The following is a 55,169-nucleotide window of genomic DNA, read 5'->3' on the forward strand; positions in this document are numbered from 1 at the left end:
TCTCGACATTCATCTCAACGAAAATGCCGTAGCTAGTGGCATTCGCCATGATTTTGAGAGCGTGCTGCCGGATGCCGAGCATCGCTCTTTCATCGGGCTTGGCTTGTTCAAGCTTCGCCTTTGTATCCTGTCTAAGCTCAATCAGGCGTTTGTAGAAATCGTCTCGCTTGGGGTGGATCGAGTAAGCCGCATTGCCACCGACGTCGAAGCCACTGAGCTTTGCTTGCGTGCCGGATTGCCTGAATTCGATTGCCTCAATGACGTTGGGAGGTTTGCCAGAAAGCAAGGTGGAGGCAAGACAGTCGGCAAGCGTGAACCACTGACCGCGCTCATTGGTTAAATAGTTTAGGCCGATGGTGGCCTGCTGCGCATCGGCATACTTCGCTCTGACAGGGAAGATATCGCCTACCGGAATGACCCGGACGAGGATCGTAAGTCCTCTCCAAAACTGCGTGCACCGAAGCTCGCTGAGAATGTCCCCCAACAAGATCGCTTTAGCTTTCTCTGTCGCGTCATGAACTTCGACTCCCTCCGAAGTTACGAACGACCAAAGACCCATGAGGGTGCAAACAGTCGGATACATCGATAGGAAATCGCAGAGCATCACTTGGCGCTCTTCGCGTCTAATGTGCACTTCCGAGCGTCCGCCATAATAGGCTGACATGACTTTGCCGATGATCGCCGGATCAAAATCAGGCTGGCATTCGCGCCAAGGTTTCACGCCCATCGCTTTCAAGCAAGCCTTTCCCAGACTCGCTTCGCTGTAGATTTTCTCTGGCGATGTGCCCGCTAATGCAAGCTGATCGAAACGCTCAATCAGCTCGCAATAGCACTCCCAAGTCGCTTGAACGTCGCGCAAAGCGTAGCCGATAAAATCATCCGATATCGGCGCTTCGAAATCGGAATATTCGATTTTGCTGTTCTCGACGCCCAACGCCTCACAAAGCGAGGCGAGCGAAAATGATCTAGCGAGCAAGGCATTCGCCAGTGTTTTGCAATCGATGAAATGACCTCGCTGGATTGGCTCCCTCTTACCAAGCTTGACCCTGCTCCGATTGGTTCGGCTCTTCATTGGGGCCGCAAACTGGATGAAGGCAGCCTTGGCGGAAATGTGTTTGACCTGAAGATTGGGGCGGCGCTTATCCTCGCTTAGCGTGAAAGAGAATCCGCCCTTCATCTTGCCGCGAGCTGAGCTGGATTTGATCGCTATTCGCGAGATATCGAAAGGCAAATTGAAGCCGACAATCGTACCGCGATAATCGTATCCAATCGTAAAAAGGATGGCTTCGACAAATTCGGTCTGCGTTAGGCATTCGAGATGATTCTCGTCGGCGTAACTTCTGATTTGCGCAAGCTCGGCTCGTGTCACATTCTCCGGCGCATAAAACAGCCCTTGTTCCATCAGCGCACCCGATTGTCTGATCTGGTATGCGCCAAAGCGAAGAGATTGCGCCGGATCGACCCGCGTTTCGCAATCGAAGATCAGATGCCATTCCGAGGCCTCGATTTCTGATCTCTTGTGGCTTCGCGATGGCCCGCTCCGATTGTCGGCTCGCACGGCATAAGCGCGGAGAGAGATAGGCAGCTCATCGGTGACTGGGATCGTCATTTCCCGCGCCTCCGACCGGCATCCTGTTCGGCGAGGCCGATAAGGACGTGCGCAAACTCCTTGAGTTTCTCGACAATGATTTCGAGCAAGTCAGCAAGACCGAGGAGGAAGTGCCCGATACGGTCTAGATCGGGATCGGAACTCGCATCGTAACTGGGATGGTCCTTTTGCGCATCGCTCAGCTTCCTGTGGCAATTGGCGCAAACGATAACCGTGGCTTCATCGCGCCCAAAATCCGCGACGTGATGGGCCTCCAAACATTGCCAAGCGTTTTCGCCGCAAGCGCCGCAAATCGGGTTATTGCTTCCAAGCTTTTTCAGCCGCTGTTGCTTGCGCCGCTCTCGATCATGTCGCGTCATATTCGGACCTCGCTTCAATCGGTGACAAGACGATAGATGTCTTCGAAGATCTCGCTGCCCGAAGCAGCAAGGTGATAAAGGGTGTTTGGGTCGGTCTCTAAGGGGTGCTCATGGCCCGCCGTGTCGCGCACTGATTTGCCGACGAATCCGGATAAAAGATCGGCATCATTGGAATTGATGAAGGCTTTGACGGCAGCGAGATACCTGCCGTTGAGAGAGGCTTGCTCCAATCCCGCAAGCTTTCTGGTTCGTGCCTCGCCGCTCGATATCACAAGCATCTGGCGTGTGGCTGGGTCAGAGATGATCCAAGTCTTACCCTTTCGGGTCGCGAGCTTATTTTCTCGAAGGAAGCGCCTGAAGCGCTCGACCGAAACCCCAGCCTCTTTTGCGGCGGCAACCTGTGTCCCGGTTCGTCTCAGAGCTTTGAGCGCGGCTTCGAGGGAGGCTTCACCTCGCTCTAACTTCGATCCTCGGATCGGGCGCTCGCCAGCACGGGCATGACCTCGCGCCTGAGCGCGGCTCAGGCCTCGCTTCTTCGCGTTCGCTATGCGTCGTGCGTATTCCGCCTTGTAATCGCGTTTGCGTACCAATTGAGTGTTCCCGGATTAGTGCCGGGAACTCTATTGGAATCAGTTTCCGAGTCCGTTCTCGCAAAAAGAGACGCATCTGTGCGAGAGGAGCAGGTGATGCAGATCACGAACACAGAGCTGGCCGACCTACTCAACAGTGAATTCGGGTTCGTTGGTCGAAATGCCATTACTGCGAATGTGGTGCGGCAGTGGGTAGATTGGGACGTTCTACCGCGTGCTCAGGCCCAAGGACAGAGAGTTGGTAACGCACCGAGTTGGGCACGATCAGACTCTGACGTGCGGAAGGCGAGGCGTTTGGCAGAGCTGAGGCGAATGGGCCTCAAGCGAGAAAATGCATTGGTAGTTCAGACCTATATCGAATGGGGTCATCAAGACTTTGATCGAGTGCGCGTCGCTTTTGCGGCAGAGTGGAGAAAAGCTAGTTCTCAACTGGCCCGCCGTCAGTCCACGTTCCTGAATGACAGGACATTCACGGAAGTGAGTGCAGCAAGCAAGAAGGCAATCGCAAATCAGCTTGGCCCGCTAGATCATCGCCTACAGGGAACGCGGTTCGAGCAGTCTCAAGAATTCTATGCGGTTATGGCAGAGATTGGGCGAAGCGGCGCTAACTCAAAGCTACCCTCGGATGAGCTGATCGCCAAAGCGCTCGATCATATGGCCCCAAGGGTGTCGCCATTATTGAACCCACTTTGGATCGAGGCGATTGGCAAGGTGCTGAGTGGTATAGCTGGATTGCCCGATGAGATCGAAAATTCGGGCATTGAGGCAATCCAAAATGCGAATAAGCGAGATTTCAGAGTTGCCCGATATCATGTGAGGCTATTTCGAAAAGCGGTCAAAGGGCAACTGCCAAATCGAGATATTCAAAGCGCGCTTGAAAGCGAGCCTACGTTTCAAAAGCTCCGTGAGCTTGGCCCTCAGATATTGAACGTTCCGTGGGTCATTTTGCCATTCATTCAGGCATTAAAATACGAAATCCCAAACTAGGTCAGTAGGCTGAAAAATAGCGCATAATTCGGGAATTTTGCTATATCGAATTTATCGATTTAGAGCCTGAAATTTATCTCGATGCGAACACCGAAAATTGGGCAAATCGCTCGGAATTCTGGTTTTCCGAGGCGGCCAAATCCGCGCCAAACCGAAAATTACGAGAGCGAAATCCCGCACCGCTAGTTTTAAATGGACATGGCGTCTCATTGCGAATTGCGCATGGGGCACTGGTCATCCGCGATGGCTTTACCCATTATCCGCAAAAGCGAGCCGAGTATCGCTTTTTCCCTCGCGACCTCGATTTGCCATCACGCATCTTATTGCTTGATGGCAGCGGAACTCTCTCGTTCCAGGTTCTGACTTGGCTAGCGGAGCAAAGCGTTGCGCTTGCTCGCGTCAATGCGAGTGGAGAGATTGCGACGTTGCTAGCGGAAGAGGATATGCCGCTGATCGGGAAAAGGTCGATTGGCAATTGGCCATGCGCGCTGACTTATCGAAGCGATCGGCATTCGCGGCTGATCTCATTCGCCGGAAAATCATTTCGAGCATCCCTACGCTTGAGGTTCACATCCCGCCTTCAAAATCGCGCGATATGGCGTTGGCAAAAGCAAATGCTGCTATTGATCGGTTGGAAAGCGAGAGCTTCGAAGATTTGAACGCCATATTCGCTATCGAGGGCGAATGCGCGTCAGCCTATTTTCGGGCTTGGCAGGGTTTGCCTGTGAATTGGAGAGGGATCGTGCGTCGTCCTGTTCCCCAAGAATGGCACGCTTACAATTGGCGAAGTTCTCGTGCCACTGGCAAGAAGGCCGAAAACCGAAACGCCTCACATCCTGTCAATGCCATGTTGAATTATGCCTATGCGGTGAAGCTAGCAAAGCTACAGCTTGAAGCCATCGCAGATGGGTATGATCCGACCATTGGCATTATGCACAATAGTAAGCGCGGAAGCCCTGCTTGGGCGCTCGATATGATTGAGCTTGAACGCGCCTCTGTCGATGCACGGATTTTGGAGTTTGTGGCGGATCAGAGGTTCGCGGCGGCAGACTTCATTCTGAAGAAGAATGGCGGTTGCAGGCTATCGCCTCAACTTGCGCGGATGGTTGCCTCGCTTGCTTAGAGCCTGTCTTCAAAAGTAGTTGGGAGATATCAGCTGGTTGCGCTTGACGCGCTGGTGCATCGCTGATTCCGGGGTTTCGCCAGAAACGACCGAGGAATAAGCGATGTGGACCGATACCTCCCGGCAGCAGCATAGCCGCCCGGGTCTACGTTATCCAAGCGATTTGCGCGATGCCGAGTGGGCCTTGATCGAGCCTCTGTTGCCGCCCGCGAAACCTGGCGGCAGGCCGCGCTGCGCCGACCTGCGCGAGGTGATGAACGCGATCCTCTATCTGGCAACAAGCGGTTGCCAATGGCGGATGCTGCCCAAGGATTTCCCTCCGCTCTCGACGGTTCAACGCTATTTCTATGCCTGGCGCGACAGCGGCCTATGGCAGACGATCAATCACCTGCTGGTGATGGCTGCGCGCCAGATCGAAGGGCGCGAGGCCAGCCCCAGCGCCGGGGTGATCGATAGCCAGAGCGTCAAGACCACCGAGAGTGGCGGCCCACGGGGCTACGATGCGGGCAAGAAGATCATGGGACGCAAGCGTCACATCATCACCGATACGCTCGGACTGATGTTGTTCGTCACCATCCACGCTGCCAGCATTCAGGATCGCGACGGGGCGGTCGATCTCATCAAGGCAATCCGCTACCGCTTCCCGTGGCTGCGCCACCTCTTCGCCGATGGGGGCTACGCAGGCGACAAGCTCATCGGCGCGCTTCAAGGGCATGGGCAATGGACGCTCGAGATCGTGCGCCGCTGCGACACCGCCAGGGGCTTTGTTCTGCTCCCGCGCCGCTGGGTGGTCGAGCGCACCTTCGCCTGGCTCGGCAGATGTCGACGGCTCGCAAAGGACTGGGAAAGAACTATCGAAAGTTCCACCGCATGGACTACCATCGCCCACATCCGCCGCCTCACCCGCCTCATCGCAAGCCACTGCCAGATCGCATAAACTTCTGAGTCAGGCTCTAAGAGTGGCAGTCCATCGGAACACCGTATCGTTCGAGTTCCAATTTTTAAGATTTCATACCGATCCATGAGGTCCGGCAATCCGAATTCAATTTCCCAATCGAAGCGTCCGGGACGGGTCAAAGCCGGGTCCAGCGCGTCCGCTCGGTTTGTCGCGGCGATTACCACCGTTGCATTCTTACTCGTATCGAAGCCATCCATAAGCGTCAGGAATTGGGCTACCAGACGACGAGAAGATTCCTGCGAATCTCCGCTTCGATTTTCTGCGATGCTATCAATCTCATCGAAGAAGATTATGGCTTTCCCACTATCGGCGCTCTTGGCATGCTCAAAGATTTTGCGGAGTAATTCCTCGGTATCACCGAGCCATTTGCTCACGATGGCGGGGCCACTAATGTCGTAGAAGCTTGCGCCAGCTTGATTGGCGATAATGCGAGCGAGGTGTGTCTTACCTGTGCCGGGCGGACCGGTGAATAGGATTCCCTTCACTGGTCGCGCGCCGATTTTTTCGAGTTCATCACGCCGTTCGAGCTGTGTTTCAATTAGTTCCTTTGCCCGCGCGACTACGCCTTTGTAACCTCCGAAATCGTCAAACGTTAGGCCGCCCTCTCTTGGCTCTACCATGAACGAGGAAGGCGAAAGAACGTCGTCCGCGGGGTGCAGACGAGCCCTTATCGGCTCTTTCGCGATCACCCGGACAATCGCTGAAGTTGTGTTGTCTACCTCGACGGTGAAATCGGCTTCCAAATCCAGTTCGCCCGGATTACGCAAGACGACCAGTGCGCCACCAGACTCACCAAGAATTGTGCCATCATCGAGAATCGATCTTATGATGCAAGTTGCAAATGTGTCGGGCCAAACTTCGTGCGGGACTTTCGTCCACTTGCCATCATAGGACAAGATGACATCATTCTTTTTGAAGGTGTGCAGCTCATCTACCCGGACACGACCTGTCTTCCCGTTCGGATATCTGAAGAAGATGAAATCTGTTTCAGAGCCTGACTCAGAAGTTTATGCGATCTGGCAGTGGCTTGCGATGAGGCGGGTGAGGCGGCGGATGTGGGCGATGGTAGTCCATGCGGTGGAACTTTCGATAGTTCTTTCCCAGTCCTTTGCGAGCCGTCGACATCTGCCGAGCCAGGCGAAGGTGCGCTCGACCACCCAGCGGCGCGGGAGCAGAACAAAGCCCCTGGCGGTGTCGCAGCGGCGCACGATCTCGAGCGTCCATTGCCCATGCCCTTGAAGCGCGCCGATGAGCTTGTCGCCTGCGTAGCCCCCATCGGCGAAGAGGTGGCGCAGCCACGGGAAGCGGTAGCGGATTGCCTTGATGAGATCGACCGCCCCGTCGCGATCCTGAATGCTGGCAGCGTGGATGGTGACGAACAACATCAGTCCGAGCGTATCGGTGATGATGTGACGCTTGCGTCCCATGATCTTCTTGCCCGCATCGTAGCCCCGTGGGCCGCCACTCTCGGTGGTCTTGACGCTCTGGCTATCGATCACCCCGGCGCTGGGGCTGGCCTCGCGCCCTTCGATCTGGCGCGCAGCCATCACCAGCAGGTGATTGATCGTCTGCCATAGGCCGCTGTCGCGCCAGGCATAGAAATAGCGTTGAACCGTCGAGAGCGGAGGGAAATCCTTGGGCAGCATCCGCCATTGGCAACCGCTTGTTGCCAGATAGAGGATCGCGTTCATCACCTCGCGCAGGTCGGCGCAGCGCGGCCTGCCGCCAGGTTTCGCGGGCGGCAACAGAGGCTCGATCAAGGCCCACTCGGCATCGCGCAAATCGCTTGGATAACGTAGACCCGGGCGGCTATGCTGCTGCCGGGAGGTATCGGTCCACATCGCTTATTCCTCGGTCGTTTCTGGCGAAACCCCGGAATCAGCGATGCACCAGCGCGTCAAGCGCAACCAGCTGATATCTCCCAACTACTTTTGAAGACAGGCTCTCAGGCTCAATATGAACGATCTTTAGAAGATCACCGAGTGTTTCGTCGTCGGCATACTGGCTCATTCGGGAAGGTTACAGGCAACTCAGCAGAGGCAGAAGGCCTTGCGGCAGAATAAGAGTGGAGAATGGGTATCGAGTTTGCCGACCAAGGAGAACCTGACCAGAGCGTAAGACCTGCGTACAAGTGCGTCTAGCGACGGACCTATGACTGGCAATCTCGAAAGGCTATGATTCGCGCATGACCTCTGACGCGAAATCTATTGGAAAGGCAGCGATTGGCCGGATGCGGAATGCCGCAGGCAGTGCGACCATACCCCCAGAATGCGGAAGCATCGTCGCGATAAAGATCATCGACGACCGCATGTTTATGCTTTCGCAGCGGTGTCTAACCTCCGGTGTATTCGCCGACCACATTGATCCAGATCGGACAAATCCAAATCTACCACAGATTATTCAACAGAAAGAATTAGAGTTCGGGGCCGACCATCATTTTGTTCGCAAGACTGCGGGCGCGGCATTCGAACTTGCTGATGCCACGTATCTACCTGAGACTGTGCCTCCCGACGCATTGCTCCGTATGTCGCTAGAGGTATCGAGTTCAATGGCGTCAGTCGTTGAGGTGGCAAACGACCTGAGCAGTCATCAGGATCAGATGAGAGAGGCCAGCAAAGCTCAAAAGCTCTCGGCTGCATACGTACCTCGCACACCGAACCTCAAGGGCAAGGTACGCCAGAGCCTCGCGGCGCTGCGTGATGTTGAGATCGCAATTAAAGGATTGACCACGCTATTTTTCCCCAAGGGCTCGAACAATGAACCTTGGGATGCGAAATTCTTGCAAGCAATGACGGAAAAGCACGGCGAGAATGCGGAACTTGATGCTTGGAAAAATGCAGCTTGGGAGGTCTTGGCGGGCGTCGCAAATCATCGACACGCGATGATCCATCCAAACGAAAATAAGTGTGTGATAATACGCGATTATGAGCTTCAGGCTGACGGTTCACTCCTAGCTCCCACTATCGAAATCACTCATGAGGCAAGCGCGGTGACAAGGCGTGATGTGGTTCAGTTCCTCGAGACCCAAGTCGGGGACCTCGCAGAGGTGTTTGAAGCCATACTCGGCTATGTATGCGATCTAAAAGTGCGCACCGTTATTCCGCAATTCGAATCCCATGTCGTAGCGCTTCCGAACGGCGAAACGCAGCGCGGCTCTCACATGGTCTGGAGGACAATCGCGAAGGAAGGGGCGCCTTTCGGAGGTCCGAAGGCGAACGCCGATTGAGTCTCTGAGATTGTCAGAACTGGATGTTAGGACGATTGGGAAGCTTCTGTGGATTGCGAACTTCACTTCATTCTGTGGTCAAAACTTCCCTGTTTCAACACTATCACTATACCCCCCGGACTTGATCCGGGGTGGTGCTGCTTTTAGCGCGGCACCGAAGAAGCCCGATCCCGGATCAAAGCCCGGGATGACGTGGGCGTTTGAGTGGGGAGGTTGTATGCGGGCATTGGCGATGAGTATCCTGACCGGGCTGCTTGCTGTGGGCCTCGTGGCAGCACCTGCGATCGCGCAGACTGCGACGGCAGAGGAAGGCCCCGGCCCGCTCGCGCCGCGTGACGAATGCACCGGACTGCCGGGGTATGCCGAGTTCCACCAGCGGCTGGAGCGCGCGATCACCTTGCGCGATGCCGATGCGCTGATCGCTCTGACCGATCCGGACGTGACGCTCGATTTCGGGGGCGGCTCGGGCGTGGATGAGCTGCGCAAGCGGCTCGATGCCGGGGCCTATAACAGCTGGCGCGACCTTGCCGATGCGGTGCAGCTGGGCTGCGGTATCGGCGAGGATGCCGCGCAGGACACGGATTACATCGCCTTCCCATGGTATTTCACCAAGACCTTCGGTGGGGAGGTGTTCGAAACCGTGATCGTCACCGGGGTCGACGTGCCGCTGCGCTTCGCCCCTGCCGACGACGCGCGCGTGATCGAGCGGATCAGCTGGGACTGGGCGCTGGTTCGGTATGACGACCAGTATGTCGACGGGCCCGAGGAGACAGACCAGCAGACCGGCTATCAGGCCGTGATCACGCAGGATGGTGCCGCGGGCTATATTGCCGACCATGCGCTGCGCAGCATCGTCGACTACCGGATCGCGGTGAACCGGATCGACGGGAAGTGGACGATCACCGCCTTCGTTGCGGGCGACTGATCGGGCGCGGATCAGCCTCCAGCGTCGCCCCGGGCTCCGACCCGGGTTGGTGCTTCTCCAAACGCTGCCGGGGTAGAAGCGGGATCCCGGGTCGAGCCCGGGATGACGAGGGTGGCGGGGGGCTGCGCGGATTTCCTACATCTCACGCATCGGCTACACCGCAATCGCTCTTTGCAATCATTGGCTTCCCCGGCGTGCCTAAGAGCCTGACTCAGAAGTTTATGCGATCTGGCAGTGGCTTGCGATGAGGCGGGTGAGGCGGCGGATGTGGGCGATGGTAGTCCATGCGGTGGAACTTTCGATAGTTCTTTCCCAGTCCTTTGCGAGCCGTCGACATCTGCCGAGCCAGGCGAAGGTGCGCTCGACCACCCAGCGGCGCGGGAGCAGAACAAAGCCCCTGGCGGTGTCGCAGCGGCGCACGATCTCGAGCGTCCATTGCCCATGCCCTTGAAGCGCGCCGATGAGCTTGTCGCCTGCGTAGCCCCCATCGGCGAAGAGGTGGCGCAGCCACGGGAAGCGGTAGCGGATTGCCTTGATGAGATCGACCGCCCCGTCGCGATCCTGAATGCTGGCAGCGTGGATGGTGACGAACAACATCAGTCCGAGCGTATCGGTGATGATGTGACGCTTGCGTCCCATGATCTTCTTGCCCGCATCGTAGCCCCGTGGGCCGCCACTCTCGGTGGTCTTGACGCTCTGGCTATCGATCACCCCGGCGCTGGGGCTGGCCTCGCGCCCTTCGATCTGGCGCGCAGCCATCACCAGCAGGTGATTGATCGTCTGCCATAGGCCGCTGTCGCGCCAGGCATAGAAATAGCGTTGAACCGTCGAGAGCGGAGGGAAATCCTTGGGCAGCATCCGCCATTGGCAACCGCTTGTTGCCAGATAGAGGATCGCGTTCATCACCTCGCGCAGGTCGGCGCAGCGCGGCCTGCCGCCAGGTTTCGCGGGCGGCAACAGAGGCTCGATCAAGGCCCACTCGGCATCGCGCAAATCGCTTGGATAACGTAGACCCGGGCGGCTATGCTGCTGCCGGGAGGTATCGGTCCACATCGCTTATTCCTCGGTCGTTTCTGGCGAAACCCCGGAATCAGCGATGCACCAGCGCGTCAAGCGCAACCAGCTGATATCTCCCAACTACTTTTGAAGACAGGCTCTAAGACGCGCATCTGTCACCCTGTCGCAATTCGCGCGCCGCAGGGCATTGTTTCTCTTGGAGAACGTCGCCGCCCCTGCCGGGTGACACCCGGGTGACACCCGGGTGACACGTGTCACCCTGTCATCCTTCGAGGCTGGCGAGCACCTCGTAGGCCAGCACCGCTGCGGCCACCGCCGCGTTGAGGCTGTCGGCCCGGCCGCGCATCGGCATGGTCACGCGCAGGTCGCACGCCGTCTCGTAGGCTTCGGGCAGGCCCTGCGATTCGTTGCCGACCATCACGAAGCATGGGCTCGCGTAGGGCGCGCCGCGATAGGGTACCGCCTCGCGAAGGCTTGCCGCGACCAGCTGGCCCGGTCCTTGACGCAGCCATGGCAGGAATTCCTCCCACCGCGCGCGCGCCAGATTTTGCGTGAAGATCGCGCCCATGCTGGCGCGCACGGCCTCCACGCCGAAGGGATCGGCGCAATCGTCGATCAGGATCAGCCCGCCTGCGCCCACTGCATCGGCGGTACGCAGCATGGTGCCCAGGTTGCCGGGATCGCGCAGCGCCTGCGCGACCAGCCAGATCGGCGCGGCATTTCGGTCGATCCGGTCGAGCGAGGTATCCCACTCGGCAAACGCGCCCGCGACGGCCTGCGGATTGTCCTTGCCGGTGATCTTGGAAAGAATGTCGGGCGTGGTCTCGATCACGTCGCCGCCCGCCGCCTCCACCGCGTGTTCCAACGCGTCGATCAGCGGATGGGGATCGCGCTTGCTGGCCATCACCAGCACTTCCGGCACACGGCCCGATTCGCGCGCATCGGTCAGCAGGCGCAGCCCTTCGGCGAGGAAGCGCCGCTCGCGCTGGCGGTGCTTCTTCTCCCGCAGCGAACGCAGCGCCTTGATCGTGGGGTTGGAATAGCTGGTGATCTCGCGACGGGGCATGACGGATGTGGGGGAGGGGAGGCGCGCGCGCCTACTCTTCGCCGAAACCGGTTTCGACCAGCTGGGCGATCTCGGCCATCGCCGCCTCGGCATCCTCGCCCGCGACGATCAGCTCGATCTCATCCCCGCGCGCCGCGCCCAGCATCATCAGGTCGAGAATCGAACGCCCGTCGACCGCGCGCCCGTCCTTGGCGACCTGGATCTCCGTCGCCTCGGGCCAGCGGGTGGTCACCTCGACCAGCTTGGCGCTGGCCCGCGCGTGCAGGCCGCGCTGGTTGACGATGGTGATGGTCTTGCGCAGCTCGCTCATTTGCCCGCCGCCTTGATCTCGTCGCTCGGCCGGGCGAGGAATTCCGAAGCGATGGTGATGTAGTTGCGGCCCGCATCGCGTGCCGCGCGCACCGCCTCTGCCACCGGCATCGCCTCGCGTGCTCGCGCCAGCCGGATCAGCATCGGCAGGTTGATCCCGGCGATCACCTCGACCCGCCCTTCCTCGAGCAGCGAGATCGCGAGGTTGGACGGTGTGCCGCCGAACAGGTCGGTCAGGATGATCACGCCTTCACCGCGATCGACCTCGCCGATCTGGTCGCGAATCTGGGCGCGGCATTCCTCGGCATCGTCCTGTGGACCGATGCAGACCGAGGAGATCGCGTCCTGCGGGCCGACGACATGCTCCATCGCTGCCACGAATTCGCGCGCGAGCTGTCCATGCGTCACCAGGATAAGGCCAATCATGGTGCCCGTGTCTATAAGCACACACGCCCAAGGCAAGGCCCAACGAGAACGCCGGGGTGCCTCATGCGGTCTGCATTTCCACAGTATCGATCGCCCGGCTCGCCAGATTGCGGTGGCTGATCGTGGGCGAATAGCCCGCATCGCGCAGCGCAGCGGCCATCCGCTCCGCCGTGTAGACCGACCGGTGACGCCCCCCGGTGCAGCCGAATGCGATGTGGACATAGCTTTTGCCCTGCGCGCCGTATCGGGGCAGCAGGTCCATCAGCAGCTCTCGGATGCGGGTGAAGTTGTCCTCGAATCCGTCGGTCTGGTGGAGGAAGTTGGCGACATCCTCGTCCAGCCCGGTCTGCTCGCGCAGATCCTCGACCCAGTGCGGATTGTCGAGGAAGCGCATGTCGAACACCAGATCGGCCAGCGGCGGCATCCCCCGGGCGAAGCCGAAGCTGGACACGGTCACCGCGATTTGCGGTGCGCCATCGGTGCCGAAGTTCTGGCGGACGAACTGTTGCAGCTCGTTGGTCGCCAGCTGGCTGGTGTCGATCAACATGTCGGCCCAGCGGCGTAGGGGTTCGAGCAGATCGCGCTCGGCGAGAATGCCATCGAGCGCGGTGCGGCCATGGGCCAGCGGATGGCGGCGGCGCGTCTCGTTGTAACGGCGCTCAAGCTCGGAGCTGCGGCAATCGATGAACAGGGTCGAGAGGGCCAGATCCTCGCGTTCCTGCAGGCTCTTGACGATTGAGATGACGGTTTGCGGCTCGAACCCGCGGGTGCGCGTGTCGAACCCGATCGCCAGCGGCACGCGGTCTTCCCCGGCGAGCACTTCGCGCACCAGCGGGCGCAGCAGGCGGACGGGGAAGTTGTCGACCGCCTCCCAGCCGAGATCCTCCAGCACGCGCAGGGTCGTCGTCTTGCCCGCGCCGGACATTCCGGTGACCAGCATCAGTTTCTGCGGTTCGCTCATGCGCGCTACTGTGTCCGTTGCGGGGCGCCACCTGGCGCGGGCCTATCGCCTAACGCGTATTATAGCGCGGGATAAGGCCTAATGCGCGCGCCTAGCCAGTCGGCGAGTCATCCTCCGGCGCGAGGGGGAGCGTCAGGACCAGACAGGCGCCGGGTTCACCATCGGGCCGATCGGCTGCGCGCATCGTCCCTTCGTGCGCTTCGGCGATGGTCCGCGCGATGGCGAGGCCCAAGCCGCTGTGATGGCCGAAATCTTCTTTTTCGGGCCGGTCGGAATGGAATCGCTCGAAGATCTTGTCACGGGCTTCGGGTGGGATCCCGGGACCCGAATCCATCACCATCAGCGACAGCGTGTCGTCCTGCCGCGCGATAACGATCCGGATCGTGCCGCCTGCGGGCGAGAAGGAGACCGCATTGTCGACCAGATTGTCGACCACCCGTTCCAGCCGTTCGGGTACGCCGACCACGCGGGCGCTGCCGCGAGGATGTTCGAAAGCGATGTCGCACCCCTGGTCGAGCCCGCGATTGCGCCGCCGCTCGATGATATTGCCGACCAGCACGGTCAGATCGACCATGGAGAAGGTCGCGCGCGACATTTCGGCATCGATCCGGCTGGCGTCGGAAATCTCGGTCACCAGCCGGTCGATCCGGCGGACATCGTGGATCGCGATGTCGAGTAGCTGGGCGCGTAGGGCAGGGTCTTCCACCGTGCCGAGCGACTCGGTCGCGCTACGCAAGCTAGCGAGCGGGTTCTTGATCTCATGCGCCACGTCGGCCGCGAAATGCTCGACCGCGTCGATCCGGTGGCGCAGCGCGTCGGTCATGTCTGCCACCGCGCGGGCGAGCATTCCGATCTCGTCGCGCCGGTCGGGCAGGCGCGGCACCTGCACCTCGCGCTCGCGCCCCAGCCGGACGCGCTGGGCCGCCTTGGAGAGGGTTTGCAGTGGCGTCACGATCGTCCGCGCGAGGAACAGGGAGAGCAAAATCGATGCCGCCAGCGTCACGAACACGCCCGTGCCCAGGGTGGAGCGTGCCCGGCGGACCGATTCGGTAATGTCGACCGCGTTGCGGGTGGTCAGCAGCGTGGTGCCCTGCAATCCCACCGGAGCGGCTGCGGTGATGACGGGCGTGCGGTCCGCAGCCTGACGCAGCTCGATCTGCGAGATGCCGAGTTCGCGGGCGCGCTGCAGTTCGGGCCAGGAATCGGCATTGTTCGATTCGGGTTCGTTATAGCGGGGCACCGGCTGCGCGCTGACAACCGTGTCCACGATTTGGTCGAGGAAACGGGCGAAGCGCAGCTCGAACGGGTCGTCGGTTGGATCGTCGAGGGTGAAGGTCGGCTCGCCCAGTTCGAAACTGTCGGCGATCAGTTTGCCCTCGGGATCGAACAGGCGCAGCCGCATGTCCTGTTCCTTGCCGATTTGGAGCAGCAGCGCGTCCTGCCGCGCGCGGGTCGCCCCGGCCAGCGCCTCGGCAGTGATCTGCGCCTCGATCCGGGCGAGCTTGTAGCGTTCGTCCAGCAGCTGGGCGCGGTAGGAATCGAGGTAGACGATCCCGCCGCCCAGCAGCAGCAGCGGGAGGATGTTGACCGCGAGGATGCGCGCGGTGAGCGACAGGCGCGAGAACACGCCGCCGCCTTCCAGCGGGCGCGGGATGCGGCGCACGCGGACGCGGTCAGCCATGGGCGCCAGTTTTGGGCAAATCAGCCATCGCTGAAGCTATAGCCGGCCCCGTACAGCGTCTCGATCGCGCCGAAGCTCGAATCGACTTGGCGGAATTTCCTGCGCATGCGCTTGATATGGCTGTCCACCGTCCGGTCGTCGACGAAGACGTCGTCCGGATAGGCGGCATCCATCAGCTGGTTGCGGCTCTTGATGACACCGGGACGGTGGGCGAGCGCTTCGAGCAGCAGGAACTCGGTCACGGTCAGCGAGACCGGCTTGCCGTCCCACGTCACCTGATGGCGGGCCGGGTCCATCGTCAGTCGCCCGCGGGTGAAGCTGGCGCGCGCCTCGCTCAGCCGGCTGTCGGCGCTGCCCTCCGGCGCGGCGTCTTCCAGCCCGCTGCGACGCAGGATCGCGCGGATGCGGGCGACCAGCAGGCGCAGCGAGAACGGTTTGGAGATGTAATCGTCCGCGCCCATTTGGAAGCCGGCTTCCTCGTCCCGCTCGTCATCCTTGCTGGTCAGGAAGATGACCGGGAGGGCGGATCGTTCGCGCAGCTTGGCGAGCAGTTCCATCCCGTCCATGCGCGGCATCTTGATGTCGAACACGGCAAGGTCGGGGGGATTGTCGGTCAGCGCGCGCAGCGCAGTCTCGCCATCGGAATAGACGCGCGTTTCGAACCCTTCGGCCTGCAACGCGATCGAGACCGTGGTCAGGATATTGCGATCATCGTCGACCAGCGCGACGACCCGGCGCCCTCCGGCCGCGGTGGCGGGGGCGGATGCGCCGCTGTGCGTTTCGCTGGGATGTGTCTGCGGGTCCATGCCGGGCACCAGTTTCCTCTTCTTGCGCCGGAAATAGCGTGTGTGTGCTCTATCCACAACGCACCGGCAGGCGATGGTGCACCGATTGATGATGCGCGGACGCCCGGTTTGACGAGTCGGGCAGGCGGGATTATGCGCATTCTCGTCCAGACCCTGCATTCGTATGCATCGACTGCAGTCGTCCGGTTTGACGGCCCGGTTTGACGGCGATCCGCCAGCCGCGCGATCATTGTATCATTCAGGAGAACGGCCGCCGTGCCCGCAGCTTTGTCCCACACCCTTGCCGACCAGGGTATCACGACCAGTGCCACCATCCACGCCAACCTCGATTCCGCGCAGCTGACCGAGCATGCGCTGACCAATGGCGAGGGACGCAAGGCCAAGCACGGGCCGCTGGTGGTCGAGACCGGCAAGCACACCGGACGCAGCGCGAAGGACAAGTTCATCGTCCGCGACGGTGAGACCGAGAGTACCGTGTGGTGGGACAACAACGCGTCGATGACGCCCGATCACTTCGCCGCGCTGAAGGAAGATTTCTTCGCCGCGCTGGGCGACAAGGACGCGCTGTATGTCGCTGACCTGTTCGGCGGTTCGCAGCCCGAGTATCGGGTGAACGTGCGCGTGATCAACGAACTCGCCTGGCACAACCAGTTCATCCGCACCCTGCTGGTCCGCCCGACCGCCGAGGAACTGGCCGGCTTCGTTCCCGAATACACGATCATCGACCTGCCCAGCTTCAAGGCTGATCCCGAACGCCACGGCTGCCGCAGCGAAACCGTGATCGCGGTCAATCTTTCGGAAAAGCTGATCCTGATTGGCGGCACCAAATATGCGGGCGAGATGAAGAAGAGCGTGTTCGGCGTGCTCAACTACCTGCTCCCGCCCAAGGGCGTGATGCCGATGCACTGTTCGGCCAATATCGGCCCCGACGGCAAGACCGCGGTCTTCTTCGGCCTGTCGGGCACCGGCAAGACCACGCTGTCCGCCGATGCCAGCCGCACGCTGATCGGCGATGACGAGCATGGCTGGTCGGACGATGCGGTCTTCAACTTCGAAGGCGGCTGCTACGCCAAGATGATCCGCCTCAACCCCGAAGCGGAGCCCGAGATTTTCGCCACCACGCAGATGGAGGGCACCGTCCTCGAAAACGTGGTGATGGACGAGAACGGCGAGATCGACCTCGACGACAACTCGCTCGCCGAGAACACGCGCGGCGCTTATCCGCTCAGCTCGATCCCCAATACCAGCGAGAAGAACCTCGGCCCGGTGCCGAGCAACGTGATCATGCTGACCGCCGATGCCTTCGGCGTGCTGCCTCCGATCGCGCGGCTGACGCCCGATCAGGCGATGTACCACTTCCTGTCGGGCTACACCGCCAAGGTAGCGGGCACAGAAATCGGCGTCACCGAGCCTGAAGCGACCTTCTCCACCTGCTTCGGCGCGCCCTTCATGCCGCGCCACCCGAGCGTGTACGGCAACCTGCTCAAGGAACGGATCGCCAAGGGCGAGGTCCAGTGCTGGCTGCTCAACACCGGCTGGACCGGCGGCAAGTACGGCGTCGGTTCGCGGATGCCGATCAAGGCGACCCGCGCGCTGCTCAATGCCGCGCTCGAGGGCAAGCTCGACAATGTCGAATATCGCAAGGATGCCAATTTCGGCTTCGACGTGCCGGTGAGCGTGCCTGCGCTGGCCGAAAACGGCATCGACCAGACGATCCTCGACCCGCGTTCCACCTGGGCCGACAAAGACGAATACGACGCGACCGCAGAAAAGCTGGTCCAGCTGTTCGTCAACAATTTTCAGCCCTTCGCCGCGCATGTGGACCAGGGTGTGCGCGACGCTGCGCCGCAGCCCACCCGCCAGGTCGCCTGATCGCAGGCACACGACTTTCCCGGTTGGAGAGGAGGGGCCCCGCACGGTGAAAGCCGGAGCGGGGCCCTGATTTTTTCAGCTGGATCGGCGTGAAAACCGATGAAATTACTGGAAGTTAGTTTGGGTTCTTCAAGCCGCCGGTCAGCGTAGTCCGTTACATCTCCCACGCAGATCGCGAGACCGAAGATGTGGCGAAAGGCCTGCGCACAATGACCCGTTATCGCCTCCGCTTTGCTGCGGATGATACTCACGCGGAGGAAACCCGCGAGTACGAGAAGGGCGACGGGGCATTCGTGTTCTGGCTCGCGGAAACGATCGACGGGCGCGAGATCGACATCTCCGCCGATGCCGAGCCGCTTTGCCGAGTAAAGCGATCGCGCGCCGACAAGGGGCTCTGGATAATCAGCAGGCCGTCGCACGCCTCGCGGCCCTAAATTCGACATCTAACCGCGCTAGCACACGGTTCGCATTGCTGAACGAAGGAGCCGTTGATGAGCCTGTTCGATTCGATTCTCAAAAGCACCGGCGGCGCGCCGGACGATGTGGTGAACCTGGCCGACAAGCTGGGCATCGATCCGGTGATGGCGGAAAAGGCGATCGCGGCGCTCAGCCAGGCGCATACCAAGCCCGGCGACACGGTCGATCTGGCAGCCGCCAAGACCGGAATGGACACCGGCATCCTCAGCCAGATCGTCCAGCAAATCGGCGGTGAAGGCTCGCTTGGCGAATATGCCCGCCAGTTGCAGGAGCATCCGCAGGCGGCGAGCATTCTCAAGATGCTGGACATGGACGGCGATGGCGACGTGATCGACGACATCACCGGGATGGCAGGCAAGTTCTTCGGCAAAAGGTGACCGGCACGGCGCAAAGGCCTGCATGCTTCAGCCGCGGGTCAGGTTTGCTGGCGCCATTTCCGGCGCGATGATGAAACGCATTTCCGCTCTCGTGCTTCCGCTGGCGGCGGCCTTCCTCGCGCCGCTGCCCGTGCATGCACGGCAGGCGGGGGAGGCCCAGGCCGAACCCGCGCCTGCACCCTCTGCAACGATCTACGATGCTCAGATCGTCGCGCGCTATCCGCACGATCCGGCCGCCTTTACCCAGGGCCTGCTGTGGCACGACGGGCAGCTTTACGAGAGCACCGGGCTGGAAGGACAATCACAGATCCGCAGGGTGGATCTGGCGACGGGCGAGGTGCTCGCCGCGCAGGCGATCCCGGCGGATCAGTTCGGTGAGGGCATGGCTCTCTGGGGTGACGAGCTGGTCAGCCTCACCTGGATGGACCGGGTGATCCACCGCTGGTCGCTCGACACGCTGGAGCCGGTGCGCAGTGACCCGTTCCCGTTCGAAGGCTGGGGCCTGACGGCGATGGACGGCATGCTGGTCGCATCCGACGGCAGCGCAACGCTGCGCTTTCTCGACCCCGAAACCTACGCGGTCGAGCGTGAGGTGGAGGTCACGCTGGATGGCAGGCCGATCGCCCGCTTGAACGAGCTTGAGGCGGCCGACGGGCTGATCTGGGCCAACCAGTGGTACAGCCAGGTGATCGTCGGGATCGACCCGGCGGATGGCACGATCCGCCGGATCGTCGACCTGAGCCCGCTGGTGGCCGAGATCGATGCCGCGCAGAACGGCGCGGTCCGGAACGGCGCGGTGCTCAACGGGATTGCGCATGATCCGGCCAGCGATCGCTGGTTCGTCACCGGCAAGCTGTGGCCGACCATGTTCGAGGTGCGGCTGGTCCCGCGCGAGGCGGAGCCGGACGCCAGCGCCACGGGCGGCTAGGCCGCCGCGCCGATCGCCTCCGCACGGCGCAGCTGGTCGACGTGGGACCAGATGCGGCTGACCACGACCGACCCTTCACCGACTCCGCTGGCCACGCGCTTTACCGATCCCGCGCGGACATCGCCGACCGCGAAGATGCCCGGCTTGGAGGTTTCGTAAGGGGAGTCGCGGCCGACCTTCTCCCCCGTCAGCACGAAGCCCCGCTCGTCCAGATCGATATGCTCCGCCAGCCATTCGGTGTTGGGAGCTGCGCCGATCATGATGAACAGCGCGCGGGATTCGATCCGTCGCTGCCCATCGGGGGTGTCGAGCGTGATGGCATCGAGGTGATCCTCCCCGTGCAGCTGCGAAACCGTGGTCTCGTAATGCAGCTGCACCCGGGGATCGGCCTCCAGCCTGCGCGAGAGGTAGTCCGACATCGAGGCGGCGAGCGAGGTGCCGCGCACCACGACGTGAACGCACTTGGCTGTGCGCGAGAGGTACATGGCAGCCTGCCCGGCGGAATTGCCTCCGCCGACGACCACGACTTCGGTATTGCGGCAGAAGCGCGCTTCCATCTCGGTCGCGGCGTAGAACACGCCAGCGCCTTCCAGCTCTTCCAGTCGCTCAATGGGGAGGCGGCGATATTGCACGCCGGTCGCGACCAGCACCGTGCGGGCGCAGAGCCGCTCGCCATGGTCGAGCGTGGCGCAGAAGGTGCCGTCGGGCATCTCCTCCAGCGCCTCGACCCGGCGCGGCATGGCGAAGCGGGTGCCGAATTTCAGCGCCTGAATCTGCCCGCGATAGATAAGGTCTGATCCGCTGATCCCGGTGGGGAAGCCCATGTAATTCTCGATCCGGCTGCTGGTCCCGGCCTGCCCGCCGATGGCGGTATCCTCCACCACCAGCGCGCTCATCCCCTCCGCGCCGGCATAGACTGCTGCCGCTACGCCGGACGGGCCAGCGCCCACGATCAGCAGGTCAACCGTTTCATCCTCTCCAATCGCCAGATCGAGGTTGAGCGCCTGCGCTAGGGCGCGCGGGCTCGGGTCGTCGAGCGGGCGATCCTTGCCCAGGATCACTGCCGGCTCGTGATCGACGAGGCTGCACAACCGGCTGGCTTCGGCGTCACTGCTGTCGAGGTCGTAGCTTTGGAAGGGGATGCGGTTGCGGCTGAGGAAGCGTTCGCATTGCTGGATGCGCGGATCGCGGTCCGCGCCGATCAACTTGATCCCGCTGTTGCTCTGCTCGAATTGCCGTCTCCTGCGGGCGGAGAACACGGTGATGATATGGTCGGAGAGTTCGGGCACCCGCGCCATCAGCTCCAGCATGGCATCGCGCGGAGCCTCGATCGTGCGCGTCGGCTTCGCGGCGCGCATCCCCAGCATGTTGGTGCCGCCGTTGAGGAAGGCGATCTCGCCCATGAACTGCGTCGGGCCGAGCGTGGAGGGCACCATGCGTTCGCCGCTGAACGGATCGACGACTTCGATCTCGCCCTCGATCACATAGACGAAGCGGTCCATCGGCGAGCCAAGCTCGGCCACCATTTCGCCCGCCGCATAGCTGCATTCGCGCCCGATCTCGCAGATCGCCGCGACATGCTCATCCGCCAGCGGAACCCGGCGCATGGTTTCGAGATCGTCTCCGAAAGTTTCCATCGCGCCCGGTTCCTGTCATGCGCCGCTACCCGGCGCTGGATATATAGCGTGTGACGGTCTTTTCCACGACGTCGAGCGGGGAATTGCCGCCGAGGATTACCGCCGTGTTGAAGCCTTTGAAATCATAGGCGTCGCCCATTTCGCGCTTGGCCCGCTCGCGCTGGCGGACGATCTGCGAATGGCCGATCTTGTAGCCGCAAGCCTGGCCCGGCCAGCTGCAATAGCGATCGACCTCGCTCGCCACTTCCTCCGCCTTGCTGCCGTTGCGCTCGACGAAGAACTGGCGGCCCTGTTCGCGGGTCCAGCGCTTGTGGTGCAGCCCGGTGTCGACCACCAGGCGGCAGGCGCGGAAGGCGAGGCTTTGCAGGTAGCCGAGGCGGCCGACCTGGAAGTCGTCGTAGGCGCCCAGCTCGTCGGCCAGTTGTTCGGCATACAGCGCCCAGCCTTCGGAGAAGGCGTTGAACGCCAAGATGGAGCGGATCAGTGGCAGGCGGTTGGAGAAGGTGCCTTCCCACGCGTGGCCGGGGATACTCTCGTGATAGGTAAGGTCGGCGAGGTCGTATTTGCGGTGCAGGTCGGTGGTGCGCAGGTTGATCCACATGCGCGCGGGGATCGACCCGTCCTTGCTGCCCGCGCCGCCATAGGCACCCGGTGCGCCGGGTTCTTCGGCGAGCGGCAGGCGACGCACCTCTACATTGGGCTCGACCAACTCGTTGAAGGCGCGCGGCATCTGCGCGGTGATCCAGTCGATCCGGTCATGGATGAAGTCCATGATCTGCTTGCGGCCCGGATCGCCCTCGGCAAATTTGTAGCGCGGATCAGTGGAGAGCTTCTGCATCCGCTCGCCCACAGTACCGCTGTCATAGCCGATGTCGCGCAGGATCGGGTCCATCCGCGCGTGCAGCGCTTCGAGTTCCTGCAGCCCCTGTTCGTGAATTTCGTCGGGCGAGAGCGTGGTCGTGGTGCTGGCCTTGAGCGCCCAGGCGTACCATTCCGGCCCGCCGGGCTGCGCCCACATGCCCGCGTTGGACTTCGCCCGCGCGCGCTCGGCCTTTAGCTCGGCGAGCTGGCGCTGGAGCGCGGGGACGATTGACTGCTCCGTAATCCGCCTGGCGGACTTCATCGCGGCGGCGCGGATCTCCTCGGGCGCCTTTTCCAGCGGATTGACGTAATCGTACGGCGCCGACTCGATGCTCGCTTCCATCGCGGCAATCGCCTTGTCGAGCAGGAAGTCGGGCGGAATCACGCCGAGACTGCGCGCCTTTTCCAGCCGCTCCAACTCACCGTCCAGCGCGTCGTCCACATATGCCAGCCGCAACACATAAGCCGCTGCGTCCGTCTCTTCCGCGAGCGGCTGTGTGGAATCGAAGAAGCGCGGCATGTCGAGATAGGTCCCGACATTCTGGATCACGACATATGGCGCGTTGCGCCAGCTGCCGACCGCGACATCGCCGTAGGGCAGGTCGAAGCCTTCGGCGGCGGTCGAAAAGGCGCTGCGCACGACTTCGAAACTGGTCTGCTGGTCGGGGGTGAGGCCGCTCTCGTCGAGCCCCTCCATCTGGCCGACGACCCAGCGCAGATAGGCGCCGTATTCGCGCTGACCCGAAATCGACTGGTCTTCCAGCATCGTGCGCCACGCGGAACGATTGCCGGTATCTACGCCGAGACTGGTCGCCCGCTCAGGCTCGTATCGCAGCATCCCGTAGGCGACTTCGTCGAGCCATTCGTCGGGCGCGAGGGTCATGGATCGCAGCGAAGGGCCGGTGCGGCTGGCGGCGCAGCCACCCAGCGTCAGGGCGGTTGTGGCGGTGAGCCCGGCAAGGGTCTGGCGACGGGTGAGGGAGAATGTGCTCATGCAAACGGGTGTGACGCCCCGCGCCACACCCGTCAAATCTTTGCTTCGCGTGTGCTACTTGAGCAGTTCGGGAGGCACATTGCCGCCGTGGTCTGCGATTTCCTGCATCACCCGCTTGTGCAGCCAGATATTGTCTTCGGCGGTGCCTTCGTAGTCGCTACGGCCCAGTTCGCCAGCCAGCTGCTTGCGGTTCTCGTAGCTCGGATCGATGCTGAGCAATTTGAGGAGATCGACGATCGAGGTCCGCCAGTTCAGCTTGTCGGAGCCTTCGATCTTGTCCAGTCGCTCTGCCACGTCGACTGTGCTGGTCGGCTCGAATTCTACGCCCGAATTGTTGAACGTGTCTGTTGCCGGCGTGGTCGCCGGGGCGGTGGAGGTTGCCGGTGGCTGCTTTTCGGTCTTGTCGTTGCCGAAGATCGCATCCTTGATCGAACCGAAAATACCCATGACCAGCTCCTGTGGCTACTCGCGGCAGGTGTGCCGCACTCTGACAGAAAGCTTCGCGCACACAGCCGTTCCGCATGGGCACAATCCGGTGTAGGCGAAACGCATGCTCAACCTCGTCCTCTCGCTGCTCGTCCTCGCCGCATTTGCCCTTATCGGCGGTGCAGTCATTCTTTTCCGCCGCGGCTTTCGCAAGCAGGCGGGGCTGATGGTGGTTGCGGCGCTGGTCGCGCTGCTCAACGTGGCGATCTGGACCATCCCCGATTCCCAGGGCCGCGCGCCGGTGAACACCGCGACGACCGAGGGAATCGGAGAGTAGGCGAAGCGGTTATCAGTCGGGCAGCTGCCAGCGCACCGCGCCGTTATAGCTGCCCGCGACCGCGCGGCCCTCGCCGTTCTTGGCCGGATCGAACCGCGCGCGCCGGGTGACCAGCTGGCAGGTCGCCTCGTCCAGCGCGGCGACGCCGGAGGACTTCGTGACCGAGCAGCCTTCCACGCGGCCACTCGCTCCGACATTCAGCCTGAAGCCGACCGTGCCCGCGTAATCGCGCGCGATCCAGCTGCTGCGATAGTCGCTCTGCGTCACCCAGGCGCGCGCATTGTTCGCGGGGCGGGCGGACACCGGATCGAAGCTGGGCGTAGGCTTGGGCGGCGGAGGCGGCGCGAGCGTCGGGGCGATGCTGGGCAGCGGCAAAGGCTGCGGCGGCGCAGGCGGCAGGATGATGCCGCTGGAGTCGACGCGCGGCGGATTGGTCGAGACATCCAGCGGCGGCTTGGGGGCGACCACATCGCGTGCCGAGGGCGGGGTTTCGACCTGCGGCTGATCGACCGGCTTGGGCGGCGGCGGGGGTGGCGGCAGCTCGATCTGGCCACCTTCGAGTGGCGGCTGGACGATCTTCTCGAACTCGCCCGTCGCGAGGCCGTAGATCAGCAGCGCGCCGATACCGGCATGCACTCCGGCCACACCCAGAATGGCGGGGAGCCGGTTCTGCGTCTGGTTGGCATAGGTGTAAGCCATGGACATCTCTCCTGTTTTTTCCGGGCAGCTTGGGACTGCCTCCGAGGAGATGATACACTATGACTATTAACAGGCGCTAGATGGTATAACGTTTCAAATCAGGATCGAATTGCGACACGGCCTGTCGCCCCGCGCGGGCCGCGCGCAGGGGGACAGGCGATTGGCGGTGTCGGGCGGGGCCCTCAGCCCTGCGCGATCAGCGGATCGGGCAGGACGGATCGAGCCGGAAATCGAGGTAGTTGTTCACCGCACCCATCATCTCGTCGTGCTCCTTCTCGAAGAAGTGGTTCGCACGCGGGATTTCCTCGTGGTGGATGGTGATGTGCTTCTGCGTCCGCAGCTTCTCGACCAGCTTGGTGACCGCGGGCGGGGGCACCACCGTGTCGGCCGCGCCGTGGACGAAGATGCCGCTGGCGGGGCAGGGCGCGAGGAAGCTGAAGTCGTACATGCTCGCCGGGGCGCCGACCGAGATGAAGCCGCGGATTTCGGGGCGGCGCATCAGCAACTGCATGCCGATCAGCGCGCCGAAGCTGACACCGGCCACCCAGGTGACTTGTGCTTCTTCATGGATCGACTGGATCCAATCGAGCGCGCTCGCCGCGTCGGAGAGTTCGCCGATGCCGTTGTCGAAGCTGCCCTGGCTGCGGCCCACGCCGCGGAAGTTGAAGCGCAGCGTGGCGAAACCGCGATCGACGAAGGTCTTGTACAGGCTCTGCGTGATCCGCTCGTTCATCGTGCCGCCGCCCTGCGGGTGCGGGTGGAGGATCAGCGCGACCGGTGCACGCGGGCGCGGCGGGGGCGAGAAACGGCCTTCGAGGCGGCCTTCGGGGCCGGGGAAGATGACGGTGGGCATGGGTGCTGGGGTCCGGAAATAACTGGGCTGGCACAAGCGCCATCGGTTTGGGCGGTGGCGCGCGCGAGGTGGGCGGCTATATAGGCTTTATGCCGCATTTCGCAATTACTTCGAGCATCTCTTGAGCAAGCCGCGCGTCTATCTCGACCATGCTGCCACCTCACCCCTGCGGCCCGAGGCGAAGGCCGCGATGGAGGAAGGGTTTGCGATCTGGGCCAACCCCTCGTCTCCCCATGCCGAGGGCCGCAAGGCCAAGCAGGCGCTGGAGGATGCACGCGCGCGGGTGAAGGCGGCGCTTGAGTGGGACGGCGAGGTGATCTTTACCTCCGGCGCGAGCGAGAGTGCATTGCTCGCTTTCGATCATGCCGCTGTGATCAATGAAGCCGTAAGCGTGGTCGAGCATGATGCCCTTCATTGCTTTGTCGAAAGCCGTGACGTCGCTTCGATCCCGGTTGGGGAGGCTGGTGCCATCGATCTCGAGGCGCTCGCCAAGCTCATCGAGCCGTCGCCCATCGTTGAAGGAAAAGAAAATCGTTCTCTCGTGGCTGTTCAGCACGTCAATTCGGAAACCGGGACGATCCAGAACATCGAGGCGATAGCCGAAGTGGTTCGCGACCACGGAGGGCTGCTGCTCGTCGATTGCGCACAGAGCGCTGGGAAAATGCCGCTGCCCGATTGCGATATGGCCATCGTCTCGGCCCACAAGTTCGGTGGACCGATCGGCGTTGGCGCGCTGCTGGTGCGCGACTTCGCGATGCTCAAGCCGAGCGGTGGTCACGAACGCGGATATCGGCGGGGGACCGAGAACCTCCCCGATATTCTCGGCATGGCAGCTGCGCTAGAGGCAGGAGATATCGAGAATTGGGCTACGACAGTCGAGCAGCAATTCGACTTCAAGAACGAGCTTTTCCGACAGGGTGAAGTTCTGCGGATGGGCATGCACTGCTCTCACATCATCGCTGTTGCCCACCCCACGATGAGTGCGCAGGCGCAGCTAATCCGCCTCGACGCCAAGGGCTTTGCCGTCTCGGCGGGAAGCGCGTGTTCCTCGGGCACGCTCAAGAAGAGCCGCGTGCTCGACGCGTTCGGGGTTTCCGACGATGTCGCCGCGCGCACGATCCGCGTCAGCATGGGGTGGAGCACGACGCCCGAGGAACTGGAGGCGTTCGCGCAGGCTTGGGGCAGTCTCACCTGAAACCCCGCCGTCACCCCGGACTTGATCCGGGGCGGTGCATCCTTTTGTCTCGTGAACGAAGAAAGCCTTGCCCCGGATCACGTCCGGGGCGACCTATCGGGTAGGATGAGAGCACGTTCATGATCTACCTCGACTACCAGGCCACCACTCCGCTCGCGCCCGAAGCGCGTGACGCGATGCTCGCGTGGCTCGGCGGGCCCGACTCCGACACTTTCGGCAACCCGCACTCGCCCCACCGCATGGGCCGCATGGCGGCCGCAGCGGTCGAGGTGGCGCGCGAGCAGGTGGCGCAGCTCTTCCCGCCCGGAGGGCAGGTGATCTTCACCGGCAGCGCCACAGAGGCGATCAACCTCGCGATCCGGGGCAATGCCGCAGCCCGCTCCGGCGAGCACATCGCCTTCAGCGCGATCGAGCACGCGGCGGTGATCGACACGGTCAAGGCGATCGGCAACTGGACCGAACTGCCGGTCGGCGCGGACGGGGTGATCGCGCCCGACGTCCAAATGCCCAAATATGTCGGTCTGCTCTGCGTGATGCAGCTCAACAACGAGATCGGCACGATCCAGCCCATCGCCAAGATGGCTGGCCGCGCGAAAGAAACCGGCGCGCTGCTGCTGGTTGACGGGGTACAGGCGGCGGGCAAGATGGCCCTCCCGCCAGAGGCCGACATGATCGCGGTCAGCGCGCACAAGCTGCACGGACCCAAGGGGATCGGCGCGCTGTGGGTGCGCGACGGCCTGTCGCTGATCCCGCATGTCGAGGGCGGCGGGCAGGAGCAGGGGCTGCGCTCGGGCACGCTCTCGCCCGCTCTGTGCACCGGGTTCGGCGCGGCGGCGGCGCTGGCAGTGGAACGGCAGCAAGAGGACGCGGCGCATGTCGAAGAGCTGTGGCAGGTCGCCCGCGATGTTTTCTCCGGCTGGACGCTCAACGGCAGTGCGGAGCAGCGCTGGCACGGCAACCTCAACATTCGTCGCGACGGCCTCGACGTCGCCCGGCTGATGAGCGAATGCCGCGAAGTCATGTTCTCCGCCGGGTCCGCCTGCGCCAGCGGATCGGGCCGGACCAGTCATGTGCTGCGCGCCATCGGGCTCAGCGATGCGCAGGCGAAATCCTCGATCCGCCTCGGCTGGGGGCGTTACACCACGCGTGAGGATATGCAGCGCGCGTGCTCACTCATCATTCAAGCGGCGGAGAGCCAGGCATGAAGGTCATCTTTCACAAGGCGGACGGGCAGCGGGTCGAGGCGGAGGCGCAGGCGGGCGACGTGCTGCTGCGCGTCGCGCAGGCGGCGGGGATGCCGCTCGAGGGCACCTGCGAGGGGCAGATGGCCTGTTCCACCTGCCACGTGCTGGTCGCCAAGGAATGGTTCGCGCAATTGCCCGAGGCGAGCGAGGACGAGGAAGACATGCTCGACCTCGCCTATGGCGTGCGCCCGACCAGCCGCCTCTCATGCCAGATCACGCTGACCGATGCGCTCGACGGGATGGAGGTCACCATCCCAGCCGATGCGCATGATATGAGCGGGCGCTAGTCCGTGCTGGCGGCGCTGTCCTCGCGCCGCCGCAGCCAGCGGAACAGGCGCCACAGGCCGTAACCGATCAGGCCGAGCGGCAGAAAAATCGTCAGCAGCAGAATCAGCCCGCCGATCACATTGCCCGCGACCGGCCCGATCGAGCTTACCGCCCTGCGGATCGGTTCGACAAAGCCGCCGGGACCTGCGCCCTCGCTCTGGTAGGTCACGGTGATCCGTGAATAGGCGACGCGGCCGCGCATTTCCTGCAGCCAGCTGCGCGCCTGGTCGATCTCTTCGTTGACCTGCGCGACGCCGCGTTCGGCCTCGACCAGTTCCTGCACGCTGCCCTTGCGGGTGCGCAGCACCTCCATCAGCCGGTCGCGCAGCACGTCGCGGCTACGCAGGCGCGCTTCTGTATCGACGATCTGTTTCGACAGATCCTCTCCCTCGATGGTGGAGGAGACCTGCTCGCCGCCTTCGGCCTCGACGGCGCTGGCCAGCTTGCGCCCGAAATCGCGCGCCTTGTCCGCCGCGACCGAAAGCTCCAGCTCGCCATAGCCGTAGTCATCGTCGGCCCCGCTCTGGCTCATTGAGCGGACCTGACAGGTCAGCGGGCCGAGATGGGCGCACATGTCGGCATGGCGTTCCTGCAGGGGCGCGATTGCGTCTCGCTCCACCCGGAAGCCGTAGGAATAGACATAGGCGATCTTGGGCGCAGCAGCGGGGATGTCCGGGGTGGAGATCGCCTCGCCCGCTGAGCTTTCCGCCATCGGTGCCTCCATCGCGTCCGCTTCGGCGACATCCATCGTGGTGACGGCTTCGGTCGTCTCGGAGGCGGAATTGTCGGAACACGCGGCCAGCGCGAGGGCGGCGGCGGACACGAGAAGCAGCGAAGAACGAAAAGCCATCAATTCTCTCCCCATTCGCAATGTGGTCATCACATTATGGCCATAATCGTGCCCCATTCTCGCCACATTGGCAAGCGCGGAGTAAAAAGCCCGGCCGCATCTCTGCGACCGGGCCTCGGTTTTGTCAGCTTCTCAGAAGCTTAGGCGTTTTCGGGCACCTTCTCCAGCACGCGGCTGATCAGGCGGTCCGAGAAGGCGGGGATGTCGTCCGGATTGCGGCTGGTGATGAGGTTGCCGTCTTCCGCGACTTCCTGATCGACCACGTTCGCGCCCGCATTCTTCATGTCGGTGCGGATCGAGTGATAGCTGGTAAGCGTCTTGCCTTCGACCAGGCCTGCTTCGATCAGTAGCCACGGCGCGTGGCAGATCGCGGCGATCGGCTTGCCCGCGGCGTTGAATTCGCGGACGATGGCAACCGCGCGGTCGTTCACGCGCAGCAGGTCGGGGTTGATCTGGCCGCCGGGGAGGAGGAGGGCGTCGTAGCCTTCGCAATTGGCGACTTCGTCCACGGTCTTGTCGACTGTGATCGTCTTGCCCCAGTTGTCCTTGTCCCAAGCCTTGATTTCACCCGATTCCAGGCTGACCACTTCGGTCTCGATGCCTGCGTCTTCGAGGTTCTTCTTGGGGTCGAAGAGTTCCGACTGCTCGAAACCGTCGGTGGCGAGAATCATAACGCGTTTGGCCATGATGAAGTCCTTTCGTATGAATTGTGCTTTCAGTGGCTAAACGGGCGGGGAAAGCTTTGCGTTCCGCGCTTCTGGCCGAGGCGAGCCGGTGGTAGGGCGAGCCGATGGCTTCCAAAGATCAGGGCCCCGCGGAGCCCGATTCCCCCGCTGCAATCGTCGACGCGCCGTTCGAGACCGCGCTGTCCGAGCGGTATCTTGTCTACGCGCTGTCCACGATTACCGCGCGCTCGTTGCCCGATCTGCGCGACGGGCTGAAGCCGGTCCACCGCCGGCTGCTGTGGGCGATGCGCCAACTGCGCCTCTCGCCCGACAGCGCTTACAAGAAGTCCGCCCGCGTGGTCGGCGAGGTGCTGGGCAAGTACCACCCGCATGGCGACACTGCGGTCTACGACGCGATGGTCCGTCTCGCGCAGCCCTTCGCGCTGCGCTATCCGCTGGTCGAAGGGCAGGGGAACTTCGGCAATATCGACGGCGATAACGCCGCCGCCGCCCGCTACACCGAAGCGCGGCTGACCAGGACCGCAATCAGCCTGATGGCGGGGCTGGACGAGGGCACGGTCGATTTCGTGCCCACGTACAACAACGAGGAAGAAGAGCCGGTCATCTTCCCCGGCCTGTTCCCGAACCTGCTCGCCAACGGGGCCAGCGGGATCGCGGTGGGCATGGCGACCAACATCCCGTCGCACAATGTCGACGAGGTGATCGAGGCGACGCTGGAAGTCATCGAGAACCCGGCGGTCGAGCATGCGCGGCTGATGCAGATCATGCAGGGGCCGGACCTCGCCACCGGCGGGCTGATCGTGGACAGCCCCGAAACCATCAGTGCGGCTTATGAGACCGGTCGCGGCTCCTTCCGCATCCGCGCGCGCTTCCATGCCGCCGAGGCCGAGAGCGCGGCAGACCGCGACGCGGGGATAGAGCGTCTGGGCGGCGGGCAATGGCAGCTCATCATCAGCGAAATCCCCTACCAGGTGCCCAAGGGCAAGCTGATCGAGCAGATCGCGCAGGTCATCGCGGACAAGAAGGTGCCGATCCTCGAGGACGTGCGCGACGAAAGCGACGAGCAGATCCGCATCGTGCTGGTCCCGCGCAGCCGCAATGTCGATCCCGAGCTGCTGAAAGAGTCGCTCTACCGCCTGACCGACCTGGAAACGCGCTTCGGCCTCAACATGAACGTGCTCGATGCGACGCGCACGCCGATGGTGATGGGCCTCAAGGAGCTATTGCAGAACTGGATCGCGAGCCAGATCGACATTCTCCAGCGCCGCACCCGCCACCGGCTGGCGAAGATCGCGGACCGGCTCGAACTGCTCGAGGGCTATATTATCGCCTTCCTCAACCTCGACCGGGTGATCGAGATCATCCGCACCGAGGATGAGCCCAAGCCGGTGATGATGGCGGAGTTCGGCCTGACCGACCGGCAGACCGAAGCGATCCTCAACATGCGGCTGCGCAGTTTGCGCAAGCTGGAGGAAATGCAGCTGCGGCAGGAGAAGGACGACCTGCTGAAGGAGCAGGACGAGCTTCAGAAGCTGCTCGAAAGCCCGGTGCGCCAGCGCACGCGGCTGAAGCGCGATCTCAATGCCCTGCGCAAGGAATACGGCAAGGATACCGCGCTGGGCGCGCGCCGCACCACGATCGACGAGGCGGAGCCGACGGTCGAATTCAGCATGGACGCGATGATCGAGAAGGAACCGACCACGGTAATCCTCTCCGCGCGCGGCTGGATCCGTGCGGCGAAGGGGCATGCAGACCTGTCGCAGGAATGGAAGTTCAAGGAAGGCGACGAACTCGCCTTCGCCTTCCATGCGCAGACCACCGACAAGCTGCTGATCGCGACCGACGACGGGCGCTTCTACACGCTGGGCGCGGACAAGCTGCCCGGCGCGCGCGGTTTCGGCGAGCCGGTGCGCACGATGGTCGACATCGACAATAGCGCGCACATCGTTTTCGCCTGGGCGCACAAGCCCGGTGAGCGGCTGCTGCTGGCGAGCACGCTGGGCAAGGGCTTCGTCATCAAGTCGGACGACCTGCTGGCCGAGACGCGCAAGGGCCGCGCGGTGATGACGCTGAAGGGCGACGCCAAGCTCGCCCGCGTGGCGCATATCGGCGAGGGGCACGATCACGTCGCCGTCGTGGGCGACAACCGCAAGCTGGTGGTGTTCAACCTGGAGGAAATGCCCGAGATGAGCCGCGGGCAGGGCGTCCAGCTGCAACGCTACCGCGATGGCGGGATGGCCGACGTCACCACCTTCCGGCTGGAGGAAGGCCTCAGCTGGCAGATGGGCGGGACGGGCGAACGCACCCGCACCGAAATGGAGATGTGGCAATGGAAGGTCGCGCGCGGCGGCGCAGGCCGCATGCCGCCGCAGGGCTTCCCGCGCGACAACCGATTTTAGGCCTAGGTTCGTTGGCCCGTCGAGCGCGCGAACAATGTGAGAGTGAGGGGTGCGTTTAGGTTCGAACTATGGGCGTGCCTAGTTTAAGTTGTAGCGTGCGCTACAGCCGGGGCGGAGACGGCATCGTGTCCACCATGAACTCATTTATCTCTAAGCCGAAACGGAAATCAGGTCGTCTTGATGGCCGATGCAGATCACGATCCGTCAACTGGCCGCTGAACTAGATTGCCATCCTCAGAACGATGCCATCCGGCAAGTAGAAACCATTGAAGGTATTTCCGCTGAAATGCGCTGCGCCGAGTTGGTCCATATGGATAAAATCGCCGAGCCCTTGGATGGCAGGATGATCGGGAAACCGAAGGTCAATATCTCCGGCATCAAGAAGAGAAAAATCGGCTTGGTTATCGACGATGAGCGACGAGGTCTTTCCGTAAAATTTCAGCTTGTCGCGCAAATTGTCGGGGGGAACGAGCCACAGTCTCCAAGAATCTATCTCTGGGTTGTGGACGAGCATCGCCCCTTTGGGAGGGTAGCCCGCATCGTCCATCAGGCGAACAATAAGCTGCCCCTCCTTCACCAGTGCTGACGTATCCATCTCAATATTCCTGAATTTGGATCGCTAATGGATTGAACCATGAGCTGGGCTGTACCGCGGTCAGTCGCGAAATACCGCGAAGACTCGCTCCACTCGCCCGCTATACCCCAATAGGTGGCGAACGCGGGGCTTCGTTTCTGTTCAGCCTGCAAATCTTGCATTAGGCCGGCGAGACTGACCAATTTCTTCAAATCGTGTGTATAGATTGCGTTTATGAAGGTCTTGTCGGGTATGGATTGGGCTGTCATTTGCTTCGCAATAACAGCCTTTAATCCTAATTCTATGGCGTACCCAGACAGGTAGAACGCATCGCCAAAACGACTGTTTCGTAGCAAAAGCTCAGCGTTCGCGAGCTTTGCTTCCGAGAGCTTTTGCAGTTCGGTACGCTTTTGGCTCTGTGGCATAGATTTTATATCAATGAGATGCCAAAGAGTGCCGCACGAGAAGACCGAGCGCCTCATCTACCTTTGGGGGCCTCATCTCACGACCGATAAGTAGGTTTTCGATCTCGGTGGAGGGCGTCGGTCTATGCTCATCCAGCCTGTTCTCGTGTTTCCCCTTCAGTATCATGGCCACGCATTAGCATGTGCGTAGAGGCTGAGGAATAGCCAGCCCTACCGGACTCAATCTGCTGATGCGGAATCGCACCAATTTGGGAGAAATGTTTGCTCTCATATTCCCCAAAACCAAAGGCGGGCCGCGCGCCTTTCGGCACACGACCCGCCTCTTGCGACCCTCGAGATGGTGGCCCCGAGGGAAACTTGTGGCTGGCGCTTACTCGGCGTCGGCTTCCATCGCCTCGCCGCCTTCGACGCTCCCGCCGTTGAGCGCGGCCATCAGCTGATCCTTGGTCGCCAGCACGATCAGCGCGCCGGTTTCGTTGGTCGCGAACTGGTCGCGCATCAGGCTGACCGGGCCGTCTTCCAAGGTGACGATGGCGTTGTCACCGTCGATCGAGGTGACGGTGCCGATTTCGACGCCATCGGCGGTCAGGACGGTCGCGTTTTCGATCAGCGCGGCGTCACGCGCGGCGGCCATCTGCTTTTCCTGCTCGGCCATCATCGCGTTGAGCTGGTCCTTGGTGACCGACACGATCGGGCCTTCGGGGCCTTCGCCGAACGCGTTGGCGGGGACGGGAGCGGTGTAGGTGCCGGTGTTCACGACCACGACGCCATCCTGCATCGCTTCGATGGTGCCGACCGTGTTGCCTTCGGGGCCATAGACGGTCGCCCCGACTTCGGGGCCCACCTGGGCGTTGGCGGCGGTGGCCAGCGTGAGCGCGGCGGCTGCGAATGCGGTCTTGAACTTCATAATCTTACTCTCCTTGTGGCGCGGATCGATCGCCGAAACGACGGCCCGCGGGGTGGGGACTTGCCCCACTGAAACGGCTGATCCCGGCAGATGCTCCCGCCAGATGGCGACAAAAGGCCCCAAAAGGGCCACTTCCGAGGTGGGTCGGTATGTAAATGCGGCTAAATGATGTCAACCGGGCGGGGCTGATAGACACCGACGCGCCGTCTTGCTGCGTCGGGAGTATTATTAGATAGTTGCGCATGAAGGTAAGCTTAAGAGCTTGTTCGGCTTTGCAAAACCTCGTCCAGCAGGGTGAGTACCCGGGCACGGTCGGGAAAATCTTCAGCGACCCAGCGTGCCTCGACCGCGCGCAGGGTTTTGGACACCTCCGCTCCGCTGAGCCCGCGCGCCACGATCTCGCCGCCCTTGAGCGGCAGCTGTGGAATGTCCCACCCGGCGATCACGCGCGGATCGCTGCCGCCAAGCAGCAGACGGCCCGCCGCGCAGGCGCTGCCTTGGGTATAGGCGAGCGCCTTGGGGGCCTCCGCATCACTCGCCTCGCGCGCCGCGAGGCACACCAGCAGATCGCGGTGCTTGCGCGACAGGCGCAGCCGCGCGGCGACCGTTTCGGCAGTGCTTCCGTCTGCCGGCAACAGCGCGGATAGCCGCACGATCGGGTCGGGCGCGGTGTCGCAGGCGGCTTCGGTCGCGACCAGCCGTTGGAGCGCGGCGATCTGTTCTGCACCCGCTTCGGGCAGGATTACCGGCAACACGCCGTGCTCGTGCATCCGGGCGATCGTCGGCGCGGGATCGGGCAGGGCGAGGATCGCGGTCAGCTCCATCGCCACGCGTTCACGGCTGAGGCCCTTGAGCATCGGGGCGAGTTCGGCGCAGGCTTCCTCCGCCTCCCCGTCCAGCGCCGCGCCGAAGCGCGCCTGGAAGCGGTAATAGCGCAATATCCGCAGGTGATCCTCGCGGATCCGCTGGCGCGCATCGCCTATGAAGCGCACCCGCCGCGCCTCCAGATCTTGCAGCCCGCCGAAATAATCGAACAGTTCCAGCGTCGCCGGATCGGCATAGAGCGCGTTGATCGTGAAGTCGCGCCGCGCCGCATCCTCGCGCCAGTCGCTCGCGAAGGCCACCGTCGCGCGGCGGCCATCGGTGGAGACGTCCTCGCGCAAAGTCGTCACCTCGACCGGGCCGCCATCGGTCAGCACGGTGATCGTGCCGTGATCGATTCCCGTGGGCACGGTGCGGATGCCCGCCGCCTTGCAGGCTTCCACCACCTGTTCGGGGCGCAGCGGAGTTGCAGCGTCGATGTCCTTGACCGGCGCGCCCAGCAGCGTGTCGCGCACTGCGCCGCCGACCCAGCGGATATTGCCGGGTCCGATCGCCTCGACCAGCGCGGCCAGATCGGCCCGCTGCGTCCATTGTGCCTGTGGCATGTGCTCAGCCACCGAAGCTCTCCGTGATATCCAGCCGGCGTGAGAGGTTGAAGATGATCGCCGCGGTCACGCCCCAGATCCGGTAGCCTTCCCAGTGCATCTCGTAATAGCGGCGCTCCGCCCCTTTCCACATTGTGCTGTTCTCGGTGTATTTGGACCGGTCGAACAGCACCGACAGAGGCACTTCGAACCAGCTTTCCACCTCGCCCGGATTGGGCACCAGCGGCAGATCGGGCGGGATCACGCCGAGCACGGGCGTCACGTCGAACCCGGTCCCCGTGTGGTAGCGGTCGGTCGCGCCGATCACGCGCACCAGCGACGGGTCGAGCGCGAGTTCCTCGTGCGCCTCGCGCAGCGCGGCCTCGACCGCATCCTCGCCCGCGTCCAGCTTGCCGCCGGGAAAGGCGACCTGGCCGGGGTGGCTGCGCATGTCGAGCGGGCGCTGGGTCAGGATCGCGCCGGGTTCTGCGCGATCGGTGACCGGAATCAGCACCGCGGCGGGGCGCGGATCGCGTCCGGCGAACTGCTTGTCTGTCAGAAGATCCGGCAGTTCGATCCCGTGGCCCTCGTCGAAGATCGTCCGCAGGCGATCGACCAGTTTTCCGTCGGGGGCGTTCACGGCTTCAGGCGAAACGTCTCGCCCATGCTCGAAACGCTCCAGTCCTCGCCATTTGCCAGGGCATGTTCGGCGAGTTGCTGATAGGTGCTGCGGTTGAGCCGTGCCTCCAGTCCGCGCCGCACGCCGATATAGAGCGCGGGCGTCTCCGCATCGCCGCGCGCGATGATCGGATGATCCGGCCCCGCGATCACCAGCTCGTCCGTATTGAGCCGGAAGGCCAGCGCCGGGGTGCCGTTTTCGTCGCGCGCAACCATGTCGGTCGCGATGAACGGCGCATCCTCAACCTCGATCGAGAGCTTCTCGAACGGGGTCACGAGAAAATGCGCGCCCGCCTCGTCGCGGATCAACAGGCCGGAGAAGGCGCGGACCATCCCCTGCCGGTTGATCGGCGAGCCCTCGTGAAACCAGGTGCCGTCGGCGGCGATCCGCATGTTCGAATCGCCCTCCTGCTGCGGCGCCCAGCCTTCGACCGGCGGCAGCTTGTGCGCCTCCACTTGCTCCGCGATTTGCGAAAGGGTCAGCGAGGCGAGATGGGGAGGGGGCTCGTAGGGCATGGGCGATTCTCTGGCAGAAGGGCGGGGGGCGTGCAATCGGCCCTGCGGCCGAGAGCCCCTATACGCCGTTCTGCGCGCTCTCGTTCCGCCATGGCCCCAGCATTCCGCGCGGGGGCAGCACGGCCGGATTGGCGCAGCGCACGAGCAGGCGGTGGCGTTCGACCGGGCCGGGGGTGTCCCATCCGGCGGTCGGCCCGGCGGTGAAATCCCACTTGTCGTAATATTCCGGGTCGCCGATCAGCACCTGCGGCAGCGCCGGATTTTCGGGCGTGGCGGGGCCTTCGATCGCGCCCAGCGCGGCGGCCATCAGCGCGCGGCCATAGCCTTCGTTCTGGCGGCTGGGCGCGACCGCCACCGGGCCGACCATCAGCAGCGGATATTGCCGCCCGTCGGGATCGGTCAGCGAGACCGGCCACAGCTCGATCGTCCCGGCGAGAAACTCCTCGTCGTCGAGCGCGGCGAAACTGAGCCCTTCCAGATGCTGCAACCCCTCGCGGATGCGATAGGCGGTGCGCGTGGTCCGGTCGTCGCCGAACACCGCGTCGAGCAGTTCTTCGTGCAGGGCGGCCGGAACCGCGTCGATGGGTACGATCATGGGCATGGGCGCGCCGGTTAGTACCAAGCGCGCCCCCTGTCGATCCTGTCGAGTGTCAGCTTACCCCACAGGCGTCAGCTTGCGCAGGCGCGCGTTCTCGCCATCCTCGAAGATGTAGAGCGCGCCATCGGGCCCCTCCACGATCTCCCGCAGGCGTGCGCCCAGATCGTAGCGCTCCGCTTCGGTCGCCGTGGTGCCGTTCATGTCGACCCGCACGATGTTCTGTTCCTTCAGGTTCGCGATCAGCGCGTCGCCCTGCCAGTCGGCGAACATGTTCCCCGAATAGAACAGGAAGTCGCCCGGCGCGATCACCGGGGTCCAGTAGATCGCAGGCTTGGTGAAGCCGTCGTCCGCGCTGTGGTTGGGGATCGGCGAGCCGTTGTAGTTGTCGCCGTTGGAGCGCACGGGCCAGCCGTAATTGTTGCCGCGCTCCACCAGATTGAGCTCGTCGCCGCCCGCGGGGCCGTGTTCCAGATCCCACAAACGCCCGGCGCTGTCGAATTGCAGGCCGAGCAGGTTGCGGTGGCCCCAGCTCCAGATCTGGTCGCTGGGCGAGCCCTTGTCGGCCAGCGGATTGCCCGCCGCTGCCGTGCCATCGAGGTTGAGGCGCACGACCGTGCCCAGCGTGTTGGAGGTATCCTGCGCCGGGTCCTGTTTCTGGCGTTCGCCGCTGGAGACGAACAGATATTTGCCATCGGGGCTGAAGGCGATGCGGTGCGAGTAGTGGCCGCGTCCGCTCACCTTGGGGGTCTGGCGCCAGATGACATTGAGATCCTGCACCGCGCACTCGGCGCGCGTTTCGCACACCAGCTGCCCGCGCCCGACCACCGCGCCGCGCGTGTCGCCATCGCCCGCCTCGGCCCAGCTGAGATAGATCGTGCGGGTGCCCAGCGTATCTGCGCTCTCGCTGTCGAGGAAGGCGACATCGCCAAGCCCGCCCTGGCCGCCGTAATCGACCGTCGGCGCGCCCGCGATTTCCCACCGCTCGCCGGTCTCGGTATCATATCCTTCCAGCGTCCCGGCCTTCTCGGTGATCACCATGATGGGCGTGCCGGGGATGAAGGCGGCGGCCCATGGCTCGTCGAAGCGGCCCAGATCGCGCACCGCGAAGGGGCCGACGGTCTCGCTCGGCTGGCTGGCTTCGGGGCTGGAGGAGGCGGATGCCGCCACGTTCTCCCCCGTGCCGGCATTGCCGCAGCTTGAGATGGCAAGGCCTGCACTGGTAGCAAGCACGGCGCTCAGAAATTTGTTCTTGGTCATGTTCGCAGAAAACCCTCTTCCCGATTTTGTGGCGTCATGCCCGCCCGGTGCGCTCGTCGTCGGGGTGGACGAGGCTGGGCGAGGTCCGCTCGCAGGCCCGGTGGTGGCCTCTGCGGTGGCGCTGTGCAAGCCGCGCCCGGCAGGGCTCGACGATTCCAAAAAGCTTGGGGCCCTCAAGCGTTCCGCGCTGGACGAGCAGGTCAGGCGGCGCTGCGCTTGGGGTGTGGCGGTAGTCGAGCCGGAAGAGATCGACCGGCTCAACATCTTCGGCGCGACCATGCTGGCGATGACGCTGGCGGTGACGCGGGTGGCGCAGGCGATGGGCCGCGCGCCCGACATGGTGCTGGTCGACGGCAACCTCACCCCCTCGGGCAGGTGCGAAGGCTGGTGCTGGCCCGCGCGTGCGATCGTGGGCGGGGATGCGAAGGAGCCTGCGATTTCCGCCGCCAGCATCGTCGCCAAGGAATGGCGCGACCGCCTGATGATCGCCGCCGCGCGCGAGTATCCGCATTACGGGTGGGAGCGGAACAAGGGATACGGGACCGCAGAGCATCTCAGTGCATTGAGGGAGCATGGACCATGCGCGCTGCACCGCCGCAGCTTCGCACCGGTCGCCCAGCAGGAGATGTTTGCATGAGCGGTTTCACCTTCGACGATATTCCGGACCAGACCGGGCGCACCGCGCTGGTCACCGGCGCGAATACGGGCATCGGGTTCCATATCGCGGAGGTGCTGGCGAAGAACGGCGCGAAGGTGCTGCTGGGCTGCCGCAACCGCGACAGGGCAGAGAGTGCGCGGCAGGACCTGCTGCAGCTGGCACCGGGTGCCCAGATCGAGATCGTCGAGCTCGATCTGGCTGACATGGCATCGGTCCGCGCCGCGGCGGAAGGCATCGAAAGCCTTGACCTGCTGGTCAATAATGCCGGGATCATGTGGGTGCCCCATGCGATTGGCACCGGTGGTGCGGAGATGCACTTCGCGGTCAACCATCTGGGCCATTTCGCGCTCACCAGCCTGCTGCTGCCCGCGCTCGCCAAGGGCACAAACCCGCGCGTGGTGGTGCAGTCGAGCATCGCGCACCGCCCGGCCTCGATCGATTTCAAGAACCTCTCGGGCGAGCGCGACTATGCGCTCCAGAAATTCTACGGCCAGAGCAAGCTCGCCAACCTGATGTTCGCGCTGGAGCTGGACCGGCGGCTGCGCGCGGCGGGATCGCCGATCGCGAGCATCGCGTGCCATCCCGGCGTCGCGAAGACCGAGCTGACCCGGCAGGTCGGCTGGGCGAAACTGGTGATGCCGATCGCCGCGCCGCTACTCAATACCGCCAAGCAGGGCGCGCTGCCCGCGTTGCAGGCGGCGACCGACCCGGATGCGCAGGGCGGCGATTATTACGGCCCCTATGGCTTCATGGAGGCGAGGGGTGCGACATCGGGCAGGGCGGTCGCCACAGCCACCGCACGCGACCCGCTGCTCGCCGCGCGGCTGTGGGAAATCTCCAAGGACATGACCGGGGTCGATCCGCACCTGCAGCCCGCGACCTGACGCTGCCGCCGTAAACCGTGCAACGCTGCGCAATTGCCCCTATGCGGGCGGGCGCGGCATGCTATCACCCCGCCGCATATGACCGGTTCACTGATCCTTATCGCCATCGGCCTCGTCGCGCTTGCCGGGGGAGGGGAACTGCTGGTCCGCGGCGCGGTGGGCATCGCCAACAAACTGGGCGTCTCCACCTTGTTCACCGGACTGGTGATCGTCGGCGCGGCGACCTCGATGCCCGAAATGGTCGCCAGCGTGCAGGCGGTGATGGCCGGTTCGCCGGAGATCGCGTGGGGCAATATCGTTGGCTCCAACATCGCCAATTCGCTGCTGATCCTGGGCGGAGCCGCTCTGGTCACGCCGATCGTGCTTGCCGGGGTGGGGCGGCGCGATTCCGTGGTTGCGCTGCTGCTGACCCTGGTCGTGTGGGGGATTGCGTGGCTCAGGATAGGGTCGCCCTTCATCGGTGTCGGGCTGCTGGCTGCGCTGGTGATCTATATCGTGTGGCGGTACCGCCATCCGCCCGCGCAGGCAGAGGCCGAGGCGGAGGAGACCGCCGCCCCCTCCAACTTCCTGCTCTCGCTGCTGTTCTTCGCACTGGGCGTTGCTGCGCTGGTGCTCGGCGGACGCTGGCTGGTGACCGGAGCGATCGACATTGCGAGCGACCTTGGCGTCAGCCAGGCGGTGATCGGGCTGACGATCGTCGCGGTGGGCACTTCGCTGCCCGAGCTGGCCGCCTCCGCGGTCGCTGCGTTTCGCGGCCATGCGGAGCTGGCGCTAGGCAACGTGCTGGGCTCCAACATCTTCAACCTGCTGCTGATCGGCGGCGTGACGATGAGCGTGTCGGGCACTGCTCTGCCGACCGAGCTGCTCCAGTACGGCTGGCCCATCTGCGCGGCCTCGGCGCTGCTGCTGGTCCTGATGTGCCGCTTCATGAACCGGATCGGTCGGCTGTTCGGCCTGCTGATGCTGGGCGGATTCGCAGCCAATACCGCACTCGCTTTCAGCTGATTTTCCAAAGGGTTGGTGTGAATTTACCCGACCCTAACCATAAGCATTTACCAAGAATGACTTGACGGGGACTCGCCGAGGACTCATCGAGTCCCCCTGTGGATAACTCGACCGGGCCATTCAGGGTGCCCGGCCGACAGGTTTTTGGGGGATGCACGCATCATGACAGTCGAAACCAAGGCGAGGCCGCGCGCGAAGCAGGCGGTACGCACCAGCAAGGTCGCGATCGCGCCGAAGCACGATCTGCCGCTGGGCCAGATCCTCGACGGAGACTGCGTGGAGGCGATGCGCCGCCTGCCCGACAACAGCGTCGACCTGGTCTTCGCCGATCCGCCTTACAACCTGCAGCTCGGCGGCGATCTCAACCGGCCCGACGGCAGCCATGTGGATGCCGTGACGGACCACTGGGATCAGTTCGACAGCTTTAAGGTTTACGACGATTTTTCAAAGGCCTGGCTGGCGGAGTGCAGGCGCGTCCTGAAGCCCGACGGTGCGCTGTGGGTGATCGGCAGCTACCACAATATCTACCGCCTGGGCGCGACGCTGCAGGATCTGGGCTTCTGGATCCTCAACGACATCGTGTGGCGCAAGACCAACCCTATGCCCAATTTCCGCGGCACGCGCTTCACCAATGCGCACGAGACGCTGATCTGGGCGAGCCAAGGCGAAAAGGCGCGCTACCACTTCAACTACCGCGCGATGAAAACGCTCAACGACGAACTCCAGATGCGCAGCGACTGGACCTTCCCGATCTGTTCGGGCGGGGAACGGCTGAAGGACGACGCGGGCCATAAGGCGCACCCGACGCAGAAGCCCGAGGCGCTGCTGTACCGCGTGCTGCTCGCCACGACCGAGTGGGGCGACGTGGTGCTCGACCCGTTCTTCGGCACCGGCACCACCGGCGCGATCGCCAAGCGGCTGGGCCGCGAATGGATCGGCTGCGAGCGGGAAGAGAGCTACCGCAAAGTCGCCCGCGCGCGGATCGAGAAGGAACTCCCGCTAGACGAAAGCGCGCTGACCACGATGCAGAGCAAACGCACCGCGCCGCGCGTCGCTTTCGGCACGCTGGTGGAGGCGGGCTTCGTCAAGCCGGGCACGCAGGTGTTCGACAAGCAACGCCGCTGGACCGCCACCGTGCGCGCCGACGGATCGCTGGTGCACGAGAAACTCAACGGCTCGATCCACCAGGTCGGCAAGGACCTTCAAGGCGCCCCCAGCTGCAACGGCTGGACCTTCTGGCATTTCGAGGACGAGGGCGCGGTAAAGGCGCTGGACGCGGCGCGTCAGTTGTATCTGCTAGCGGTGGAGGATTGATCTTCCCGTCATCCCGGACTTGATCCGGGGTGGTGCTTTCTTTGGTCGAAGTCAATGAAGCCTGCACCCGGCTCGGAGGCCGAGGTGACGAGATTTCTCTTGGCTTGCCCTTGCTCTCTTGAAGAAGGTAATTTGTACTAGACAAAGCCTGGAATTCCGGCGATTCATTAGTTTTATGATCCAGCTTCTGCTAAACTCACCGCTTGCATCCACGGCATTACTTGGCATTGGCACAATGTTTGGTGGGCTTGTCGGAGTGGTTGCAACCACTTTGGTCAAGGGGCGCATCTCCCATCACTTCGACCGAGCTCTGGAAGAGCATCGTGCGCAACTTGCGCGTCATGACCGGGTGAGCCAACTGGCTGAGTATCTCGCTTTTGCTTGGCGCATGCAAAACATGGAGGATATGAGTGAGGACGAGGCAGAGCGGGCGAACAAAATGGCGTTCGAGCTTTCGCTTTGGTTGCCTGCCGATGTCGTCGCCGAGCTAGGACGATTGCATCAGGGTGGCAATTTCTGGGATGCCGTGTTCCGTGCCCGCGAGTGGGTAAATCCCGGTGATCCCCTCAATCCCGACTTGGTCATAGGACATGACACCAAAGCAAACATGCGGAAGAGGCTTGAAGGCCTCGGGCTTGGAGATACTGGGACGGGGAACAGTGGGGTGACCGCACCGGACTTCTTGTCGCACCAATAGTATGATACATCGCTCCCGTCAGGAGCAAACCATGGCCACCATCCGCAAGACCATCACGCTCAGCGACACGCAGGACGCGTGGATCAAGCGTCAGATTGCTGAGGGCGGGTTCACCAACGACAGCGAATATATCCGCGATCTCGTCCGCCGCGATCAGGAGGGGCAGGAGAAGCTGTCCGGGTTGCGGCAGGCGATTGCCGAGGGGCTGGACAGCGGCGTGAGCGACCGCTCGCTCGACGACATCTGGACCGAGGCAGAGAAGCGCGCAGCCGCCCGTGCGTGAGCTGCGGCTGACCCGAAAGGCGGCGGCCGATCTCTCCGACATTGCCGATTTTACCATTGCCGAGTTCGGGATCGAGCAGGCGGGCAGGTATCGCGACCAGTTCGCCAGATGCTTCGCCTCGCTGCTCGACAATCCCTTTTTGGGGCGAAGCGCGAACGAACTCGCGCCCGGTTTGCGGCGTATCCGGCAGCAGGCGCATGTCGTGTTCTACCAGCCCTCGGAAGAGGTGATTCTAGTTGTCCGCGTGCTCCACCACCGAATGGATTTCGAGCAGCATTTGTAGAGTGCCGTCTCACGAAGCCTCCCCATCGCCCCGGACTTGATCCGGGGGCGCGCTTCTTTTCGCGCAGCAGAAGGAGCCTGATCCCGGCTCGGGGGCCGGGATGACGAGGGGGCGGCGTGTGCCTGTCCTACTTGATGCGCTGGGTCTAAGGATGCGCGCTATGCGCAGTGCACCTCTTCTTCCGCCCAGAATTTCGCGCTCGTTCCCCCCGCCACTTTTTGACCCCAAGACTGTGTGTCAGGTGTGTCAGATCCCCTACAAAGCGGCTAGGTGAGGGCGCATGAGCGACACCGTTTACATCCGCCCTATCGGCTTCGCGCCCGGCCCGCAGAGCGAGGAGGGCGATGCTGTTCGGCTCGCCGGGGGGCTCGTCTATGCCAGCCGTTTTGCGGTGATCTATCGCCGCGATGGCGAGGTGGTCGAACGCTGGCGTGCTTCGCCCGGGAGCATCGCGCAGGTACTCGGAGAACTGCCCAACAGCGTCGCGGCCGAGGCCGAGGCGCAGTGGGGCAACCTGCGCATGGCGCATCCGGCGCTGGAGCTGGGTGCGCGAACCGTGCGCCTCGACCAGCCGCAGGTGATGGGCATTCTCAACGTGACGCCCGACAGCTTCTCCGACGGGGGCAAGCATGTCGGTGATCCTGCGGGTACGCGCGAGGCGATCGGCGCGATGGTCGAGGCGGGGGCCGCCATCATCGACATTGGCGGCGAAAGCACGCGGCCCGGTGCGGAAGCCGTGTGGGAGGAGGAGGAAATCCGCCGCGTCGTGCCTGCGGTCGAGGCCGCCGCCAGCATGGGCGCTGCGGTCAGCATCGACACCCGCCGCGCGGGCACAATGGAGGCGGCGCTCAAGGCAGGCGCGGGGATCGTCAACGATGTCTCCGCGCTGCGCTACGACCCGCGCTCCGCCGAGCTGGTGGCGAAGACCGGCTGCCCGGTGGCGCTGATGCACGCGCCGGGATCGGGCAACGACCTGCACGAGGGTGGGACGTATGAGAGCGTGGTGTTCGACGTGTTTGACGCGCTTCGTGAACGGCGCGATGCTGCGGTTGCGGCGGGGATCGCGCGGGAGAAAATCCTGCTCGATCCGGGTCTCGGCTTCGGCAAGTCGCTGACCGACAATCTCGCGCTGATCAACGCGCTGCCGCTGTTCCACGCGCTCGGCCAGCCGATCCTGTTCGGCGCGAGCCGCAAGCGGATGATCGGCGCGCTGAGCAAGGAGGCTGCGGCGGACGCGCGGCTGGGCGGGAGCATCGCTCTGGCGCTCAAGGCGATGGACGCGGGCGCGCATATCCTGCGGGTCCACGACGTGCCCGAGACGGTGCAGGCGCGTGACGTGTGGCGGGGCCTGCGCGATGCCGCACTGACCGATTTCGGCGATTTGCCGGGATAGGGCGCTAGAGCGTGTACCCGCCGTCGCTGGTCAGCACTGTGCCGGTGACGTTGGCGGAGGCGTCGGACAGGAGGTAGCCGATGTCGCGCGCCAGCTCGTCCGCCGTGGCGAAGCGGCCGCGTGGGGTGGTCTTGCCCATCTGCGCAATCACCGCCTCGCGCCCGTGCTCGGCAAACTGGGCTTCGTTGTCGGGCGAGTTCCAGATCGCGGTGTCGACCCCGCCCGGAGCGATGGCGTTGACGCGAATGCCATGGCCTGCGTTCTCCGCCGCCGCGATCCGCGCCATGTGCGCAACTGCGGCCTTGGAGACGCCGTATGCACCGATGCCGGGCACCGGCTTGAGCCCGGTGATCGACGCGGTGACGACCGCGCTGCCACGACCCGTCTTCCGCATCGCGCGCAGGGCAGTGGAAAGCGTGAGGAAGGCACCATCGAGGTTGATCGCCATCACCCGCCGCCACTCGGCAAAGTCGAGATCGGCGATCTGGCCGCCGGTGCCGATCCCGGCGTTGACCACCGCATGGTCGAGCCGGTCGAGCTTGGGCTCGAGGCCCTGCCAGAAGGTTTGGTCGGCAACATCGGCGGCGTGCGTTTCGACGTCGCAGGAGAGGTCGAGCTCGTTCAGGCCTTCGCCGTCGAGGTCGATCAGGATGAGGCGCGCGATGCCGTTGCGATCGAGCCAGCGGGCGCACGCGGCACCAATGCCGGAAGCGGCTCCGGTGACGAGTGCGGTGCGGTTGGTGAAGTCGTATCCCTCGGTCATGCCGAGGGGCTTAGCGGGTTACGCCGCGTTGTCGATGCCCCGGCAATCGGCGCGTCCGCGTCACGCCGCTTCGTTTTCCTCGATATAGGCGTCCGGATCCTTCTCCTCACGCTCCACATTCGTGACGTGGTCCGCTTCGAAGGCGAGATACTTGATCCCCAGCGCGATCCGCTTTTCCAGCGGCACCCGGCGGCGGAAATCGGTCAGGCCCTGGCGTTCCTCTTCGGAAAGATGCGCGCTGTTCTGGTAGTTCGCCTTGTCGACGCACTTCCACCAGGCGTCCGACCCGACCTCTTCGTTCAGCGCAGCATCGGCGGCGTTGGCGATCTTGTTGTGATCGTCGATCGCGTCTTCGGTGGTCTCGTCCGCACTGTCGGAATCGAGCGCGCCTTTGCCGAGCTGGAGGAGGGTGGGGTAGAAGTACTTCTCTTCCGCCATGGCATGCGCCTCGAGATGGTCGCGCAGGCGGTTGAAGATTTTCCCGGCCGATTCGAGATCGTCGCGCGCCTCGTCCAGTGCGGCAAACCAGCGGCGCTGGCGGTCGTGGTCGGCGAGAATGCAGTCGACGATATCCATCTGGGTATTCCTGTTTCCGGCGTAAGATTACGCTCAGAGAACGGGAAATGGCGCACCGGGTTCCGCCGGCACGGAGCCCGTCAGGCGGCGTTGTCGATCCCGAGGTCGCTCAGCTTGCGATAGAGCGTCGAGCGCCCGATGCCGAGCCTGCGGGCAACCTCGGTCATCCGCCCGCGGTAATGCCCGATGGCGAGACGGATCACGTCGGCCTCGATCTCTTCGAGCGGGCGCAGGTTGCCATCATCGGTGTAAAGCATCACGCCGACCGCTTCCTGCACGTGGTGGCCGCTCCCGGCCTGTTCGCCGATCAGTTCGGAAAGCTGGGGGAAGTCGCTGCTGGTCAGCATCTCCGCATCGCAGAATACTGCGGCGCGGAACAGGACCGCCTGCAACTGGCGGACATTGCCCGGCCAGTCATAGGCGCACAGCAAATTGAGCGCGCTGTCGGCCAGGCTGAGGTGGCGCAGCCCCGGCTCGTCGCCGATTCGGGCGAGGAAGTGGCGGGCCAGAGAGGCGATGTCGCCCGGGCGCTCGCGCAAGGGCGGCAGGCTGATCCGGGTGGCGGAAATCGCGGCGAGCAAATCCTGGTCGAACTGGCCTTTCGCGGCGAGTTCGGACAGCGGGCGATTGCTCGCGGAAAGCAGGCGGGTGTCGATGCGGAAGCCGTGGGTCGCGCCGATCGGGCGGACGATCCCTTCGTTCAGCGTGGTCGCGAGGCGAGCCTGCTGATCGGCGGAAAGACGGTCGATCTCGTCGAGCACCAGCGTGCCGGTGTCGCAATGCTGCAGCGCGCCCATCTGGCTCTCGAACGCCCCGGCGAAGGCGCCTTTCTCGTGCCCGAACAGCGCCGATTCGATCGAGTTGACCGGCACCCCGGCGACATTGACGAGGCGGAAGGGGGCCTTGGAGCGCGGGCTGGTCGCCTGGATCGCGCGCAGCAGCATCTCCTTGCCGGTGCCGCTCTCACCCTCGATCAGCACATGGCCGTGCGATCGGGCCGCCTTGGCGGCGCGGGCCAGTGCGATGCGGAAGATCGGGTCGGTCCCGATCATTGCGTCGAAATCGAGCACCGCAGGCATCTTCTCGGTCAGCGGCTGAAGTTCGTTGCGGCTCGCCTCGACCCGGGTGGCGCTGCGCAGAGCGCGCATCAGCCGTTCGGGCGCGACCGGCTTGATCAGATAGTCGGTCGCCCCGGCGCGCATCGCCTCGACCGCGAGCAGCGGGCTGGCACTGGTCGTCAGCATCAGAATCGGCAGCGCGGGGCGGCGCTTCTTGAGTTCGGCAATCAGGTCGCACGCGGCATCGCCGGGCACCCACTGGTCGAGGATGATGGCAGACAATTGCATGCCCTGCCGCGTGCCCAGCGTGGCGATCGCGGTTTCGGCATCGTTGACGACCAGCGTCCGCCAGCCGTCGCGGGCGGCGAGCGCGGTGACGAGGCGGCTCTGCGCCGGCTCGTCGTCGATCAGCATTAGCAAGCGTTCTTCGTGATCGGCCATTTGTCCCCGCCATGCCTGTGCAAGGGAATGTGTCCCGTTGCGGTGCAGGGCGCTGGTCTACCCGACGGCGGTAAAGACCAGATTAAGGCTAGTTTCCCTCGCTCATGCGATAGTGCACAGCAGCAAGAGCTTGAGAATGGCGGGGGGCGAGGATAGACCCTGCCGCGACTAGCGCCTCAACCGGAGAATTTACGCGCCATGGCCGCACAAAACGAAGCCGTTACCAAGGATATCGAGAAGGCTCGCAACACGTACGAACGCTTCATGGGAAGCCTGAAGTTCGCGATCCCGATCATTTGCCTGATCGTGTTCATCGTCGTGCTGCTGATCGCGCCCTGACCGCATGAAGATCGCGGTCCTCAAGGAGCAGGCGGCGGGTGAGACGAGGGTCGCATTGACCCCGGAAACCGCCAAGAAGTTCATCGCACTCGGCGCCGAAGTCTCGGTCGAGGCAGGCGCGGGAGAGACCGCCGCGATTGCCGATTCGGCTTTTCGCGATGCGGGTGCAAGCGTTGGCCCGGCGGCCGAGGTGGTGAAGGACGCGGGCATCGTGCTCGGCGTTCAGGCGCCCGATCCCGCCGCACTTTCCGGCGCAAAGCCCGGCGCGAAGGTTGCCGCGCTGTTCGATCCGTTCCGCGATGGCGCGCGGGTCGAGGCCTATGCCAGCGCAGGATATGAAGCGCTGAGCATGGAGTTCATGCCGCGCATCACCCGTGCGCAGAGCATGGACGTGCTCTCCAGCCAGTCCAACCTCTCGGGCTACAAAGCGGTAGTCGCGGCGGCAGACCAGTACGGCCGCGCGTTCCCGATGATGATGACCGCGGCGGGCACCGTGCAGGCTGCGCGCGTCTTCATCATGGGCGTGGGCGTTGCCGGGCTTCAGGCGATTGCCACGGCCAAGCGGCTGGGCGCGCAGGTTTCCGCCACCGATGTCCGCTCCGCCACGCGCGAGCAGATCGAATCGCTCGGCGCAAAAGCGATCTTCGTCGAGGAAGGCGGGATCGAGGGCGAGGGCAGCGGCGGCTACGCCAGCGAGATGAGCGACGAGTACAAGGCCGCGCAGGCCAAGCTCGTCTCCGAACATATCGCGAAGCAGGACATCGTCATCACCACCGCGCTGATCCCGGGACGCCCGGCACCGCGGCTGGTCTCCGACGAACAGATTGCCAGCATGAAGCCGGGCAGCGTCATCTTCGATCTTGCCGTCCCGCAGGGGGGCAATGTCGAAGGCGCGGTGGCGGACGAGCTGGTTACCCGCCATGGTGTCACCATCATGGGCTATGCCAACACGCCTGCGCAGCTGGCACCGGATTCGAGCGCTCTGTTCGCGCGCAACCTGTACAACTTCCTCTCCGCCTTCTGGGATGGCGAGGCAGGGGAGCCGGTGCTGGACGAAGAAATCGGCGATGCCGTGCGGCTGACCCAGGGTGGCCAGGTGGTGAATGCGCGGCTGAAGGACGCGGGCTGAGCCATACTGGGGCACAGGCCGGGGGGCTGAAGAGGGGGGTAAGGTTGCGATGGGGATTCTGAACCAGACCCAGACCACGCCGCAGGGCTTCGTGGACAACCACGGCCATGCCCTGGTGGAGGGGGAAGAGGTCTACTTCGCCTTCCGCACGATCCGCGACTGGATCGCCTTCACCGACTGGCGGATGATCTACGTCGATGTGCAGGGCATCCTGGGCAACAAGAAGGAATACCTGACGGTTCCCTATCGCTCGATCACGGCATTCTCGATCACCAGCGCGGGCACGATCGACATCGATGCGGAAATCGCGGTGTTCCTCTCCGGCCACCCGCCGATCGAGTTCAAGGTCGGCAAGTTCACCAATACCGAGGCGCTGCAAAAGCTGCTCGCCAAGCGGATGAACCTGGTCGAATAGCGCGCGTGCGCGATTTGCCGCAGCGTGCCAATCGGCTAGGGATCGCAGCATGAACATGCGCACTCTCCTCGCCGCTCCGGCCATCCTCGCCCTCGCGGCCTGCGCGCCGAGCCTGGCGGACGACGTCGATCTTGAAAACGTCGCGCCGGACGACATTGCCTGGATCGGCGAGAGCCCGGTCTATCCCAACGCCACCATCGCGCAGAACATCGCCTCTGCGGAGGTTTTCTCGAAGCTCGCCCAACTGGTCGAGCGGACCGATCTGACGGCAACGCTGGACGGGGCAGGGCCGCTGACGATCTTCGCGCCGAGCGACGCGGCGCTGACCGACCTGCCGATGCACACCGACGAAGCGCTGCGGCGCACGCTGGCCTACCACGTGATCGAGGGCCGGATCGACGCAGGCGAACTCGCCGCGCGGATCGTGGAAGGCGGCGGGTCGTACCGGGCGCAGACGCTGTCCGGAGACACGCTGACCTTCCGCGTCGATGGCGACGGGATCGTGATCGTCGATGGTGCGGGCGGCACTGCGCGCGTGACCATGGCCGACCTCAATCAGGCCAATGGCATAATGCACGTGATCGACAAGGTGCTGCTGCCCGCGCAGTGATTAGGCAAATCACGCCGGAAATCCCGTCAGCCTAGCCCTTTGTCCATCGACAGCGCCCGCGCGCCTTGCAATAAGCCTCTTCCATTCGGTTTTCAGCCCTCGGGGGAGGCAAGTTTCTAAGATGGACTTCATTTCCGTCCTGTCGATTTTCGTGCTGGCGTGTTTCGTCGGCTATTACGTGGTCTGGTCGGTCACGCCCGCGCTGCACACGCCGCTGATGGCGGTGACCAACGCGATTTCTTCCGTGATCATCGTCGGCGCGCTGATTGCCAGCGCCGAAGCGGGTAGCGCGACCGCCAAGTGGCTCGGCCTTGCTGCCGTGGTGCTTGCCAGCATCAACATCTTCGGCGGCTTCGCCGTGACCGAGCGGATGCTCGCCATGTACAAGAAGAAGGACAGCAAATGAGCCTTCCTCGCGACGTTGAACCGCTCGCCGTGCCGCCCGGTACCGATTACGGCATGAGCCACGCGGTCGAGACCGCTGCCGCCCACGGCCCGACCAACCCGTGGGTTGCGCTCGCCTATCTGGTGGCGGGGGTGTTCTTCATCCTCGCGCTGCGCGGGCTCTCCAGCCCGGCGACCAGCCGCGCGGGCAACCGCAACGGCATGATCGGCATGCTGATCGCGGTGGTCACCGTGATCGTGACGCACGACATCGCCAATATCGTCGAAATCCTGATCGCGATCGCGATCGGCGGGCTGATCGGCTTCACCATCGCGCGCAAGATCGCGATGACGCAGATGCCCGAACTGGTGGCGGGCTTCCACAGCCTCGTCGGCATGGCGGCGGTCCTCGTCGGGCTGGCAGCGTGGATGAACCCCGGTGCGTTCGGCATTCTGGATGCCGAGGGTCAGATCCTGACCGTCAGCCGGATAGAGCTGGGGCTTGGCATCGCCATTGGTGCGATCACCTTCTCGGGATCGGTCATCGCCTTCCTGAAGCTTTCCGGCCGGATGGGCGGCAAGCCGATCATGCTGCCCGGTCGTCACGTCATCAATCTCGGCACGCTCGCCGCGATCATCGCGCTGATTGCGGCCTATGCGATGTCGGCCACGGCGGGGCCGGGCGAGGGCTGGATGATCGTCGCGGTCGCCGTGCTCGCCTTCGCGATCGGCTTCCTGCTGATCATCCCGATCGGCGGGGCGGACATGCCGGTCGTCGTCTCCATGCTGAACAGCTATTCCGGCTGGGCGGCAGCAGCGATGGGCTTCACGCTGGGCAACACCGCGATGATCATCACCGGCGCGCTGGTCGGCTCCTCGGGCGCGATCCTCAGCTACATCATGTGCCGCGCGATGAACCGCAGCTTCATCTCGGTGATCGCGGGTGGCTTCGGCGCCGACGACAGCGCGGCTGGCGGCGGCGAGGCGCGCGAACAGCGCCCCTACAAGCAGGGCAGCGCCGATGACGCGGCCTTCATGCTGGAGCAGGCGGAGAAGGTCATCATCATCCCCGGCTACGGCATGGCAGTCGCGCAGGCGCAGCACGCGCTGCGCGAGATGGGCGATGTGCTCAAGAAGAAGGGCGTGGACGTGAAATACGCGATCCACCCCGTCGCGGGCCGCATGCCGGGGCACATGAACGTGCTGCTGGCCGAAGCGAACGTGCCCTATGACGAGGTGTTCGAGCTGGAGGACATCAACTCCGAGTTCGCGCAGGCCGACATCGCCTTCATTATCGGCGCGAACGACGTTGTGAACCCGGCGGCGAAGACCGACAAGTCCAGCCCGATCTACGGCATGCCGGTGTTCGATGTCGGCAATGCCAAGCAGGTCTTCTTCATCAAGCGCTCCATGGGCGGTGTCGGTTACGCGGGCGTCGACAACGACGTGTTCTACCTGAACCAGACGACCATGCTGCTGTCCGACGCGAAGAAGATGGTCGAAGAGATCGTCAAGGCACTCGACTGATGCGTTTTCTGCTGGGGCTGGTCCTCCTGGTGGTGCTGGGCGTGGGTGCCTGGCTCTACTGGGGCGGCGGCATGCAGGTGGTCACCGAACACAGCGTCCGCGTTGCGCTGGTCGAGGCAGGCGTGCCCGAAAGCCAGGCCGAATGCATGGCTCCGCGCATGGCCGAGAAGCTTACGCCCCAGCAGCTGCGCAGGCTTGAACGTGTCGCTCCGCAGGAAGGCGAGGCGAAACTGCCGCGAAATGCGGGCGACGCGCTCGATCGCATTCGCCGGGTCGACGATCCCGAGGCTGTCGAAGTGACCATCCGCGCCGCCGCTGCGTGCACTTTCGGCGGGATTTTCGACAAGCTTTAGAGTCCCTTGTCTTCGCCTCAATGCGTGGCACTATGCAACGCATAAGAGGGAGAGAGACATGATCCGCACGCTTATGGCCGCCACTGCGCTGGCCACGCTGGCTTCGCCTGCCTTTGCCGAGACCATTCCGGTCGCGCCGGGGGAGGGCGCGCAGGAGCGGTTGCAGGAGGCGCTGATCCTGGCCGAGCCGGGTGACGAGATCTTCCTCCAGGCCGGGCGCTTCGTGCTGACCGACGGGCTCAGCCTCGATGTCGACGGCGTGACCGTGCGCGGCGCAGGAATGCACGCCAGCGTGCTCGACTTCACCGCGCAGGAGGGTTCGGGCGAGGGACTGCTGGTCACCAGCGACGGCGTGACGCTGGTCGATTTCGGGATCGAGAACCCCAAGGGCGACGGGATCAAATCCAAGGGCGCGGACGACATCGTCTATTCTCGCGTCCGCGTGACCTGGACCAACGGCCCGGCGAGCACCAACGGCGCCTACGGCCTCTATCCGGTCGAAAGCACCGGCGTGCTGATCGACGGGTGCGAGGTATCGGGCGCGTCGGACGCGGGCATCTATGTCGGCCAGTCGAGCCGGATCACCGTGCGCAATTCGCTGGCGAGCTACAACGTCGCCGGGATCGAGATCGAGAACAGCCGCAAGGCGATCGTCGAGCGTAATTACGTCACCGGCAATACCGGCGGCATCCTGGTGTTCGACCTGCCCGGCCTGCCGGTGAAGAACGGCGGCGAGGTGCTGGTGCGCAACAACCTCGTCGCGAACAACACCACCGCCAATTTCGCGCCCGAGGGCAATATCGTCGCCAGTGTGCGGCGCGGCACGGGCATCATGGTGATGGCCAATGATACCGTGTGGGTGGGGCAGAACATGCTCTACGACAACCCGACCGCGCCGATCATGGTCATCGCCTATCCGCTTGCCTTCGATGACCCGGAATACAACCCGTACCCGCGCGAGATCAGTGTGGACTGGAACATCGTCGACGAAGGCGGCACCGATCCGCAGTTCGAAGGAGCGGAACAGCTGCTCGCCGCGTTTGGCGGCGCCTTGCCGCCGGTGATGTGGGACGGGCTGGAAGATCCCGAGATGACCACGCTGATGGTCCATCCCGACCTTGCCGGATGGTCGGTCAATCTGCCCAAGCAGGGTGCGGGCATTGAAGCTGCGCGGCCCGGCCCGCTCGAAGCGCCGGCCATCGGCCAGCCGATCAGCATCGAAGGCTGGGGCGCGCCCGAGGCACTGGAAGCACGCCTGCCGTGAGGACGCCAGCTCTCCTGCTGGCCTGCGCCGCGCTGGTGCTCGGCGCGAGCATTGGTGCCAACGCGACCGCGCCGATGATCGACAAGGATGCGATCATCACCGGCACCGCACTGCCCAAGACGCTGAGCGAATACGGTTTCTTTCGCGATCCCGCTGCGCAGGTGCCGGACGCGGGGGTAACGCCCTACCGCCTCAACATGCCGCTGTTTTCGGACGGGGCGGAGAAGCTGCGTTTCGTCTATGTGCCCGATGGGGCCGAGGTCGGCATTGGTGACCAGACGCTGCTGGATTTCCCGGTCGGCAGCGCGCTGATCAAGACCTTCGCGTTCGGGGAGGGCGCGGATCGCCGCCTGATCGAGACGCGGGTGCTGCTCCACCGTGCCGACGGATGGCTCGCGCTGCCCTATGTGTGGAACGAGGCGCAGACCGAGGCAACGCTGGCGCTGGCGGGAACGCGCGTGCCCGTCACCACGCCCTATGGTGAGCAGATCAATTATCGCGTGCCCAACAAGAACCAGTGCAAGGAATGCCACGGGCTGCAGGGCGCGGTCACGCCGATCGGGCCCAAGGCGCGCAATATGTCGGCCGAGTGGTTGCAGGCCTTCCTCGGCTCCGTCCCCGAAGGCGCGGATACCATGCCGCGCTGGGAGGATCGCGCGAGCGCGGACGCCACAGGTGCCGCGCGTGCTTACCTCGACGTCAACTGCGCGCATTGCCATCGCCCGGCGGCAACCGCGTCCAATTCCGGGCTCGACCTGCGGTGGGAGACCGACGATCCCTACTCGATCGGCATCGCCAAGCGACCGGTCGCCGCGGGGCGCGGATCGGGCGGGCTGGAATTCGACATCGTGCCCGGCGACCCCGAAGCATCGATCCTGGTCTATCGTATGGCGAGCGCCGAGCCGGGCGTTGCCATGCCCGAGCTGGGCAAGGCGACGGTGCATGAGGAAGGCCTCGCGCTGGTCGAGCGGTGGATTGCAGGCATGCCCACGCCATGAAGTGGCTCTGGCGAATCCTGCTGCTGCTGGTCGTGCTGCTGGGCGCAGCATTCTTCATCTTCCGCACGCCCGATACCGACCCGGCGCAGATGCGCGCCAAGTACGGCGGCGCGCCCTCGCAATTCGTCGAAATCGGTGATGGCGTGACCGTCCACCTGCGTGACGAGGGGCCCCAAAACGAACGGCGCGATGCGCCCGCGATCATCCTGCTCCACGGCTCCAACGCGGA

61 protein-coding genes and 1 pseudogene (2 of these 62 only partly in view) are annotated in these 55,169 nt (G+C 63.8%); 32 read left to right on the top strand and 30 right to left on the bottom strand.

All coding sequences use genetic code 11. The features are described 5' to 3' along the window. The 3 genes in view from VO57_008035 to VO57_008045 are tightly spaced (at most 14 nt apart) and all read right to left on the bottom strand, a layout consistent with a single transcriptional unit that may run on beyond the window. A protein-coding gene (locus tag VO57_008035; protein XBL71271.1) for a DNA polymerase domain-containing protein crosses the window boundary here: on the bottom strand, window positions 1-1,609 show its 5' portion. It extends 1,529 nt beyond the left edge of the window; 1,609 of the gene's 3,138 nt are visible here — the first part of the coding sequence; its start codon is at window positions 1,607-1,609; its stop codon lies beyond the left edge, outside the window. Beyond that, entirely contained in the window at window positions 1,606-1,968 is a 363-nt protein-coding gene (locus VO57_008040; GenBank protein XBL71272.1) for a hypothetical protein, read from the bottom strand. The genes VO57_008035 and VO57_008040 overlap by 4 nt, the downstream gene beginning before the upstream one ends. A 14-nt stretch (window positions 1,969-1,982) precedes the next feature. Beyond that, entirely contained in the window at window positions 1,983-2,558 is a 576-nt protein-coding gene (locus tag VO57_008045) for a hypothetical protein (protein ID XBL71273.1), read from the bottom strand. A 96-nt stretch (window positions 2,559-2,654) separates the two neighbouring features. On the opposite strand from VO57_008045, the gene VO57_008050 reads away from it, so the two are divergent. The 3 genes from VO57_008050 (at window position 2,655) to VO57_008060 (ending at window position 5,605) form a co-directional block, all read left to right on the top strand. Next, window positions 2,655-3,545, top strand: a complete 891-nt coding sequence (locus tag VO57_008050) for a hypothetical protein (GenBank protein XBL71274.1) — start codon at window positions 2,655-2,657, stop codon at window positions 3,543-3,545. A 481-nt stretch (window positions 3,546-4,026) separates the two neighbouring features. Then, complete coding sequence (gene cas1 / locus VO57_008055; GenBank protein ID XBL71311.1) at window positions 4,027-4,668, top strand: CRISPR-associated endonuclease Cas1; 642 nt, start codon at window positions 4,027-4,029, stop codon at window positions 4,666-4,668. A 103-nt stretch (window positions 4,669-4,771) separates the two neighbouring features. Beyond that, the gene (locus VO57_008060; protein XBL71275.1) at window positions 4,772-5,605 is read left to right on the top strand and encodes an IS5 family transposase; all 834 of its coding nucleotides are present in this window, start codon (window positions 4,772-4,774) and stop codon (window positions 5,603-5,605) included. 155 nt (window positions 5,606-5,760) lie between these two features. Here VO57_008060 and VO57_008065 read toward each other — a convergent pair. Both VO57_008065 and VO57_008070 read right to left on the bottom strand, forming a co-directional pair. Then, window positions 5,761-6,246, bottom strand: a pseudogene (locus VO57_008065) (AAA family ATPase). A gap of 387 nt (window positions 6,247-6,633) precedes the next feature. Beyond that, entirely contained in the window at window positions 6,634-7,467 is an 834-nt protein-coding gene (locus VO57_008070) for an IS5 family transposase (GenBank protein XBL71276.1), read from the bottom strand. Window positions 7,468-7,811: 344 nt separating this feature from the next. On the opposite strand from VO57_008070, the gene VO57_008075 reads away from it, so the two are divergent. Together VO57_008075 and VO57_008080 are read left to right on the top strand one after the other, a co-directional pair. After that, window positions 7,812-8,852, top strand: a complete 1,041-nt coding sequence (locus VO57_008075; protein XBL71277.1) for a hypothetical protein — start codon at window positions 7,812-7,814, stop codon at window positions 8,850-8,852. 232 nt (window positions 8,853-9,084) lie between these two features. After that, the gene (locus VO57_008080) at window positions 9,085-9,777 is read left to right on the top strand and encodes a hypothetical protein (protein XBL71278.1); all 693 of its coding nucleotides are present in this window, start codon (window positions 9,085-9,087) and stop codon (window positions 9,775-9,777) included. A 219-nt stretch (window positions 9,778-9,996) separates the two neighbouring features. Here VO57_008080 and VO57_008085 read toward each other — a convergent pair whose 3' ends face one another. From VO57_008085 to VO57_008115, 7 genes are all read right to left on the bottom strand, one after another. After that, window positions 9,997-10,830, bottom strand: coding sequence for an IS5 family transposase (locus tag VO57_008085; protein ID XBL71279.1), 834 nt, complete (start codon window positions 10,828-10,830; stop codon window positions 9,997-9,999). A 226-nt stretch (window positions 10,831-11,056) separates the two neighbouring features. After that, a complete protein-coding gene (locus tag VO57_008090; GenBank protein ID XBL71280.1) occupies window positions 11,057-11,860 on the bottom strand; it encodes an RNA methyltransferase in 804 nt (267 codons plus the stop codon). Window positions 11,861-11,891: 31 nt separating this feature from the next. Then, window positions 11,892-12,170 (bottom strand): HPr family phosphocarrier protein, encoded by a 279-nt coding sequence (locus tag VO57_008095; protein XBL71281.1) that lies wholly within the window; start codon window positions 12,168-12,170, stop codon window positions 11,892-11,894. Further along, entirely contained in the window at window positions 12,167-12,595 is a 429-nt protein-coding gene (locus VO57_008100; GenBank protein XBL71282.1) for a PTS sugar transporter subunit IIA, read from the bottom strand. Before VO57_008100 ends, VO57_008095 begins: the two co-directional genes overlap by 4 nt. Before the next feature lie 61 nt (window positions 12,596-12,656). After that, window positions 12,657-13,556 (bottom strand): RNase adapter RapZ, encoded by a 900-nt coding sequence (rapZ, locus tag VO57_008105; protein ID XBL71283.1) that lies wholly within the window; start codon window positions 13,554-13,556, stop codon window positions 12,657-12,659. Window positions 13,557-13,647: 91 nt separating this feature from the next. Beyond that, a complete protein-coding gene (locus VO57_008110; GenBank protein XBL71284.1) occupies window positions 13,648-15,237 on the bottom strand; it encodes a stimulus-sensing domain-containing protein in 1,590 nt (529 codons plus the stop codon). 20 nt (window positions 15,238-15,257) lie between these two features. Continuing rightward, window positions 15,258-16,043: a response regulator transcription factor gene (locus tag VO57_008115; protein XBL68112.1), complete on the bottom strand. Its 786-nt coding sequence runs from the start codon at window positions 16,041-16,043 to the stop codon at window positions 15,258-15,260. Window positions 16,044-16,298: 255 nt separating this feature from the next. On the opposite strand from VO57_008115, the gene VO57_008120 reads away from it, so the two are divergent. The 4 genes from VO57_008120 to VO57_008135 all read left to right on the top strand — a co-directional run bounded on the left by VO57_008120 (window position 16,299) and on the right by VO57_008135 (window position 19,697). Beyond that, window positions 16,299-17,915 carry a phosphoenolpyruvate carboxykinase gene (locus VO57_008120; protein ID XBL68113.1) on the top strand — a complete coding sequence of 539 codons (1,617 nt, stop codon included), beginning with the start codon at window positions 16,299-16,301 and terminating at the stop codon, window positions 17,913-17,915. A 209-nt stretch (window positions 17,916-18,124) separates the two neighbouring features. Beyond that, window positions 18,125-18,349 (top strand): hypothetical protein, encoded by a 225-nt coding sequence (locus tag VO57_008125; GenBank protein ID XBL68114.1) that lies wholly within the window; start codon window positions 18,125-18,127, stop codon window positions 18,347-18,349. Window positions 18,350-18,406: 57 nt separating this feature from the next. After that, complete coding sequence (locus VO57_008130) at window positions 18,407-18,769, top strand: hypothetical protein (GenBank protein XBL68115.1); 363 nt, start codon at window positions 18,407-18,409, stop codon at window positions 18,767-18,769. Window positions 18,770-18,839: 70 nt separating this feature from the next. Continuing rightward, window positions 18,840-19,697 (top strand): glutaminyl-peptide cyclotransferase, encoded by an 858-nt coding sequence (locus tag VO57_008135; protein XBL68116.1) that lies wholly within the window; start codon window positions 18,840-18,842, stop codon window positions 19,695-19,697. Here VO57_008135 and VO57_008140 read toward each other — a convergent pair. The 3 genes from VO57_008140 to VO57_008150 are packed head-to-tail and all read right to left on the bottom strand — an operon-like array spanning window position 19,694 to window position 23,636. Continuing rightward, a complete protein-coding gene (locus tag VO57_008140; protein XBL68117.1) occupies window positions 19,694-21,334 on the bottom strand; it encodes an FAD-dependent oxidoreductase in 1,641 nt (546 codons plus the stop codon). The genes VO57_008135 and VO57_008140 overlap by 4 nt on opposite strands. Before the next feature lie 25 nt (window positions 21,335-21,359). Next, complete coding sequence (locus VO57_008145) at window positions 21,360-23,189, bottom strand: DUF885 domain-containing protein (protein ID XBL68118.1); 1,830 nt, start codon at window positions 23,187-23,189, stop codon at window positions 21,360-21,362. A gap of 54 nt (window positions 23,190-23,243) precedes the next feature. Then, entirely contained in the window at window positions 23,244-23,636 is a 393-nt protein-coding gene (locus VO57_008150) for a DUF3597 domain-containing protein (protein XBL68119.1), read from the bottom strand. Window positions 23,637-23,739: 103 nt separating this feature from the next. Between VO57_008150 and VO57_008155 the strand changes: the two genes are divergently transcribed. Continuing rightward, complete coding sequence (locus tag VO57_008155) at window positions 23,740-23,952, top strand: hypothetical protein (protein ID XBL68120.1); 213 nt, start codon at window positions 23,740-23,742, stop codon at window positions 23,950-23,952. A 12-nt stretch (window positions 23,953-23,964) separates the two neighbouring features. On the opposite strand, the gene VO57_008160 is transcribed toward VO57_008155, so the two are convergent. Continuing rightward, a complete protein-coding gene (locus VO57_008160; protein XBL68121.1) occupies window positions 23,965-24,651 on the bottom strand; it encodes an energy transducer TonB in 687 nt (228 codons plus the stop codon). A gap of 196 nt (window positions 24,652-24,847) precedes the next feature. Next, on the bottom strand, window positions 24,848-25,504 hold the full coding sequence (locus tag VO57_008165; protein ID XBL68122.1) for an alpha/beta hydrolase: 657 nt from the start codon (window positions 25,502-25,504) through the stop codon (window positions 24,848-24,850). A gap of 121 nt (window positions 25,505-25,625) precedes the next feature. Here VO57_008165 and VO57_008170 point away from each other — a divergent pair, with 121 nt between their 5' ends. The 3 genes from VO57_008170 (at window position 25,626) to VO57_008180 (ending at window position 28,230) form a co-directional block, all read left to right on the top strand. Then, a complete protein-coding gene (locus VO57_008170) occupies window positions 25,626-26,699 on the top strand; it encodes an aminotransferase class V-fold PLP-dependent enzyme (protein ID XBL68123.1) in 1,074 nt (357 codons plus the stop codon). Window positions 26,700-26,818: 119 nt separating this feature from the next. After that, window positions 26,819-27,904, top strand: coding sequence for a cysteine desulfurase family protein (locus tag VO57_008175; protein ID XBL68124.1), 1,086 nt, complete (start codon window positions 26,819-26,821; stop codon window positions 27,902-27,904). Beyond that, complete coding sequence (locus VO57_008180; protein XBL68125.1) at window positions 27,901-28,230, top strand: 2Fe-2S iron-sulfur cluster-binding protein; 330 nt, start codon at window positions 27,901-27,903, stop codon at window positions 28,228-28,230. Before VO57_008175 ends, VO57_008180 begins: the two co-directional genes overlap by 4 nt. Here VO57_008180 and VO57_008185 read toward each other — a convergent pair. After that, window positions 28,227-29,120 carry a DUF4349 domain-containing protein gene (locus VO57_008185; GenBank protein ID XBL68126.1) on the bottom strand — a complete coding sequence of 298 codons (894 nt, stop codon included), beginning with the start codon at window positions 29,118-29,120 and terminating at the stop codon, window positions 28,227-28,229. The genes VO57_008180 and VO57_008185 overlap by 4 nt on opposite strands. Window positions 29,121-29,260: 140 nt before the next feature. Then, on the bottom strand, window positions 29,261-29,806 hold the full coding sequence (locus tag VO57_008190) for a type 1 glutamine amidotransferase domain-containing protein (GenBank protein ID XBL68127.1): 546 nt from the start codon (window positions 29,804-29,806) through the stop codon (window positions 29,261-29,263). A gap of 104 nt (window positions 29,807-29,910) precedes the next feature. Between VO57_008190 and parC the strand changes: the two genes are divergently transcribed. Beyond that, window positions 29,911-32,205 carry a DNA topoisomerase IV subunit A gene (parC, locus tag VO57_008195; GenBank protein ID XBL68128.1) on the top strand — a complete coding sequence of 765 codons (2,295 nt, stop codon included), beginning with the start codon at window positions 29,911-29,913 and terminating at the stop codon, window positions 32,203-32,205. A 220-nt stretch (window positions 32,206-32,425) separates the two neighbouring features. On the opposite strand, the gene VO57_008200 is transcribed toward parC, so the two are convergent. The 8 genes from VO57_008200 to VO57_008235 all read right to left on the bottom strand — a co-directional run bounded on the left by VO57_008200 (window position 32,426) and on the right by VO57_008235 (window position 38,566). After that, window positions 32,426-32,800 carry a hypothetical protein gene (locus tag VO57_008200; protein ID XBL68129.1) on the bottom strand — a complete coding sequence of 125 codons (375 nt, stop codon included), beginning with the start codon at window positions 32,798-32,800 and terminating at the stop codon, window positions 32,426-32,428. Further along, a complete protein-coding gene (locus VO57_008205) occupies window positions 32,779-33,204 on the bottom strand; it encodes a HEPN domain-containing protein (GenBank protein ID XBL68130.1) in 426 nt (141 codons plus the stop codon). Before VO57_008205 ends, VO57_008200 begins: the two co-directional genes overlap by 22 nt. A 370-nt stretch (window positions 33,205-33,574) precedes the next feature. Further along, entirely contained in the window at window positions 33,575-34,111 is a 537-nt protein-coding gene (locus VO57_008210; GenBank protein ID XBL68131.1) for a preprotein translocase subunit YajC, read from the bottom strand. 254 nt (window positions 34,112-34,365) lie between these two features. After that, window positions 34,366-35,550: a CCA tRNA nucleotidyltransferase gene (locus VO57_008215; protein XBL68132.1), complete on the bottom strand. Its 1,185-nt coding sequence runs from the start codon at window positions 35,548-35,550 to the stop codon at window positions 34,366-34,368. Beyond that, window positions 35,543-36,094: a CoA pyrophosphatase gene (locus tag VO57_008220; GenBank protein XBL71312.1), complete on the bottom strand. Its 552-nt coding sequence runs from the start codon at window positions 36,092-36,094 to the stop codon at window positions 35,543-35,545. The genes VO57_008215 and VO57_008220 overlap by 8 nt, the downstream gene beginning before the upstream one ends. A 59-nt stretch (window positions 36,095-36,153) precedes the next feature. Then, window positions 36,154-36,711 carry a DUF1285 domain-containing protein gene (locus VO57_008225; protein XBL68133.1) on the bottom strand — a complete coding sequence of 186 codons (558 nt, stop codon included), beginning with the start codon at window positions 36,709-36,711 and terminating at the stop codon, window positions 36,154-36,156. A 58-nt stretch (window positions 36,712-36,769) separates the two neighbouring features. After that, window positions 36,770-37,312 (bottom strand): N-acetyltransferase, encoded by a 543-nt coding sequence (locus tag VO57_008230; protein XBL68134.1) that lies wholly within the window; start codon window positions 37,310-37,312, stop codon window positions 36,770-36,772. A gap of 54 nt (window positions 37,313-37,366) precedes the next feature. After that, window positions 37,367-38,566, bottom strand: a complete 1,200-nt coding sequence (locus tag VO57_008235) for a PQQ-dependent sugar dehydrogenase (GenBank protein ID XBL68135.1) — start codon at window positions 38,564-38,566, stop codon at window positions 37,367-37,369. Between VO57_008235 and VO57_008240 the strand changes: the two genes are divergently transcribed. The 8 genes from VO57_008240 to folP all read left to right on the top strand — a co-directional run bounded on the left by VO57_008240 (window position 38,565) and on the right by folP (window position 45,083). Next, window positions 38,565-39,203 (top strand): ribonuclease HII, encoded by a 639-nt coding sequence (locus VO57_008240; GenBank protein ID XBL68136.1) that lies wholly within the window; start codon window positions 38,565-38,567, stop codon window positions 39,201-39,203. The two genes, VO57_008235 and VO57_008240, sit on opposite strands and share 2 nt — an antisense overlap. Beyond that, the gene (locus VO57_008245; GenBank protein ID XBL68137.1) at window positions 39,200-40,108 is read left to right on the top strand and encodes an oxidoreductase; all 909 of its coding nucleotides are present in this window, start codon (window positions 39,200-39,202) and stop codon (window positions 40,106-40,108) included. The genes VO57_008240 and VO57_008245 overlap by 4 nt, the downstream gene beginning before the upstream one ends. A gap of 78 nt (window positions 40,109-40,186) precedes the next feature. After that, the gene (locus VO57_008250; GenBank protein ID XBL68138.1) at window positions 40,187-41,113 is read left to right on the top strand and encodes a calcium/sodium antiporter; all 927 of its coding nucleotides are present in this window, start codon (window positions 40,187-40,189) and stop codon (window positions 41,111-41,113) included. A 162-nt stretch (window positions 41,114-41,275) separates the two neighbouring features. Next, the gene (locus VO57_008255; GenBank protein XBL68139.1) at window positions 41,276-42,427 is read left to right on the top strand and encodes a site-specific DNA-methyltransferase; all 1,152 of its coding nucleotides are present in this window, start codon (window positions 41,276-41,278) and stop codon (window positions 42,425-42,427) included. A 175-nt stretch (window positions 42,428-42,602) separates the two neighbouring features. Then, entirely contained in the window at window positions 42,603-43,124 is a 522-nt protein-coding gene (locus VO57_008260) for a hypothetical protein (protein ID XBL68140.1), read from the top strand. Between the two features lie 31 nt (window positions 43,125-43,155). Then, entirely contained in the window at window positions 43,156-43,407 is a 252-nt protein-coding gene (locus VO57_008265) for a type II toxin-antitoxin system ParD family antitoxin (protein XBL68141.1), read from the top strand. Next, window positions 43,400-43,690 carry a type II toxin-antitoxin system RelE/ParE family toxin gene (locus VO57_008270; protein XBL68142.1) on the top strand — a complete coding sequence of 97 codons (291 nt, stop codon included), beginning with the start codon at window positions 43,400-43,402 and terminating at the stop codon, window positions 43,688-43,690. The genes VO57_008265 and VO57_008270 overlap by 8 nt, the downstream gene beginning before the upstream one ends. Before the next feature lie 280 nt (window positions 43,691-43,970). Continuing rightward, the gene (folP, locus tag VO57_008275; GenBank protein ID XBL68143.1) at window positions 43,971-45,083 is read left to right on the top strand and encodes a dihydropteroate synthase; all 1,113 of its coding nucleotides are present in this window, start codon (window positions 43,971-43,973) and stop codon (window positions 45,081-45,083) included. A gap of 4 nt (window positions 45,084-45,087) precedes the next feature. Here folP and VO57_008280 read toward each other — a convergent pair whose 3' ends face one another. From VO57_008280 to VO57_008290, 3 genes are all read right to left on the bottom strand, one after another. Beyond that, the gene (locus tag VO57_008280; GenBank protein ID XBL68144.1) at window positions 45,088-45,846 is read right to left on the bottom strand and encodes an SDR family oxidoreductase; all 759 of its coding nucleotides are present in this window, start codon (window positions 45,844-45,846) and stop codon (window positions 45,088-45,090) included. A gap of 60 nt (window positions 45,847-45,906) precedes the next feature. Continuing rightward, window positions 45,907-46,422, bottom strand: coding sequence for a hemerythrin domain-containing protein (locus VO57_008285; protein ID XBL68145.1), 516 nt, complete (start codon window positions 46,420-46,422; stop codon window positions 45,907-45,909). An 80-nt stretch (window positions 46,423-46,502) separates the two neighbouring features. After that, window positions 46,503-47,921: a sigma-54 dependent transcriptional regulator gene (locus VO57_008290; protein ID XBL68146.1), complete on the bottom strand. Its 1,419-nt coding sequence runs from the start codon at window positions 47,919-47,921 to the stop codon at window positions 46,503-46,505. A gap of 198 nt (window positions 47,922-48,119) precedes the next feature. Here VO57_008290 and VO57_008295 point away from each other — a divergent pair, with 198 nt between their 5' ends. The 10 genes from VO57_008295 to VO57_008340 form a co-directional block, all read left to right on the top strand. Further along, window positions 48,120-48,260 (top strand): hypothetical protein, encoded by a 141-nt coding sequence (locus tag VO57_008295; GenBank protein XBL68147.1) that lies wholly within the window; start codon window positions 48,120-48,122, stop codon window positions 48,258-48,260. Window positions 48,261-48,264: 4 nt separating this feature from the next. Further along, window positions 48,265-49,389, top strand: a complete 1,125-nt coding sequence (locus VO57_008300; protein XBL68148.1) for an NAD(P) transhydrogenase subunit alpha — start codon at window positions 48,265-48,267, stop codon at window positions 49,387-49,389. A 49-nt stretch (window positions 49,390-49,438) separates the two neighbouring features. Beyond that, window positions 49,439-49,804 (top strand): PH domain-containing protein, encoded by a 366-nt coding sequence (locus VO57_008305; GenBank protein ID XBL68149.1) that lies wholly within the window; start codon window positions 49,439-49,441, stop codon window positions 49,802-49,804. Between the two features lie 49 nt (window positions 49,805-49,853). Then, window positions 49,854-50,414: a fasciclin domain-containing protein gene (locus tag VO57_008310; protein ID XBL68150.1), complete on the top strand. Its 561-nt coding sequence runs from the start codon at window positions 49,854-49,856 to the stop codon at window positions 50,412-50,414. 121 nt (window positions 50,415-50,535) lie between these two features. Then, window positions 50,536-50,820, top strand: coding sequence for an NAD(P) transhydrogenase subunit alpha (locus VO57_008315; protein ID XBL68151.1), 285 nt, complete (start codon window positions 50,536-50,538; stop codon window positions 50,818-50,820). Window positions 50,821-50,873: 53 nt separating this feature from the next. Beyond that, on the top strand, window positions 50,874-52,325 hold the full coding sequence (locus VO57_008320; protein XBL71313.1) for an NAD(P)(+) transhydrogenase (Re/Si-specific) subunit beta: 1,452 nt from the start codon (window positions 50,874-50,876) through the stop codon (window positions 52,323-52,325). Beyond that, window positions 52,325-52,678: a hypothetical protein gene (locus VO57_008325; GenBank protein XBL68152.1), complete on the top strand. Its 354-nt coding sequence runs from the start codon at window positions 52,325-52,327 to the stop codon at window positions 52,676-52,678. The genes VO57_008320 and VO57_008325 overlap by 1 nt, the downstream gene beginning before the upstream one ends. Window positions 52,679-52,736: 58 nt before the next feature. After that, entirely contained in the window at window positions 52,737-53,942 is a 1,206-nt protein-coding gene (locus tag VO57_008330; GenBank protein XBL68153.1) for a parallel beta-helix domain-containing protein, read from the top strand. Continuing rightward, window positions 53,939-54,940: an SO2930 family diheme c-type cytochrome gene (locus VO57_008335; protein ID XBL68154.1), complete on the top strand. Its 1,002-nt coding sequence runs from the start codon at window positions 53,939-53,941 to the stop codon at window positions 54,938-54,940. Before VO57_008330 ends, VO57_008335 begins: the two co-directional genes overlap by 4 nt. After that, window positions 54,937-55,169: the beginning of an alpha/beta hydrolase gene (locus VO57_008340; protein ID XBL68155.1), read on the top strand. 757 nt of this gene lie beyond the right edge of the window; 233 of the gene's 990 nt are visible here — the first part of the coding sequence; the start codon lies at window positions 54,937-54,939; the stop codon falls past the right edge of the window. The genes VO57_008335 and VO57_008340 overlap by 4 nt, the downstream gene beginning before the upstream one ends.

The organism is Citromicrobium bathyomarinum, assembly GCA_001306305.2.
In the GTDB taxonomy this organism is placed as follows: domain Bacteria; phylum Pseudomonadota; class Alphaproteobacteria; order Sphingomonadales; family Sphingomonadaceae; genus Alteriqipengyuania; species Alteriqipengyuania bathyomarina.

Coding starts and splice junctions, on each gene's coding strand:
- VO57_008040 (XBL71272.1), bottom strand. CDS start 1,968: ATGACGCGACATGATCGAGAGCGGCGCAAGCAACAGCGGCTGAAAAAG.
- VO57_008050 (XBL71274.1), top strand. CDS start 2,655: ATGCAGATCACGAACACAGAGCTGGCCGACCTACTCAACAGTGAATTC.
- cas1 (XBL71311.1), top strand. CDS start 4,027: ATGCGCGCTGACTTATCGAAGCGATCGGCATTCGCGGCTGATCTCATT.
- VO57_008060 (XBL71275.1), top strand. CDS start 4,772: ATGTGGACCGATACCTCCCGGCAGCAGCATAGCCGCCCGGGTCTACGT.
- VO57_008070 (XBL71276.1), bottom strand. CDS start 7,467: ATGTGGACCGATACCTCCCGGCAGCAGCATAGCCGCCCGGGTCTACGT.
- VO57_008075 (XBL71277.1), top strand. CDS start 7,812: ATGACCTCTGACGCGAAATCTATTGGAAAGGCAGCGATTGGCCGGATG.
- VO57_008080 (XBL71278.1), top strand. CDS start 9,085: ATGAGTATCCTGACCGGGCTGCTTGCTGTGGGCCTCGTGGCAGCACCT.
- VO57_008085 (XBL71279.1), bottom strand. CDS start 10,830: ATGTGGACCGATACCTCCCGGCAGCAGCATAGCCGCCCGGGTCTACGT.
- VO57_008090 (XBL71280.1), bottom strand. CDS start 11,860: ATGCCCCGTCGCGAGATCACCAGCTATTCCAACCCCACGATCAAGGCG.
- VO57_008095 (XBL71281.1), bottom strand. CDS start 12,170: ATGAGCGAGCTGCGCAAGACCATCACCATCGTCAACCAGCGCGGCCTG.
- VO57_008100 (XBL71282.1), bottom strand. CDS start 12,595: ATGATTGGCCTTATCCTGGTGACGCATGGACAGCTCGCGCGCGAATTC.
- rapZ (XBL71283.1), bottom strand. CDS start 13,556: ATGAGCGAACCGCAGAAACTGATGCTGGTCACCGGAATGTCCGGCGCG.
- VO57_008110 (XBL71284.1), bottom strand. CDS start 15,237: ATGGCTGACCGCGTCCGCGTGCGCCGCATCCCGCGCCCGCTGGAAGGC.
- VO57_008115 (XBL68112.1), bottom strand. CDS start 16,043: ATGGACCCGCAGACACATCCCAGCGAAACGCACAGCGGCGCATCCGCC.
- VO57_008125 (XBL68114.1), top strand. CDS start 18,125: ATGACCCGTTATCGCCTCCGCTTTGCTGCGGATGATACTCACGCGGAG.
- VO57_008130 (XBL68115.1), top strand. CDS start 18,407: ATGAGCCTGTTCGATTCGATTCTCAAAAGCACCGGCGGCGCGCCGGAC.
- VO57_008135 (XBL68116.1), top strand. CDS start 18,840: ATGAAACGCATTTCCGCTCTCGTGCTTCCGCTGGCGGCGGCCTTCCTC.
- VO57_008140 (XBL68117.1), bottom strand. CDS start 21,334: ATGGAAACTTTCGGAGACGATCTCGAAACCATGCGCCGGGTTCCGCTG.
- VO57_008145 (XBL68118.1), bottom strand. CDS start 23,189: ATGAGCACATTCTCCCTCACCCGTCGCCAGACCCTTGCCGGGCTCACC.
- VO57_008150 (XBL68119.1), bottom strand. CDS start 23,636: ATGGGTATTTTCGGTTCGATCAAGGATGCGATCTTCGGCAACGACAAG.
- VO57_008155 (XBL68120.1), top strand. CDS start 23,740: ATGCTCAACCTCGTCCTCTCGCTGCTCGTCCTCGCCGCATTTGCCCTT.
- VO57_008160 (XBL68121.1), bottom strand. CDS start 24,651: ATGGCTTACACCTATGCCAACCAGACGCAGAACCGGCTCCCCGCCATT.
- VO57_008165 (XBL68122.1), bottom strand. CDS start 25,504: ATGCCCACCGTCATCTTCCCCGGCCCCGAAGGCCGCCTCGAAGGCCGT.
- VO57_008175 (XBL68124.1), top strand. CDS start 26,819: ATGATCTACCTCGACTACCAGGCCACCACTCCGCTCGCGCCCGAAGCG.
- VO57_008180 (XBL68125.1), top strand. CDS start 27,901: ATGAAGGTCATCTTTCACAAGGCGGACGGGCAGCGGGTCGAGGCGGAG.
- VO57_008185 (XBL68126.1), bottom strand. CDS start 29,120: ATGGCTTTTCGTTCTTCGCTGCTTCTCGTGTCCGCCGCCGCCCTCGCG.
- VO57_008190 (XBL68127.1), bottom strand. CDS start 29,806: ATGGCCAAACGCGTTATGATTCTCGCCACCGACGGTTTCGAGCAGTCG.
- parC (XBL68128.1), top strand. CDS start 29,911: ATGGCTTCCAAAGATCAGGGCCCCGCGGAGCCCGATTCCCCCGCTGCA.
- VO57_008200 (XBL68129.1), bottom strand. CDS start 32,800: ATGGATACGTCAGCACTGGTGAAGGAGGGGCAGCTTATTGTTCGCCTG.
- VO57_008205 (XBL68130.1), bottom strand. CDS start 33,204: ATGCCACAGAGCCAAAAGCGTACCGAACTGCAAAAGCTCTCGGAAGCA.
- VO57_008210 (XBL68131.1), bottom strand. CDS start 34,111: ATGAAGTTCAAGACCGCATTCGCAGCCGCCGCGCTCACGCTGGCCACC.
- VO57_008225 (XBL68133.1), bottom strand. CDS start 36,711: ATGCCCTACGAGCCCCCTCCCCATCTCGCCTCGCTGACCCTTTCGCAA.
- VO57_008230 (XBL68134.1), bottom strand. CDS start 37,312: ATGCCCATGATCGTACCCATCGACGCGGTTCCGGCCGCCCTGCACGAA.
- VO57_008240 (XBL68136.1), top strand. CDS start 38,565: ATGTTCGCAGAAAACCCTCTTCCCGATTTTGTGGCGTCATGCCCGCCC.
- VO57_008235 (XBL68135.1), bottom strand. CDS start 38,566: ATGACCAAGAACAAATTTCTGAGCGCCGTGCTTGCTACCAGTGCAGGC.
- VO57_008245 (XBL68137.1), top strand. CDS start 39,200: ATGAGCGGTTTCACCTTCGACGATATTCCGGACCAGACCGGGCGCACC.
- VO57_008250 (XBL68138.1), top strand. CDS start 40,187: ATGACCGGTTCACTGATCCTTATCGCCATCGGCCTCGTCGCGCTTGCC.
- VO57_008255 (XBL68139.1), top strand. CDS start 41,276: ATGACAGTCGAAACCAAGGCGAGGCCGCGCGCGAAGCAGGCGGTACGC.
- VO57_008260 (XBL68140.1), top strand. CDS start 42,603: ATGATCCAGCTTCTGCTAAACTCACCGCTTGCATCCACGGCATTACTT.
- VO57_008265 (XBL68141.1), top strand. CDS start 43,156: ATGGCCACCATCCGCAAGACCATCACGCTCAGCGACACGCAGGACGCG.
- folP (XBL68143.1), top strand. CDS start 43,971: ATGAGCGACACCGTTTACATCCGCCCTATCGGCTTCGCGCCCGGCCCG.
- VO57_008280 (XBL68144.1), bottom strand. CDS start 45,846: ATGACCGAGGGATACGACTTCACCAACCGCACCGCACTCGTCACCGGA.
- VO57_008285 (XBL68145.1), bottom strand. CDS start 46,422: ATGGATATCGTCGACTGCATTCTCGCCGACCACGACCGCCAGCGCCGC.
- VO57_008290 (XBL68146.1), bottom strand. CDS start 47,921: ATGGCCGATCACGAAGAACGCTTGCTAATGCTGATCGACGACGAGCCG.
- VO57_008295 (XBL68147.1), top strand. CDS start 48,120: ATGGCCGCACAAAACGAAGCCGTTACCAAGGATATCGAGAAGGCTCGC.
- VO57_008300 (XBL68148.1), top strand. CDS start 48,265: ATGAAGATCGCGGTCCTCAAGGAGCAGGCGGCGGGTGAGACGAGGGTC.
- VO57_008305 (XBL68149.1), top strand. CDS start 49,439: ATGGGGATTCTGAACCAGACCCAGACCACGCCGCAGGGCTTCGTGGAC.
- VO57_008310 (XBL68150.1), top strand. CDS start 49,854: ATGAACATGCGCACTCTCCTCGCCGCTCCGGCCATCCTCGCCCTCGCG.
- VO57_008315 (XBL68151.1), top strand. CDS start 50,536: ATGGACTTCATTTCCGTCCTGTCGATTTTCGTGCTGGCGTGTTTCGTC.
- VO57_008320 (XBL71313.1), top strand. CDS start 50,874: ATGAGCCACGCGGTCGAGACCGCTGCCGCCCACGGCCCGACCAACCCG.
- VO57_008325 (XBL68152.1), top strand. CDS start 52,325: ATGCGTTTTCTGCTGGGGCTGGTCCTCCTGGTGGTGCTGGGCGTGGGT.
- VO57_008330 (XBL68153.1), top strand. CDS start 52,737: ATGATCCGCACGCTTATGGCCGCCACTGCGCTGGCCACGCTGGCTTCG.